Source organism: Micromonospora citrea (genome assembly GCF_049629545.1).
Taxonomy (GTDB): Bacteria; Actinomycetota; Actinomycetes; order Mycobacteriales; family Micromonosporaceae; genus Micromonospora; species Micromonospora citrea_A.
Window position 1 is genome coordinate 1 of the sequence record NZ_JBNADX010000019.1, and the last position, 57671, is coordinate 57671.

Genomic DNA, 57671 nt, shown 5'->3' on the forward strand with positions numbered 1-57671 from the left:
TGGAGAACCTGGGTCACCTGGGTGACCGCAACGACCACGACTCGCAGGGCCTGTTCCAGCAGCGCCCCTCCAGTGGTTGGGGCACGGTCGAGCAGATCACCGACCCCGAGTACTCCACCCTGGCCTTCCTCAAGGGCCTCAAGCAGGTCGACGGCTGGCAGGACATGCCGCTGACCAAGGCCGCCCAGACCGTGCAGGTCTCGGCCTACCCGGACCACTACGCCCAGTGGGAGCAGCAGGCCGCCGACCTCGTCGCCGAGCACTGGAACAGCTGACCCACCCACACACGCATACTGGCCGGCACCCCACAACGGGGTGCCGGCCAGCGGCGTATCCATAACCACTTGTCCACACCACCGGATGATCTCTAGATTGCGGGGCGGCGGGGGCGGCTCCAGGGCGCGCTTCCTTCTCTTCCCACGCTGAATGGTCTAGCCCGTCCGCTCTCCGTCCCCGCCCTCATCCACCGGCCCGCCCTGACCCACGGGCCGAGCCGGACCGCCCCTCGCCCACGCCGGAGTCAGCCGTGCGCCTCATCCGCTCGACCCGCCCCGCTCACCCCACCACCGACCCGGCCGCGCTGGCGCTGCTGCGCCGTGGCCTGGTCGCGCCGGGACTGCTGGCCGGGCCGAAGCGGCGTGAGCGTGGCACTCCCCTCCCCGCCGAGACGGGGGTACGGGCGCTGGAGGCCGACGCGCTGAGCCTCGGCTACGTCGTCGGCGTGCGGCTGCGCGCGTACCTGTGCCGGCAGGAACCGGCCCGGCTCGCCGCCCTCGGCTCCGCCCTGCTCACCGGCCTCGCCACCCTGGTCGGCGCGCACGTGCCGCACCTGCCGCTGTTCAAGGACTTCCCGAACCGGGTGCCCGCCAGCACCGACGACCTGTACGTGCTGCGGATGTTCGCCCTGCTCACCCAGCCGTTGCAGGCCACCTGCGTGCTCTGCGGCGAGGCCGGCACGGTCCACCCGGTGGACCCGTGCGGGCACGCGGTCTGCACCGCCTGCTGGGACCTGCAGACCTGGACCGCCTGCCCGATCTGCCACCGCCGCACCGGGCACGCCCTGGCCCACCTGGACGAGGCCACCTGGCGTCCGGGACGCGCCGTGCCGCGCGGCGAGCCGGTCGACACCGCCGCCCTGCCCCGGCGATGGGTGCTGCTGGAACTCTCCGAGCACCTCGACGACGACCTGCACGACACGGTCGCCGCCCTGCTGGCCCGCCGTACCCCGCTCACCGCGCAGGAGACCACGGACCTGGACGCGCTGCTCGACCGGATCGGCCACGCCGACCTGGGCTGGCTGCCGGACACCATCGAGGTACGCGCCACCCGCGCCCACGTCCTGCACCGGCTGCTCGCCGACCCGCGCCTGGCCGACCGGCTGCCCGACCTGCTGGCCCGGCACGTCACCACCGCCACCGACCTGCTGCGCCTGCTGTACCTGCGCGACGGCGGCGACGTCCACCTGATCCGCGCGCCGCAGCGGCGTACCTCGCTGCCGCGCCGGCTGCGCCGGCTGGTGCTCGGCCGGATGGATGCGCTGCCCCTCGCGACCCTGATCGAGGACCTGCACCGGCACCGCAACGCCTGGCTGCGCACGGCGGAGAACCTGCACCCGTTCGAGGAGCCGGCCCGCCACCCGCACGCGGCGCTCGGCTTCGCCGTGCTCCGTCGTACGGTGGTCGACCCGGCCTCGAAGCTGGGCGCGGCGCTCGGCCCGCTCGCCGACGCCCACCCCGACCTCGTCGTCTCCGACGATGGTCGGCTGCGGCACCGGGGCTGGCGCTCGCGCACCGAGACGGCGCTGCGCGGCGGCGACCACGACCGGGCCCTCGCCCTGCTCGCCCGGCGTCCCGGCGAACTGCTGCGCCGTACCGTGATGCTGGCCGCCCGGTTCGTCGCCCGACCCGGTGACGAGACCGCCTTCCTGCTCACCGTCGCGGACGCCGCGACCCGGGTCGCGCCCGGCGTGCTGCTGGCGGCGCTGTCGGCGGTACGGGCGGCGACCCACGGCCCGCGGCCGCGCCTGTACTTCCCGGCGGCCGGCGGCGCGCGGCTGTGGACCGAGCCGGACCGGCGGGACCGCCTCCCCGCCGAACTGGGCGGGGAACTGGAGCTGCTGCTCACCGACGAACTGCTGCGCCGGGCCGCCGCACGGCCGCGTACCCCGGTGGCGGTCCTGGACGCGGGCCTGGCCGACCTGGTCGCGCCGTTCGCCGAGCGGACCGCCTCGGCGGCGCTGGTCGCCCTGCCCCGGGGCAGCGTCCAGCCGCTGCCGCCCGGGGCGGTGGTCCGGCTCTTCCTGCACTGGACCGAACCCGCCGGCACCCGCGTCGACCTGGACCTGTCGGTGGCCCTGTACGACGACACCGGCCGGTTCGTCGGCCTCTGCGACTACACCCGGCTGCGGTTCGGCGGGCGGGCCGCGGTGCACTCCGGTGACCTCACCTCGGCGCCCGCACCGCTGGGCGCCAGCGAGTTCGTCGACCTGGACGTGGCCCGGCTGCGCGCCGCGGGCGTCCGGTACCTGGTCATGGTGGTGTTCAGCTACAACGACGTGGCGTTCGAGGAACTGACCGACGCGTTCGCCGGGTTCATGGGCGAGCCGCCCGGCGCGGACGGCACGGGCCGGGGCCTCTTCCGCCGGGGCGGCGCGCCGTTCCGGCCGAAGCACGTGGAGCAGCGTTTCGACCTGACCGGTGCGGAGAAGGTCGCCACCCCGCTCCTGGTGGACCTGGAGCGTCGCCGGCTGCGCTGGCTCGACGTGACGCTCGCCGGCAGCGGGGCCACGCACAGCGTCGCCGGCTACTCGCACCGGCTCGGTCAGCTCGCGGTCGCCGCCGACGGGTACTTCGACGGCGGGTTCCGGCCGAGCCTGTGGGAGGTGGCGTGCTGGCATGCCGCCGCCCGCGCCGACCTGGTGCAGGTCCGCGCCGACGGAGTGCGCACCTACCGCCGCCAGCCGGGCGAGAGCCTGCGGGACTTCGCCGCCCGGCTCACCCACCTCGGGCCGGCGGAGGAGACGTCCGGCGGGCAGTCGCAGCCGGCGACGTTCGCGGCGCTGGTGCGCGGTGACGCCCCGGTGCGCGACGCCGCCCGGGTCTACGCGCTGCACCCCGACGGCCTGGACACCGCCCGGGTCCGGCGGCACACCGCCGCGGACCTGGTCGCGCAGCTCGCGCCGGTGGACTGACCCCCGGGTACGACAGAAGCCCCGGCTCGTCGTGAGCCGGGGCTTCGCGGTCTGGTGGGCGATACTGGGTTTGAACCAGTGACCTCTTCCGTGTCAAGGAAGCGCGCTCCCACTGCGCCAATCGCCCGGGGTCGAGAGCGGACGACGGGATTCGAACCCGCGACCCTCACCTTGGCAAGGTGATGCGCTACCAGCTGCGCTACGTCCGCGTGCCGCCCGGTTCCCCCGGCGACGGACAGAACTCTACCCGATGCCAAGATCGCCTCTGCGCCCGCCCCGCCGATTCCGTCGGGCCCGGGTGATTGCGCTGGTCAACCACGGGGTACTGACTCTCCTCGACAGCACACCACATCCCCCTGAAGGAGGCTGTCGTGGGAATCGGAACGAGCATCTTCCTGCTCGCGGTCGGCGCGATCCTGACCTTCGCGCTGGACGCGAGCGTCGGTGGCGTCAACCTCGACGTCGTCGGTTGGATCCTCATGGCGGCCGGCCTGCTCGGCCTCGTCATCACGGCGCTGCTCTGGAGCCGCCGCCGCGAGGTGGTCACCACGGCCGAGCCGGTCGAGTACCGGCGGGTCGAGGAGCGACGGGACGTCGCCCCGCCGCTGTGACCGACCAGGGACGGGGCCGCCGGAGCTGAACGGTCCGCCCCCGCACACCGGTCGACTCCACGCCGGCCACCGGGACCCCGGTGGCCGGCGTGCGTACGTACCGCTGGTCCACGATGGAAACCTGACAGTCACACCTTGCTGACCGTCGGTACGATCCCGCTCGTGGACGGTCGTCGGGAAACGGAACTGCTGACAGCAGAGGACGAGGCGGCGGAGGAACTGGCCCGCCGGGTGGTCCGACAGGTCGCCCCCGAGGAGACGGAGATCTTCGGTGTCGTCCGCGACGCGTACCGGCGGGACCCCGGGCGGCTGACCGGGCCGGGCGACGGCCGCGACCGGATGCTCGGCTTCGGCATCGAGGCCGCCGCCGCCCTGCTCACCCCACTGGTGCTGGGGATCAGCGCGGAGGTGGTCCGCCACCTCGCACTGGAGGCGGTCGGCGCGATCGAGGTACGCGACCGGCTGCGCCGCCTCCTCGGCAGGCGGCGCGACGACACGCCGGACACGCTGACCGCCGCGACGGAGGACGCCCTCGCCACCGAGCCGCTGGCAGCCCTCGGAGCGCAGGCCGCCGCCGAGCCGCAGGCCGCCGCCGAGCCGCAGGCCGCCGGAGCAGGGATCGTGACCGAGCCGGAGGCCGTCCGCACGGCCGGGCCGGACGCGCCCCGCGACGGCGACGCCGTGCCCGCTGTCCCGCCCGTCGACGTGCGGCGGATCCGGGAACTGGTGGTGACCCGGTGCCGGCAGGCCGGGGTGGAGGAGGATCGGGCGCACCTGATCGCGGACGCCGTCGTCGGCGCCCTGCACGTCGACGGGTGACCGTGCGCGCGGCGGCACCCCGCCCGGTGGTGTCCGGCACGACGCTGCGCTTCGCCTCGCTCGTCGCCGCTGTGCTCGGCACCGGCGTGTACGCCTTCAGCTTTCTCTACACCCTGCCACCCGGGAACAGCGCCGCCGGCACCGTCACGTCCGTCCGCTGCGCGGAGGCGTACCAGCACGCTCTGCCCGCCCCCGACGCGGACGTCGACACGTACGTCGCCGCCAGCGAACGGGCACAGCAGGAACTCGTCGCCTGCATGGCCCCCTTCGATCGGCCCCGGGCCGCCTGGGTGCTCGTCGGCCTCGTCGTGCTGCTGGCGGTCGCGGCGGTCCTGCACCTGGCGACCCCGTGGTGGATCCGCCGCCGGGGGCGACTGGTCGAGATCACCGCCGACGCGTTTCCCCGGCTGCACGCCGAACTGACCCGGCTGAGCACGGTCGCCGGCCTGGACCGGCCGCCGGCCTTCCTGCTCGACCCGGCGGCCGGCGCGCCCGGCGGGCTGGCCTTCGGCCGGGTCGGCCGGTACGCGGTGCGGATCAACGCCGGGCTGGCGCCGCTGGCGGTGATCGACCCGGGAGCGTTCCGGGCCGTCGTGCTGCACGAGCTGGCCCACGTCCGCAACCGGGACGTCGACCTGACCTACGCGGTGGTGGCGCTCTGGCGGGCGTTCGTCGCGGTGGCGCTGGTCCCGCTGGTCCTGCTCTCGCTGTACCCCACCGTCCTGTCCGATCCCAGCCGGCCGCCGTGGACCGACGACGACGTCATCGACGAGTACCTGCCGTGGGACGTCGCCGGCTACGGGGCGACGGCGGTGCACGGGCTCGTCCGCGCGCTGCTCTTTGTCGCGATCGTGTACCTCGCCCGCAACGCGGTGCTGCGTGCCCGGGAGACGTACGCCGACGCCCGGGCCGCCGACTTCGGCGTCGGACCGGACCTACGGCGGGCCGTCACGACGGCGGTCGGGCGGGCCGCCCGGGGGTGGCGACGGTGGCTCGGCCGGTACGGCGTGCACCCCACCACCGCCGCCCGACTGGCCGCCATCGACGATCCACCGCGGGTGCACCGGCCCCGCTTCGGTGAGCTGTTCGGGGCCGGCCTGACCACGATGGTCGCCTTCACCGGCCTGTCCCACTACGCCCGGATCGCCCTGCCTGACGCCGGCCCCACGGGTTCCCTGGCCGCCGCGTGGATCGTCGCGCCCGTGGTCACCGGAATCCTGGGCGCGCTCGCCTGGCGGACCTGGCAGTCACCCGGCTCACCGGCGGACCGGATCGGCAGGCTGATCACGGCGACCCTCGGGTTCAGCCTCGGCTGGCTGGTCGGCGACGTGGCGTCGCTCGCCACCTACGCCGGCACCTGGGGGTTCTTCGGCACGTCGTCGACCGGTGGCCGGGTCCCGCTGGGCGCGGCTCCCGTCATGGGCGGCTACGGCGTGGACTCCGCCCTCGTCGCGGCGCTGCTGCTGACCGGGGGGATGCTGGCGCAGGCGGGGGTCCTCGCCGCTGCCGCCCGGTCCTGGTCGGCGCGGGGGGCGACCGGCCGGTGGGCGTGGGGCGCCGGCGTCGTCGTCACCGCCGTGCCGTTCGCCGTGTGGATCGCGATCTGGTTCGACACCCGGACGGTCCCTCACCTGGTGGGTCACCTCTACAGCGTCGGCGCGACCGACCTGGCCCGTGTCGGCGTCGACATCTGGCAGGGGCCGGGTTTCTCCCTGCTGACCCTCTTCTACCCGCCGCTCGAGATCTTCGGCGGCCGGTCCCTGGCGGTGCCCGCGCTGGCGGTGGCCTGGTTGTACCCGCTCGCCGCCGGGTTGCCCTGGTGGCGGCGCACGCCCACCCCCGCGTCGCCGACGCACGACGCCGTCCCCGACACCACTGCCGTCCCGGCGGACGACCGGCCCACCACGACGGCCACCGGCCCGGGGGACGACCGGCCCGGCACCGCCACCCCGGCGGACGACCGGACGACCGCCGACGTCACGGACGATCCGGCCGCCGTGGCCGCCGCCGACCCCGCGCGCACCCGCCCGGATCCGCCGGCCGACGACCCCCGCATCGGCGAGGGCGTCCGGGCGACGCTGCGGATGGCGCTGCTCGGGGTCGCCGGGTTCGCCGTCGCGCTGCTCGCCGCCCGCGCGGCGGTCCGGCTGTTCGCGCCGGAGCGGGCCGGCGCGGCCGACTTCTCCGGCTACTTCTACTACTCGGAGCTCGCCGCGGTCACGCTCGTGCAGGCCGTGGTGGGCGGCGTGCTGGCCGTCCGAGGCCGCCCGCTCGGGCTGGTCCTCGGGCAGCTCGGGGCGATGATCGTCGCCGTGCTGGCCACCGTGGCGGTCGTCGGGGCGCAGACGCTCGGCGGCTGCGTGGCAGCGTTCCGGTTCACCAGGTCCACCTGCGCCCCGCCCGACGACCTGCCGTGGGCTCTCGGGTTGCTGCGGACCCTGGCCGTCGAGGGCGCGCTCGCCGCTCTGCTGGCGGGCGTGGCGGTCGTCGCCGCCTCCGCGCTGGCCCGGCGGCTCCCGGCCCGGGCCGGGACGGTCGGCGCGACGGCTCGACGGGCCTGGTCGGCCGCCCTGCTGGTGCTCCTGCTGAGCGCCGGCGGGCTGGCGGCGCGGGGCGCGTACGCCTTCGAGGAGCCGGCGAGCGTGGCGACCGCCACGCCCCGGCCGTCGGCGTCCGCTCCGGCCGACCCACCGCCGGCCGGTCCGGGACGCCCGCTGACCACCGGCGAGGCGACCGCTGCCGTCGAGGCGGCCGAGCGGGGGCTACCACCCCGGTGGCAGCGCAAGGCGGAGGACAAGGAGGACTCCTCGGCCGAATCCCACTACGACCCGGCAGGGTGCGAGTCTCTGGGCATCGGGGCGTACCGGGAGGCGCTCGAGCCGCAGGAGCGGGCGTCGGCGGGGTTGCCGCTGACCAACGGTGGCCGGCTGGCGTCGACGACCCTGTACGTCGGCGTCACCTCGTACGCCACGCCGGTGCCGGAGTCGGTGCTGCGCGACGCCGAACGGCAACGGATCGCCTGCCCCCGGTTCACCACGACCACCTCGGACACCGGCTTCCAGTTGGTCTACGAGGTGCATCCGGGCAGCGCCCCGGACCTGGGTGATCAGGCATGGCGGATGGACTACGACATATCGACTGTGTCCGGCACTCCGATACGGGGTCGCCTGGCCGAGGCGACCGTACGGGTGGACCACACCCTGGTCACTGTCTCCATGACCGCGGTCGGGGAGCCGCTCGACGAGGCGCTGCTGCGCGACACGCTGACCCGGGTGGTGTCCGCCCTGCCACGGTGAAGCGGCTGATGGAACGACGAAGGGCCGGTCCCGGAGGACCGACCCTTCGTTGCTGGTGGGCGATACTGGGTTTGAACCAGTGACCTCTTCCGTGTCAAGGAAGCGCGCTCCCACTGCGCCAATCGCCCGTGCTCGTACCGAGGTGGGGACGGGATTTGAACCCGCGTACACGGCTTTGCAGGCCGTTGCCTCGCCTCTCGGCCACCCCACCGAGGTTGCCCCCGTCATGCGTGGCGGCAGCTCCGAGCGGACGACGGGATTCGAACCCGCGACCCTCACCTTGGCAAGGTGATGCGCTACCAGCTGCGCTACGTCCGCTTGTCTCCGGGCGTACCCGGTGACGGATGAGAACTTTAGCCGAGCCGTCGGACAAGTGCCAACTCGGGGGTGACTCCGGCGCGTCACCTGGCGCTGTCACCACCACCACATTCCCTTGAGCTTCCTAGGAGACTGGGTGGTGAGGTGCGGTGGGCGGGGTCGAGGCGACGGTCCCGGCACGGCAGCTCCGCAACCGCCGACACGGCAGGTCTCAGCCGCCGGCCGGCAGGTCGAGCGGCCCCGCGCGGCGGACCATGAAGCCGGGACGATGCTGTCCGGCTTCCGACTGTCGAGAGCACGACCGGCCGGTTCGGTGACGCGCTGTGCTCACGTCGATGGGTTACCGTAACCGGCGTGACGAGACGTGCCGCCGATGTCCGCCTGGATTCCCTGCTGCGCACGGCCTGCGACGTGATCGTCGAGCGTGGACTCGCCAACACCCGGACGGCCGACGTGGCGCAGGCCGCCGGGGTCAGCCAGGCCCTGGTGTTCTACCACTTCGCCACCAAGGAGCGGCTGCTCGCCCAGGCCTTCGCGTACGCGGTCGAGCAGGATCTGGCCCGGCTGGACACGGTGGTCCGGTCCTCCGCCCCGCCGCTGACCAAGCTGCGCCGACTGCTGCGGCTCTACACCCCCGCCGGCCGGTCGATCTCCTGGTCGATGTGGATCGACGGATGGGCGGAGTCGCTGCGCACCCCGGAACTGGAGAAGGTCTGCCGCCGGCTCGACCTGCGCTGGCGCCAGGACCTGGCCGCGGTGATCACCGACGGGGTGGCCGCCGGCACCTTCGAATGCGCCGACCCGGCCGGCGCCGCCTGGCGGATCAACGCGGTGATGGACGGCCTGGCCGTCCAGTTGGCGGTGCACGAGCGGGTGATCACCCGCCGTCAGGTCGGCGAGTGGATCCGCCTGGTCGCCGCTCGTGAGCTGGGCCTCGACCCGAGCCAGCTCGACTGACGGTAGGCATGGCGGGGTCGATCCGACGGCCGGGTCGCAAAACCGCCCGGACCGGCACGAACAGCCGGACAATCGACGGCATGGACCTGCTCGAAACGTACCGGCGGAGCCTGGCCGAGTTCATCGACCGGGTGGAGCAGGTGGCCCCGGCGCAGTGGTCGGACCCGACGCCCTGCCCGGGCTGGGACGTACGCACCCTGGTCAACCACGTGGTGGCCGAGGACCGGTGGACGGTGCCGCTGCTCGCCGGCCGGACGGTCGCCGAGATCGGCGACCGCTTCGACGGCGACCAGCTCGGCGACGACCCGGTAAGCACCGCCAGGCAGGCGGCGTCCCAGGCCGAGGTGGCCGCGACGCACCCCGGTGCGCTGGACACGACGGTGCACCTCTCGGCCGGCGAGACGGCGGCCGGGGAGTACCTGCACCAGCTCGTCGCCGAGCACCTCGTACACGGATGGGACCTGGCGGTGGCGATCGGCGCGGACCCGCGCCTGGACGACGAGGCGGTCGCCGCCTGCGCCCGCTGGTTCGCCGCCCGGGCGACGGACTACCGGCAGGCGGACCTGACCCGGCCCGGCACGTCGGTGCCGGCGGACGCCGACGAGCAGGACCGCCTCATCGCCGCCTTCGGCCGTGATCCGGACTGGACCCCACCGGACTGACCCCACCGGACTGCCCCACCCGAGCGGCCCGACGGCGGGCACGCCGGCACCGCGCCGCTGCGGTTTGCGGCGTGTCGCGGCGTCCGAACCCGCCGACACCGCGACACGCCGCGAACGGAGCACTCGGTCTGCGCAAGGAGGGGTCGGCGGGCGGCGGGGCGTACCTCAGGAGGAGGCCGTGGGGCGACGGCCGTGCCGTGCCCGCAGCCGGCGCAGGGCCGGTGGGTGGACGTTGGCCAGCGCGAGGTCGCCGCCGTAGTGGGCGAGCACCCGGTGGTCCATCACCCGCCGCCAGAGCGGGGGCACCAACGCGGCGACGACCATGGTGGCGTAGCCGGCGGGCAGTTGCGGTGAGGAGTCGAAGCTGCGCAGGGTCTGGTAGCGGCGCAGCGGGTTGGCGTGGTGGTCGCTGTGCCGCTGGAGCTGGAAGAGGAAGACGTTGGTGACCGTCCGGTCGCTGTTCCAGCTGTGCCGGGGATCGACCTTCTCGTAGCGGCCGGCGGCGGTGCGCTGCCGGGCCAGCCCGTAGTGCTCCAGGTAGTTGACCACCTCCAGCAGGGAGAAGCCGACCACCGCCTGGAGCGCGAGGAACACCAGCACCCCCGGGCCGAAGGCGACCGCGAGCACGGCGTAGAGCACGACGGTCATCGCCCAGGCGTTGAGGACGTCGTTGCGCCACGTCCAGGGGCTGCGGCCGCGCAACCGCAAGCGGCTCGCCTCCAGCCGCCAGGCCGACCGCAGGCCACCGACGACGGTACGCGGCCAGAACGCCCAGAAGCTCTCCCCCAGCCGCGAGCTGGCCGGGTCCTCGCCGGTGGCGACCCGGGTGTGGTGGCCCCGGTTGTGCTCGACGTGGAAGTGCCCGTACCCGGTGGGCGCGAGCGCGATCTTGGAGAGCCAGCGCTCCGCCGTCTCGCGCTTGTGTCCCAACTCGTGCGCGGTGTTGATGGCGATGCCGTCGACCACGCCGACGGTGGCGACCAGTCCGGCGGCGCCGATCCAGGACAGCTCGCCGCCGGCGAAGACGGCGCAGCAGAGCACCAGGGCGGCGTACTGGGCGGGCAGCCAGAGGTAGGTGAGCCAGCGGTAGTAGCCGTCGGCCGACAGCCGGGCCATCGCCTCGTCGGGCGGGTTGCGCCGGTCGTCGCCGATCAGCAGGTCGACCGTCGGGATGAGCCCGAAGACGACCAGCGGGGTGAGCCACCAGGCCCAGGCGTCACCGGTGCCCCGCCAGGTGAGGAAGCCCAGGAAGGGCAGGACCGGGACGAGCAGGGCCAGCGGCCAGAGCGGCTTGCGGGTGTCGCGCCAGGCGACGGTTCCGGCCGTCGCGGCGGTGCCGTGGGTCATCGCCAACCTCCGATCTGTCGGGCTGCCCCCCGACTGTGGCACCGGTCACGTCGATTTACAAGAGGGGCTTTTTTGTAAAGCGAGTCGGGTGACACCAGCGACACCTACCGTCACCGGCGACCTTGCCCGCACCAGTCCCGCCTGGTATCCACAGATGCGCATGCGTAACCGCGCCTGCCCCGGGGTCGGCGCCGCGCCGGCCCCCGCTCCCACGAGGAGGTCACGTGCCCAGACCGGAGTGGACATCATGGACGAGCCGGCGCCGACGCCGGCTCGTCCCCGTACTGGCGGCCGCCGCCGTGGTCGCCGCCCTGCTGCCCGGCGGCACCAGCGCCACGGCGGCCCCGGGCGACGCGTCGGCCGCGCAACCGGGCCGCTCCGGCTCGTTCGCCGACGACAGCCACCAGGCCGCCGACGTCGACAACCGCCCCGGTACGGCGGCGCCCGACGCGCGCCAGCGCGGCCTCGCCCGGCAGGTCGACGCCGACGTGCGGTGGAACCGGCTCGGCACCCCGCACGCGCTCGGCCCGGCCCGCGCCCCGCTCGCCACCGGGCTGCCCGCCGACCCGGAGGCCGCCGCCCGGCGCTACCTCGCCGACAACCACGAACTGTTCGGGCTGGACGCCGGCGCGGTCGCCGCGATGGACCGGCTCCTGGTCCGGCCGATCGGCGAGGGGGCGGTGGTCACCCTGCGGCAGCGCTTCGGCGACCTGCCCGCCGGCCACGACGGCCTGGTCACCGTCGCGGTGGTCGACGGCACCGTGGTCTCGGTCAGCTCCTCGCTCGCCCGCGACGCCTCGGCACCCGCCCCGGCCACCCTCACCGGCGAGCAGGCGTACGCCGCCGCGCTCGCCGACGCCGGCCTGGACGAAGGCGCGGTGGCCCGGCACAGCGTCCGCCCGGTCGCCGTGCCCACCCCGCGCGACGGCAACCGGGCCGCGTACGAGGTGACCCTGATCGGCGCGGAGAGCGACCACCCGGCGGCCTTCACCACCTACGTCGACGGCATCACCGGCCAGGTGCTCGTCCGCGAGGACCTGGTCGACTTCGACTCGGACAACCCGAGCTGGGCGGTCTACCCGGCCACCCCGCCGAGCGACCTCGCGCCCGGGCAGGACCCCCGGGTGCGCTGGTGCGGCGAACCCGGACCGGACTGCGCGGCGGTGTTCCACGACCCGGCCGGCGGCAAGCACTGGGACGTCGACCTGGCCACCGGCACGCCCACCGGCACGTCGCGCGGCAACTCCGCCAACACGGTCGTCTCCTGGGGCGCCGGCAGTCCGATGCTGCCCGCCACGGCCAGCCCGCAGCGGCGCTACGAGTACCCGTTCACCGACCAGTGGCACCAGGCGCGCTGCAACCCGGCGGTCTTCACCTCCGCGCAGCGCAACGACGCCGACGCCGCCGTCGCCAACCTCTTCGCCATGCACAACCGGATGCACGACTGGGCCTGGCACCTCGGCTTCACCGAGGCCACCTGGAACCTCCAGGCGGTCAACGTCAGCGGGGCCGGCCTCGGCGGAGACGCCGAGCAGGGCCGCGCCCAGCAGGGCGCGCTGAGCGGCAACCGGAACAACGCCAACCAGGGCACCCCGCGCGACGGCCTGCCGCCGACCACCAACATGTACCTGTGGCAGCCGCAGGCCGGCGGCCCGTACCCGCCGTGCGTCGACGGCGACTACGACATGACGGTGATCGGGCACGAGTACACCCACGCCATCACCAACCGCATGATCGCCGGCCCGGACAGCGGCATCGGCGGCCTCCAGGGCGGGGCGATGGGCGAGTCGTGGAGCGACCTGCTCGCCGCCGAGTACCTCTACCAGCACGGCCTGCGCGCCCCCGGCGAGACGCCCTGGGTCACCGGCGGGTACGTCACCGGCAACCTGGTCAGCGGCATCCGCAACCACGACTTCAGCCGCAGCCCGCTGAACTACTCCGACGTCGGCTACAACACCGCCGGCCCCGGCGTGCACGCCGACGGGGAGATCTGGAGCGCGACCAACTTCCGGATCCGCTCGGCCCTGGTCAAGAGGTACGGCCTGGGCACCCCGCAGCGGCAGCTCGACTGCGCGCTGGGCAAGGTCGCCGCGGAGCAGTGCCCGGGCAACCGGCGCTGGATCCAGCTGGTCTTCGACTCGTTCCTGCTCCAGGCCGCGAGCCAGGTCAGCATGCTCGACATGCGCGACAACCTGCTCACCGCCGACCGGCTGCGCTTCGGCGGGGCCAACCAGGAGCTGATCTGGACCGAGTTCGCCCGCTCCGGGATGGGCCGGGACGCCGCCACCAACGGCGCCACCGACACCGACCCGACGCCGAGCTTCGCCAGCCCGACGGGCGGCAACGCGACGCTGACCCTGCGCCCCAAGGGCGACAGCGCCGACGCGCCGATCCGGCTCTACGTCGGCGACTACGAGGCGCGGGCCACCCCGGTGGCCGACACCGACCCGGCCACCGAACTGCCGGACACCTTCGAGGCGGTCGCCGGGACGTACCGGCTGCTCGCGGTGGCGCCCGGCTTCGGGCACCAGCGGCTCAGCGTGGTCGCCAAGGAGGGCAAGCAGGGGTACGTCGACCTGCGGCTGAGCCGCAACCTGGCGTCCACCGCCTCCGGGGCGGTGATCACCGGTGACGGGGTCAACCTGGACCGGATCGGCGACGACACCGAGGCCACCAACTGGGCCTCGCTGACCGGGGTGGCCGGCCGGGGCGTCACCGTGGCGCTGCCCGGCGATGCCCCGCAGGTGGTCAAGCGGGTGAACGTCAGCGCCATGCTCCGGCCGGCGATCACCGGCGACGCCGACACCGGCGGGCAGAACGCGCTCAGCGCCCTGCGGGCGTTCGCCGTGTGGACCTGCGACGCGACGAGGACCGACTGCGCCGACCCGGCCCGCTGGACGCGGATCTTCACCAGCGCCGACGACGCCTTCCCCGGAGGCAGGTACCGGGCGTACACCCGGGACGTGAACCTGCGCGCGTTCCCGGTGCCGACCACGCTCGCCACCCACGTCAAGCTGGAGGTGCTGGCCAGCCAGTGCACCGGCGGTCCGGCGTACGCCGGCGAGCAGGACGACGACCCGGCGACGACGACCGACTGCGCGACCGCCAGCCCGGCGCGCGACCAGGTCCGGATCGCCGAGTTCCAGGTGTTCTCGAAGTGAACCCCGCCGGGGTCGGGTGGCCCCACCCGACCCCGGCGGCCCCCGATCAGCGGCGCGCCGGCGTCCAGCGGCGGGGACGCTCGAACGGCAGGCCGCCCTCCTCGCCCCGCTTGGACTCGCGGGTCAACTGCCGCAGCCGCAGCAGCAGGCCGGCGCCGAGGAAGAGCAGCAGCCCGCCGAGGAGGAAGGCCGCCTGCACCACGCCGAACCCGCCGGTCGCGCTGCCGGACGTCGGGCGGCCGGCGGCGGGCGGCACCTCGGCCACCGCCTCCTCGGTCTGCTCGGCCGCCTCGTCGGCCGCCTCGGACTCCTCGACGGCCGCCTCCGACTCGGCCGGCTCCGGCGCGCGGGTGCTCGCCGGTGCGGTCGCGTCCGGGCCGACCACGTTGCGGGTGGCGCTGCGCCGGGCGAGCAGGCGCAGGTTCGGGTCGTACGCCTCGGCGGCGAGGGTGACCCGCCCCTGGGTGACGTCGGCGTCGAAGGCCACCCGGTAACGGGCGGTGACCGTCCGGTCCGGGCAGAGGGTGCCCGGGTCGAGCTGACGGTCGGTCAGCCGGGCCACGGCCCCCTCGGTCTGGATCTGCAGGGGGAAGATGCCGGAGTCCTCGACCCGGTCCATCTTCACCTGGTCCAGCCGCAGACCCTCGACGGTGAGCACCATCGACCAGCGGACCTTCACGCACTCGCCGGGATCGGTGCGGGAGACCACCGCGGAGAGCGTCCGCACCTCGTCGCCGGCGGTGAACTCGGCGGGCAGTCCGCTCAGCTCGGTGGCGAAGGCGGCGAACGCCGGTGCGGGGGCCGCGAGCCCTGTCGCCGACAGGCAGGCCAGCACCACCCCGAGCCGCATCGCGTTGCGCCACACCGTCGCCACCGTCGTCCTCCTTCTGTCGGTCCCGTCCACCCGCCACGCTATGAGCGGTACACGGAAGCGGGTAGACGGGCGTGTTCGCACGAGCCGTGAATCTTGGGACGGGTTGTCACGCACAGTGGTGAACCGGTCACCGCCGACCCGCGACACGCCCGGGAACGGCACCGGGGGACAATCCACGGGTGTCCGATCTCGCCACCGCCTTCGTCCTGTTGCACGCCCGTCTCACCCCGGTGGCCTTCGTCCCGGAGGTGCGGCTGCACCAGGCCGACGAGCCGATCGGGCTCTGGGAACTGACCGAGGGCGAGTTCCGCAGCGCCCAGCCGCCGCCGTTCTGGGCGTTCGCCTGGGCCGGCGGGCAGGGGCTGGCCCGGTACGTCACCGACCACCCCGACCTGGTGGCCGGCCGCCGGGTGCTCGACCTGGCCTCCGGCTCCGGCCTGGTGGCCATCGCCGCCGCCCGGGCCGGGGCGGCGTCGGTCCGCGCCGTCGAGGTCGACGAGCGGGCGGTGGCCGCCGTCGCGCTCAACGCCGAGGCCAACGGGGTACGCGTCGACGCCGAGTTCGGCGACATCCTCGACGGCGACGCCGGCGACGCCGAGGTGGTGCTCGCCGGGGACGTCTTCTACAGCGAGGCGATGGCGCGGCGGATGCTGCGCTTCCTGCTCCGGGCCGCCCGGTCCGGGGCCCGGGTGCTGGTGGGTGACCCGGGCCGGGCGTTCCTGCCCCGCGACCGGTTCCGCGAGCTGGCCGCGTACGACGTGCCGGTGCCGGAGGCGTTGGAGAGCGTACGGGTGAAGCACACCACCGTCTGGGAGCTGGACGCCGCCCTGCCGGGAGCCGCCCGCTAGCGTGACGGCGTGCTGTTCCGGGGCTGGGGGGAGTCCGTCGACGAGCGGTGGCCGGACCTGGCCGTCGTCGCCGACCACGTCGGGGTCGACCATCTGGTGGTCACCCGGCACGCGCTGGTCCGGCAGGTCCTCGCCGACCCGGTGACCTGGCGGCCCGACAACGCCCTGGACGCGGTGACCCCGCTGCCGGTGGCCGCGCTGCGGGTGCTCGCCGGGCACCGGTTCCGGCTGCCGCCGACCCTGGCCAACAACTCCTCGGCCAGCCACCCGGCGATCCGGGCGGTCGTCGCCGAGGCGTTGCACCCGAGCCGGGTGGCCGCCCAGCAGCCCTGGTTGACCGGCCTGGTCCGGCAGCGGGTGGCCCGGCTCGCCGCCGCCCTCGACGCCGGGGAGCCGGTCGACCTGTACGCCGACCTCGCCGCCGACCTGCCGCTGCTGGTGCTGGCCCGGCTCGTCGAGCTGCCGGACGCCCCGGTCGGGGCGGTGAAGGACTTCGCCCGGGCGGCGCTGGAGCTGTTCTGGGCCCCGCTGGACACCGACCGGCAGCTCGCCCTCGCCGCCGAGGTGGGGCGCTTCCACACGGTGCTGCGCGACTTCGCCGGCACCGGGGGCGGGCTGGCCGCCGCGCTGCGCGCCGACGGGCACTCCCCCGACGTGGTGGTCGGCGCGCTGTTCTTCCTGCTGGTGGCCGGCCAGGAGACCACCTCGCAGTTCCTCACCCTGCTGCTGCACCGGCTCACCGCCGAGCCGGCGGTCCGCGCCGGGCTGCGGACCGGTTCGGTGGCGGTCGCCGACGTGGTCGAGGAGGGGTTGCGGCTGGAGCCGCCGATCGTGACCTGGCGGCGGGTGGCCGCGGTCGACGCCACGCTGGGCGGGACGGCGGTCGCGGCGGGGACCAGCGTGGTGCTCTGGCTGGCCCGCGCCGGACGCGACCCCGAGGTGGTCGCCGCGCCGGGACGGTTCCTGCCCGGGCAGCGCGGGTCACGCCGGCACCTGGCCTTCGGCGCGGGGGCGCACCGCTGCGTGGGCGCGCAACTGGCCCGGATGGAGGCGGCGGTCGTGGTGACCGAGGCGGCGGCGCTGCTCGACGGGGTGCGGGTGGTCCGCCCGCCCTGGTGCCCTGACAACCTCACCTTCCGGATGCCGGACACGTTCGTCGTGCGGCGGGGCTGACCCGACGGAGGTCAGGTGCTCAGCCGGCGTCCTCGGCCCAGGCCCGCCAGTCGTCGAGCACCCCGTACAGGGCGGGGGTGAGCCAGCCGGGCGCGGAGCGGCGGAACACCCCCGGGTCGATCGCCCCGGCGCCGGCCGGCAGCGCGCCGAGCAGGTTCGGCACCAGCTCGGTCAGGTTGGCCCAGTGCACCAGCTCCGGCTCCGCCGGCCAGGCGCCGATCACCACCCCGGCGGGGATCGCCCGGCGTTCCAACGCCTCCAGGGTGAGCGCGGTGTGGTTCAGGGTGCCGAGGCCGGCGCGGGCCACCACCACGGCCGGAGCGCCGAGGGAGACGGCCAGGTCGGCAACGGTCCACGGTTCGCCGGAGGGGCGCAGCCCCATCGGCACGAGCAGCCCGCCGGCCCCCTCGACCAGGACCAGGTCGTGCTTGTCGACCTCGGCGCGGATCGCGTCGACGGCGGTGTACAGCTCCAGCGGCGGAAGCTCGGCGACCCGGGCCGCGGCGAGCGGGGCGAGCGGGTCGGGGTAGCTGGCCAGGGTCCGCCCGGTGAGCGGGGCGGCGAGCCGGGTCACCGAGTCGACGTCGCCGGGTTCCCCGGTGGCCGTACCCGTCTGGCCCGGCTTGACGACCGCGACCCGCATGCCGGCGGCCTGCGCGGCCGCGGTGATCGCGGCCGTCACCACGGTCTTGCCGACCTCGGTGTCGGTGCCGGTGACCAGCACCGCTCCCTTCCACGGCGTGGTCACCGCAGCACCTCCACCCCAGCCGGCGCGCTCACGGCGCGCACTCCACGATCACGTCCAACGCCCGCGCGAAGTCGGCCCGGGGGATCCCGGCGGAGATGGTCAGCCGCAGCCGGGAGCGGCTGTCCGGGGTGGACGGCGGGCGGAAGCAGCCGACCGCGACACCCCGGTCGCGGCAGTCGGCGGCCCAGGCGGTGGCGGCCTCCGGGCCGGGGGCGGTCACCGACACCACGGCGGCGTCCGGGACGGAGACCGTCAGGCCGGCGGCGGCCAGCCGGCGGACCGCCAGCGCGGCCCGGTCGGCCAGTTCCGCGCGCAGGTCGTCGCCGGCTCGGGCCAGCTCGACGGCGGCGCGCACGCCGGCGGCGACCGCCGGGGGCGGTGCGGTGTCGAAGATGAAGGTCCGACCCGTCTCGACCAGGTGCCGGACGAACTCCGCGGGACCGGCGACCACTCCGCCCGCGCCGCCGAGCGCCTTGGAGAGGGTGGCGGTGACCACGACGTCGGGTTCACCGGCGAGACCGGCCGCGGCCACCCCGCCGGCGCCGCCCGGCCCGGTCACCCCGAGCGCGTGCGCGTCGTCGACCAGCAGCAGCGCGCCGTGCCGGCGGGCCACGGCGTGCAGGTCGGCCAGCGGGGCGAGGTCGCCGTCGACGGAGAAGACCGACTCGGTCACCACCACGGCCGGTCGACCGGGGGCGGCGGCGAGCGCGGCGGCCACCGCGTCGACGTCGGCGTGCGCGGTGACCACGGTCTCCGCGCCGGAGATCCGGCAGCCGTCGATCAGCGAGGCGTGGTTGTGGGCGTCGGAGACCAGCAGGGTACGCGGCTGCGTCAGGCCCCGGACGGCGGCGAGGTTGGCCAGGTAGCCGGAGGAGAAGACGAGCGCGCGGTCGACGCCGAGCCAGTCGGCGAGGGCGTCCTCCAGCGCGTGGTGGGCGTCGGTGGAACCACGGACCAGCCGCGACCCGGTGGCCCCCAGCCCGTACGCGGCCAGCGCCCGCGCGGCGGCGGCGGTGACCTCGGGGTGGGTGGCCAGGCCGAGGTAGTCGTTGCCGGCGAGGTCGACCACGGCGTCACCGGCGGCCCGGGGGCGTAGCGTGCGGGTCAGCCCGGCCTTGGCGCGCAGCCCGGCCCGACGGTCCAGCGCCGCCAACCAGTCCGCCACCGTCACCGCCTCCCTCCGCCCGGTCACCGGCGTGCCGCAATCGGCGCGCCGCCGGGCGAAATTACCACCCGGCCGGCGCTTCGCGGCGTGGCGCGGCCCACCGCACCGGTGGCGACACGGGCCTGGCGGCGACCCGGGTGCGGGCCCGACGTGGGCGTTTCCCGGCCGCCTGGGGGCCTTGTAGGGTACGAGCCATGCCAGAGATCCTCGACCAGGCCCGGACCCAGGTGCTGGAGAACGGCGTCGGCCTCGACGAGGCCGGTGTCCTCGCCGTGCTCAACCTGCCCGACGAGCACCTGCCCGCCGCTCTCCAGCTCGCCCACGAGGTGCGGATGCGGTGGTGCGGCCCGGAGGTCGAGGTCGAGGGCATCGTGTCGCTGAAGACCGGCGGCTGCCCGGAGGACTGCCACTTCTGCTCGCAGTCGGGGCTGTTCACCTCCCCGGTCCGCTCGGTCTGGCTGGACATCCCCTCGCTGGTCGAGGCGGCGAAGCAGACCGCGAAGACGGGGGCGACGGAATTCTGCATCGTGGCCGCCGTGCGCGGCCCGGACGCCCGGCTGATGAAGCAGATGCGCGAGGGTGTCGCCGCCATCAAGGCCGAGGTCGACATCCAGGTCGCCGCCTCGCTGGGCATGCTCAGCCAGGAGCAGGTCGACGAGCTGGTCGACATGGGCGTGCACCGCTACAACCACAACCTGGAGACCTGCCGCTCGTACTTCCCCAACGTGGTCACCACGCACTCCTGGGAGGAGCGCTGGGAGACGCTGCGGATGGTCCGTGAGTCCGGCATGGAGGTCTGCTGCGGCGGCATCCTCGGCCTGGGCGAGTCGGTGGAGCAGCGCGCCGAGTTCGCCGCGCAGCTCGCCGAGCTGGACCCGCACGAGGTGCCGCTGAACTTCCTCAACCCCCGGCCGGGCACCCCGCTCGGCGACCGTCCGGTGGTGGAGGGCAAGGACGCGCTGCGCGCCATCGCCGCGTTCCGGCTGGCCATGCCGCGCACCATCCTCCGGTACGCGGGCGGCCGCGAGATCACCCTCGGTGACCTGGGCACCCGCGAAGGGCTGCTCGGCGGCATCAACGCGGTGATCGTCGGCAACTACCTGACCACCCTGGGCCGACCGGCGACGGCGGACCTCGACCTGCTCGAGGACCTGAAGATGCCGGTGAAGGCGCTGTCGGCGACCCTGTGAGGCGACGGTGACCGAGCTTGCCGAGCCCGTGCGGCCGACCGACCACGCCGACGCCACGGCCCCGCCCTGGTGCGACCGGTGCGGCGGGGAGGCGGCGACCGGCGGGCACGCGACGTGCGCGGCGGCCCGCGTCCTGGAGCCGCCGCGCTACTGCGCGCACTGCCGCCGCCGGATGAAGGTGCAGGTGCTGCCGGTCGGCTGGTCGGCGGCCTGCGTCGAGCACGGCGAGATCCGGGGCTGAGACGGTGCTGCGGGGGCGGTCGGTGACCTTGCGTCCGGTGACGGACGCGGACGTGCCCGCCCTCGCGGCGATCCGGGCCACCCCGGAGGTCCGCCGGTGGTGGCGCGGCGGTGACGACCTGGTCGCCGCGGTCCGCGCCGACCTGGCCGACACCGACCTGACCGTGTACGCGATCGAGCACGACGGCCGGGTGGTCGGTGCGATCCAGTGGTACGCCGAGACCGACCCCGACTACCGGCACGCCGGCCTGGACGTCTTCCTCGACCCGGAGGTGCGCGGGGCGGGCCTGGGCGGGGACGCGATCCGCACCCTGGCCCGTCACCTGATCGACGACCACGGGCACCACCGGCTCGTCATCGACCCGGCGGCGGCGAACACCGCCGCGATCCGGGCGTACGCGAAGGTCGGCTTCCGCCCGGTCGGGGTGCTGCGCCGCTACGAGCGGGCCGAGGACGGCACCTGGCACGACGGCCTGCTGATGGACCTGCTCGCCGGCGACCTGGCGGACTGACACCGTCCGGGCCTCGGGGGCCGGCACCGTCCGGGCCTCGGGGGCCGGCACCGTCCGGGCCTCGGGGGCCGGCACCGTCCGGGCCTCGGGGGCCGAGGGTCAGCCGTCCCAGTGGACGGTGGCGTCGGGGCCGCGGCGGGCGCCGTCGGCCGGTCGGTGCGGGGCGAGCCGGCCGTCCGGCATCAGGTGCTGCACCGGCACGTCGTGGCCGACGACCGCGACGTCGGCGATCAGCCGGCGGTGGCAGCGCCACCAGACGCTCTCGCTGCACATCACCGCCGTGCACCGGGTGCCCGCGTCGGACAGCACGTCGTCCAGCGCCTCGGTGAAGTCGGGGGTCCGGGTGTACGCCGCGTACGCCCGGAACGCCGCGACCGTCCACCAGGTGTCCAGTTCGGGGGCGCCGGCGGGGGTGTGCCGCCGGCCGCCGAGCCGGGGCTCCCAGCGGTAGTCGATGCCGGCCGCCGGCAGCCAGTCCTCGAGTTCCTCCCGTCGCACGTCCGGGTTGGTGCGGCTGGCCGGGTACCGCCGCACGTCCACGACCAGCGCCACCCCGGCCCCGGTCAACAACTCCCCCAACCGCTCCCGGCCGGCCGCCCCGTGCCCCACGGTCAGCAACATCCGTCCATGCTGCCTGAGATCTTGGCGAGTTGCCGTTCGCGTCGAACGACAACTCGCCAAGATCTTCGAGGCGCCTGTGGACAGGGCAACGCGCGGTCGGTGCGGTGGGCACACTGGGGCGGGTGTTGCCCGTGCTTCCCGCCGACGGGGCGGACGCCCTGGACTGGCTGGCGTTCGAACAGTCCGGTGTCGTGACCACCGCCCAGGTCACCCGGCTGCTCACCGAAGGTGTCGTCCGCGGCCTGGTCCGGTCGGGACGCTGGCGATCGATCTGCCGCGGAATCGTCCTCACCGGCAACGGGCGGCTGAGCCGGGACCAACAGCTGTGGGTGGCGGTCCTTGCCGCCGGGCCACGGGCGGTGCTGGCCGGGGTGACCGCCGCCGAGGCGGGCGTACGAGGGCTTCGGGCCGAGCCGCTGCACGTGCTGGTGCCGGCCGGCCGACACGTGGCGACGCTGCTGCGCCGGCTGCCGATCGACATGCCGGCCGTCGTGGCGCATCGCACGACGGTGCTGCCCGACGCCCATCTCCAACCGGCCAGGCCGCCCCGGACGACGACGGCCCGCGCCGTGGTGGACGGGGCCGGGTGGGCCCGGAGCGACGACGAGGCCCGCTCGCTGCTCGCCTCGGCCTGCCAGCAGCGTCGGGTGGTGCCGGAGGAGATCATCGCGGTGCTCGACACGCTGCCCCGGGCGCGGCGGCGGCAGCTGATCGGGCGGACCACGGCGGACGTGGCCGGCGGGGCGGAAGCCCTGTCCGAGCTGGATTTCCTGACGCTGTGCCGGCGGTACGGCCTGCCCCGGCCGGACCTGCAGCACCGGCGCGCCGACGCCACCGGCCGGGTCCGGTTCCTCGACGCGTACTGGCGCAAGTGGCGGCTGCACGTGGAGGTCGACGGCGCGCACCACATGGACGTCCGGCACTGGGCGGCCGACATGCGACGACAGAACGACGTGTGGACCACCGGGGACCGCATCCTGCGCTTCCCCGCCTGGCTGGTCCGCACCCGCCCCGAGGAGGTGGCGGACACCCTCCACCGTGCCCTCACCGCCGCCGGCTGGCGCCCCGGAACGTGAATCTTGGCGAGTTGCCGTTCGCGTCGAACGACAACTCGCCAAGATCAGGGACGGGTCAGGCGACGGTGCAGGCGACGCCGTTGAGGGTGAAGGCGGTCGGCTTCGGGTTGGTGCCGGTGTGGGTGCCGTTGAAGCCGAAGCTGGTGGACGCGCCCGGTGCGAGCGTCCCGTTGTAGGAGACGTTCGTGGCGGTCACCGCGGTGCCGGTCTGGGCGTACGTGGCCGACCAGCCCTGGCCGACCTTCTGCCCGGCGTTCGGGAAGGTGAACGCCAGCGTCCAGCCGTTGATCGTGCTGGTGCCGGTGTTGGTGACGGTGATGTTCGCGGTGAAGCCGGTGCTCCAGTCGCTGCTCGTCCAGGCGACCTTGCAGGTGCCGCCGGTCGGCGGGTCGGCGGTGGTCACGGTGACCGGTGCGGAGGCCACCGAGGTGTTACCGGCGGCGTCCACCGCGACGACGTAGTGGGTGTAGGTCGTCGCGGGGGTCAGGCCGGTCAGCGCCAGCGTGGTCGTGGTGGGCGAGCCGACCAGGGTGTCGGTCGCGCCGGCCTCCCGGTACACCCGGTAGCCGGTGACCCCGACGTTGTCGGTGGCCGCCGGCCAGCTCAGGGTCAGCCCGGTGGCGGTGACCGCCGAGGCGGTCGGGGTGCCGGGCGCGGTGGGCGCGGTGGTGTCCGGCGCGGGCGCGGCCGGGGTGGTCACCGACACCGTCGGCGAGGCCGTGGACCGGTTGCCCGCCCCGTCGCGGGCCCGCACCGAGAACTGGTACGTCCGCTCCGGCGTCAGCCCGGTCACCGCGAGGCTGTTGGTCGACGCCGGGAGCAGCAGCAGCGCGTCGCTGCCCACCTGCGCCTGGGTGACCTCGTAACCGGCCAGGCCGCTGCCACCGGCGTCGGTGGAGGCCGGCCAGGTCAGGGTGAGCCCGGTCGAGGTGACCGCCGAGGCGACGGGCGTGCCGGGCGTGGTCGGGGCGGTGGTGTCCGGGGTGGCCGGGCCGGGCTCGGCGCCCCAGACCCGGGTGCCGTCGTGGTAGAGCGGCACCGCCCGGTTCGGCCCGGCGGTCACCTGGTACGACGGGTCGTCGGTCGGGTCCCAGGTGCCGCCCTCCGGCACTCCGATCTTGAACTGGACCTCCATCCGGTGCTGCGACTGACCGGCGGGGGCGATGGTGTGTCCGGTGCAGTCGACCTCGACGTACCAGATGTCACCGGACAGTTGGCGAGCGGTCGACGGCGACGGGCAGCCCTGGGTGTAGCCGGGGGTGACCTGCACCGGTCCGGTGCCGTCGGGGCGGAAGTAGTAGCGGAACTTCGCCGTGGTCAGCGCCCGCGCCGGGAAGGCGGACCTGTTGTAGACGATGGCCTTGAGCCCGGTGGCCCGGGGCTCGGCCTGCATCACCGTGGTCTCCACGGTCAGCTCGTCGATGTCCGGCGTCTCGGCGGTCGGGAAGCCGGTGAGCGGGCTGCCGCCGTACTCCTTGGTGAGCCGGACCAGGGCGGAGGTGAAGCCGGCGTTGTAGTCGGTGGCGACCTCGTTCATCACGTAGTCCGACCGGCTGTCGGTGTAGGCGTCGTTGGCCGCGGACGGGCCGCCGACCAGCGCGCCGTAGAGCACGTGCCGGGTCTCGGCGGGCACGGTCTGGCTGTCCCACCAGGAGCCGTGGGCGGTGCGGTGGTGCGGGTTCTTCGGCGGGTTGGTGCCGAAGCCGATGACGTAGCTGGAGTTGCGGGGGTTGTCGCCGAGCGCGTAGTTGATCTGCCGGACGGCGAAGTCGTGGTAGCGCGTCTTGCGGTTGGCGTCGGTGATGTGGTCGCTGTGCACCAGCGCGACGAAGCTGGTGTTGGCGGCGTACCGGAGCGCGCCCCAGGAGTCGAGGACGGCCATGCCACCGGGCGAGTAGGGCACCCGCGCCCCGTTGACGCCGACGGTCCAGTAGTCCAGCCACCGGTTGGCGTCGTCGAGGTACTTCTGCTTACCGGTGAGCTTGTGCAGCAGCACGTACGCGCCGTATTGCTTGTTGTCCCAGGCGATGGTCCACCGGTACGACTTGGTGCTGGTCTGGTTCTCGTTGCCGAGCCTGTCGTACTCGCTCTCGGCCTTGGCCAGGTAGGCGGCGTCGCCGGTGGCCCGGTGCAGCCAGATCGCGCCCCACACCAGCTCGTCCTGGTAGCCGCTCCAGGAGCGGTAGAAGCTGGTCGCGTCGGTGATGCACTCGTGGTAGTTCTTCCGCACCGTGTCGGCGAAGGTGTAGAGCTGCTTCGCGTGGCCGAGCAGCTTGTCGGCGTACGCGGCGTCGGTGGGCCGGAAGACCATCGACGACGCGGCCATCGCGGCCGCCGTCTCCCCCGCCAGGTCCGCGCCGCCACAGCTCGCATCGATCTTGTACGCGGGCCGCGCCATCGGCATGACCTCGGCCGGCCCCCACCACTTGTGGTCGTCGTCGCCCTTGCCGACCTGGCCGTAGAGCACGTTCGGCGCGGGGTGCGCCTTGACGAACCAGTCGTTGACGAAGCGCAGGTTGTTGAGCAGGTGCGGGAGTTGGCCGGAGGCGACGTAGCCGTCGCGGTACTCCACCGCGCCCCAGGCCAGCATGGTGGTGCTGAACGCCATGGGGAAGCCGAACTTCACGTGGTCGCCGGCGTCGTACCAGCCGCCGGTGAGGTCGAGTCCGACGTCGGCGCCGTCGGTGAGCGCCGAGTCGCCGCGCCAGGAGACCCGGTTCCAGGCGGGTTTCCTCCCGGACTGCTGCGCCTCGTAGAAGAGCAGCGACTTCTGCAACGCCTCTGCGTAGTTGAAGGCGGGCGCGGCGGCGGCGTCGTCGACCGGGGCGGCGGTCGCGGCGGTCGGGGCGGCGACGGCCAGGGCCAGGCCGCTGGTCAGTGCGGCGCCGGCGGCGAGGACGCGGCGCAGCCAGGGTCTGCCGCGCAGCGGCGGCCGGACGGGATGGCGCATGGCGAGCTCCTGTGGCTGACGCCTCCGGCGGCGGTCACCGGACGGGCTGTCGGAGGTGGTGACCGCCGCCGGAGGCTGTGGTGGTGGGGGGTCCAGAAGAGGCTCGGGAGCGCTCCCATGGATGGTCGACAATGTAATCTGGACGTCACCGGTTTGTGAAGGCCGCAGCGCGCCGAAGGCAGCGTCCGACGTGCCGTACGCGTTACAGCGACACGCCGTCCACCGTGCCTCAATCGACCGGATTCTCGGATTGCCTCCGGCACGTCGTCCCAGCTCAGGCCGATCGTCCGATGCCGTACACGAATACCGCTCGTGGGATCATGTGCCGTCCCCTCTACCGATCTCGGAGGATTCCTCATGCCACAGCGTCGGCACGTGGCGCGCGCGGCCTTCAGCGCAGCTGCCGCCACGGCCCTCCTCGCCTTCGCCACCCCGGCGTGGGCGTCGAGCACCATCCCGCTGCACACCGCCCACAAGGGTTCGACGGCGGCGGACTTCCCCACGCAGAACTGCGAGGACGAGCGCTTCGAAGGCCGCACCGCGGACCAGGACGGCTGGCACTTCGTGCTGCCCGGCGGCAAGGAGTCCGGCAGCTTCGAAACCCTCACCCTGACCTACACCGACGGCACCACCGAGGTCGAGGTGAAGGTTCCGGACGCCTCGGACGCCTACCCCGACTTCCTCTACTCCACCGGCGGCAAGAACCCGCGCGTCATCCACGCCTACGTCTTCACCCCGGCGGGCTGGACCCTGGTCGACGGCAGCGCCGTGATCAGCGGCGAGGCGCGCAAGTTCAACCTGAGCCACACCTGCCCCGGCACCCCGTCGCAGAGCCCGAGCCCGACGCCGTCGACCACCGCGTCGCCGAGCCCGTCGACCTCGACCTCCCCCACCCCGGGTGAGTCCGACACCCCGAGCGAGTCGGGCAGCCCGAGCGAGTCGACCTCCCCGTCCGAGGGCACCGGCGGCTCCGGCGGCGGCGACGGCGAGCTGCCGCTGACCGGTGTGGCGACCACGGGCATCGCCGTGACCGGCCTCGTGCTGATCGGTGGCGGTGTCGCGCTGACCGCGCTGCGGCGTCGTCGGGACCGGATCACCTTCACCAGCTGATCGCAGACCGCGACACCACCGGCCGTCGGAGCCCGCTCCGGCGGCCGGTTCGCGTCGCGGGCGGGGCGCGCCTCGCGAACCGGCGCCAGAGCCACGCCGTACCGACCGGTAACCCGTGCAGACGACGGACGGGCATTCATCACACCATCGATGCTCTTCGATTGCTGGCGCGCATTTGCGCAGCTCAGAGCCTCGACCTCCGACTCCACGGTGGGGCAACAGACGGTGGGTGGCAGCGTTCGCGTCCTGACATACGAACGTACTGTTGCCGCCCCGCTCAGCCGCGCGCGACAGTACGCCACACCAGCGGTGCCATCGACGCCGCCGCTCCCCCCGGTCGACTGAGGAGAACGCGATGGCTCTACGACTCGCCGACGGCACCGCCTGGTCCGACACCCTCGCCCGCGCGGTGGCGGCCGTGCCGGAGGCCTTCGGCCCCGAGGCGGACGGCGTCACCACGCTGCACAACCTGCTCTCCGGCGAGTGGCGGGCGACCGGCACGCCGAGCCCGGTACGCACCCCGGTCGACAACACCGTCCTGGTCAACATCGCCCGACTCGACGCCGACACCGCCCGCGCCGCGGTCACCCACGCCGCCGCCGCGCACCGCGACTGGGCCGTCACGCCGCTCGCCGAGCGCAAGGCCCGCGTCACCGACGCCCTGGACGCCCTCACCGCGCACCGCGACCTGCTCGCCCTGCTGCTGGTCTGGGAGATCGGCAAGCCCTGGCGGCTGGCCTGCGCCGACGTGGACCGCGCCCTGGACGGCGTCCGCTGGTACGTCGAGGAGATCGACCGGATGCTCGCCGACGGGCGGGAGCCGCTGCCGGGCCCGGTCAGCAACATCGCCTCCTGGAACTACCCGATGAGCGTGCTGGTCCACGCCGAACTGGTCCAACTGCTCGCCGGCAACGCGGTGATCGCCAAGACCCCCTCGCAGGGCGGCGCGGTCTGCCTGACCGTGGCGCACGCGCTGATGCGCCGCGCCGGGCTGCCCGCCACGCTGCTCTCCGGCAGCGGTGAGGAACTCTCCGAGGTCCTGGTCCGGGCGCCCGAGATCGGCGCGGTGGCGTTCGTCGGCGGGCGCTCCAACGGTGGAAAGGTCGCCGCGGCGCTGCTCGACACCGACAAGCGGCACTTCATCGAGCAGGAGGGGCTCAACGCCTGGGGCGTGTGGAACTTCTCCCAGTGGGACACGCTCGCCGCGCACCTGAAGAAGGGCTTCGAGTACGGCAAGCAGCGCTGCACCGCGTACCCGCGCTTCGTCGTCCAGCGCGACCTGGTCGACGAGTTCCTGGACATGTACCTGCCGGTGGTGCGCTCGGTCCGGTTCGGACACCCGCTCGCCGTCGGCGCGGACCACTCGGCCGGCGACCCGCTGCCCGAGCTGGACTTCGGCCCGCTGATCAGCGCCGCCAAGGCCGACGAGCTGCGCCGCAAGGTCGAGGACGCGGTCCGGCACGGCGCGGTGCCGCTGCATCGGGGCAAGCTCGACGGGGCGCCCTTCCTCGACGGGCAGGACACCTCCGCGTACGTGGCGCCGGCGGTGCTGCTGGCCCCGCCCGGCCGGTCCCGGCTGATGCACGCCGAGCCGTTCGGCCCGGTCGACACCATCGTGGTGGTGGACACCACCGACGAGCTGCTGGCCGCGATGAACGCCTCCAACGGCGCTCTGGTCGCCTCGCTCGCCTGCGACGACGAGGAGCTGGCCGGCAAGCTCGCGGTCGACCTGCAGGCGTTCAAGGTGGGCATCAACAAGCCCCGCTCGCGGGGTGACCGGGACGAGCCGTTCGGCGGCCGGGGCGCCTCCTGGAAGGGCGCCTTCGTCGGTGGCGACCTGCTGGTGCAGGCGGTCACCCAGGGCGGCGACGGCCGGCTCTACGGCAACTTCCCGGACTACAGCAGCTACCCGGCGACCTGACCCCCGGGCGGCTAGCATCCGCTGATGTCGATGATCGAACAGATCTCCCTGGGTGTCGCCGACGACCGACGCGCCAGCCGCTTCTGGGCCGCCGCCCTCGGCTACGTCCGACGGCCGCCCCGCTACGACGGCGACGAGTGGATCGTCCTCGAACCGCAGCCCGGCGTGCCCGGCACGGCGATCGCGATGGACGTCAGCCAGAGCCCGCCGGAGGAGTTCCCCCGCGTCCACCTGGACCTGGACGCGGGGGACCGGGACCTCGACGAGGAGGTGGACCGGCTGGTGGGGCTGGGCGCGCGACGGGTCGACTGGCGGCACTACCCCACCGAACCGGAGCCCGGCCAGCGGCCTTACGTCGTCCTGGCCGACCCGGAGGGGAACCGCTTCTGCGTCTCCGGCCACCGGCGGGCCGGAGACCACTTCGGTTAGGGCGGGTGTCCTGGGCCCGGACCTGGGCAGGGCCCCCGCACCGGGGCCCTGCCGTCGTGCCGTCCACCGCACCGGAGGCCGGCCGTCAGCGCCGGGTGACGTGGAGCAGTCCCCGACGCGGTCGCGGACCGGTGTCACCCCGCCCGCGCCGTCCGTCGGCTCAGCCCCTCCGCCGCGCCCGGGCGGTCGCGTCGGCCCGCCGGGGCGGCCCGAGCCGGTTCGCCGATGCGGCGCGGGTGGTCAGCGGCACCGTCACGGTCAGCAGGGAACCGTCCCGCTCGACCGGGGCCGGCCGGCCCAGCCGGCGTACGGTGCGCAACATCGGGGCGTTCTCCGCGTGGACGTGCAGCAGCACGGCGGCGTACCCGGCCCGCTCGGCGTGACCGAGCAGCCGGCGCAGCAGCGCCGAGCCGAGACCGCGCCGCTGCCAGTCGTCCCGTACCAGCAGGGCCGCCTCCGCCTCGTCCCCCTCGCCGAGCAGGTTCGCCATCGCGACGACCGACTCCGCCGCGGCACCGGAGCCGGGGACCGTCGCGACCAGGCTGACCCCCCGGACCGGGTCCAACAACCGGCGCAGCCGGCCCGGCGGCGGGCACCCCGCCCCGCTGAGGTAACGCCGCTGCCGGCTGCGCGCCGAGCACGCCTCGTGCAGCTCCACCACGCCGGCCAGGTCGTCCACGGTCGCCGGGCGGACGACCGTCTCGGACGAGTCGGGCAGCACCAGGGTCACCCGGTCGGCGTCCCGGCGGGCGACGCCGCCCGCCAGCTCGACCAGCGCCTGCGCCCGGGCGTACTCGGCGGGGGTGAAGCTCGGCTGAAGCCGGCGCAGCTCGTACGCGCCGCCGACCGGGTCGGCGAGCAGCATGGTCGACGCGCCGACCCCACCGCTCGGGCCGGCCGGCGCCGGCCGCCAGGTCACCTCGTCCGCGCCGAGCAGGGCACGCAGCGCCTCCCCGGTCGCCTCCGGGTCCCGCACCAGCCGGGCCGCCAGGCCGAGCACCCGGGTCGGCTGGTCCACCAGGCCGCGCGCCTCGCTGCGCGCGACCCAGCAGTCCCGCCCCCGGCCCCGCTCCACGGCGGCGACCAGGTCCGCCTCGCCGAGCGCGTCCGGCGCGTCGACGAGGAAGTCGTCGACCGCCCCGGCCTCGGTGGTGTGCACCTGCACGGTGAGGATGTTGACCCCGCGCAGGGCGAGGCTCGCCGTGAGCACCGACAGGTAACCCGGCCGGTCGTCCACCGTCGCTCGGATCCGCCACAACGCCATGTCCACTCCCTTCCCCGCTACGACACTGCCGGGCGGCTGTTGCCACGTCGTTGCCCGGCGGTGACACCCCGGGATCCGGTGCCCCAGCTCAGGTGACGCTGGTCACCGTCGGCGGGCCGACCAGGTCGAGCCGGTCGCCGAGGATCACCGCGCCGGCCCGGACGAGCTGGGCCAGCCGGTCCACCTCCGTGGCGTGGAACGCGGCGGCGGTGAGCGGCTCGGTGTGGTCCCGCGCGACGACCAGCACCAGACCGGCCCGCCCGAACGGCGCGACCGCGTAGTGACTGCCGTCGACGCCGGTCAGCGCCCGGGCCCGCAACGGGGTCACCTCGGGCAGCCGGGGCGGTTCGGGCGCCCGCCAGCTGGCGTGCCCGACGGTCGCCGTCCCGCCGCCGCCGCGCGAGGCCCAGTCCAGCGGCACCACCGCGGCCACCGCCCAGTCGGCGCCGAGCAGGCCGGGCACCGCGTCGACCAGGGTGGCGACCCCGTCGGTGGGGTTCGCGGCGATCTGGGCGAGCAGTTCGGCGTCCTGGCCGGTGGCGGTCGGCGCGCCGATCGCCCGCCACACCCCGTCGACGCGGACCCCGGGGATGGCGGCCAGACCGGCCAGCAGCCGCTCCACCCGGGCGGCGCCCGGCCAGACGACGGTGAAGTCGTCCACCGCCCGCCCGCCGAGCCGTTCCAGGACGACGACCTGGACGATGTCGGCGCCGGAGACGCCGAGCGTGCGGGCCACCTGGCCGAGCGTGCCGGGTCGGTCCGGCAGGGTCACCCGAACTCTCAGCAACATGTCAGTCCCTCCGCTCGGCGGGCCGACCATGACGGCCGGCAGGCTGGGCACCAGCCTGCCGGCTGACCATTTCGCCCCCGTTTCGCTGGCATGTCCCGAGCGGAAAATCCGACCTTGACAACAAAGCTGAGCTGCCATCAACTATTCGGATGACCGATCCGGCCGTCGACGCGCTCCGGCCTGGGAGTTCTCCGGCCTCCCCCGCCGTGTCCCCCACCGATCCCCCGGCCACCGGGGCGGACGCCGCCGGCGCGCGGGGCGGCTCCCCGAAAGGGCTGGACCTCGACCGGCTCGCCGGCTACCTGGCTGCCCACCGGCCCGAGCTGGCCGGCGCGCCGCTGACCGCCACCCTGATCGCCGGCGGCAAGTCCAACCTGACCTACCTGCTGCGCGCAGGCGGGCACGAGGTGGTGCTGCGCCGCCCGCCGCTGGGCCACGTGCTGGCCACCGCGCACGACATGGCCCGCGAGTTCCGGGTGATCTCGGCGCTGACCCCGACGGCGGTGCCGGTCCCCGCCGCCCTGCTGTTCTGCGACGACCCGGACGTCATCGGCGCGCCCTTCTACCTGATGCAGCGGGTGCCCGGCGAGGTGTTCCGCAGCCGCGCCCAGACCGACCCGCTCGGCGACGCGCGACGGCGCGAGCTGGCCCTGGCGATGATGGACACCCTCGCCGCGCTGCACAGCGTCGATCCGGCCGAGGTGGGGCTGGCGGACTTCGGCCGCCCCGAGGGCTATCTGGGCCGGCAGGTGCGCCGCTGGGCCGGGCAGCTCGACCGGTCCCGCAGCCGTCCGCTGCCCGGCATCGACGAGCTGCGCGACCTGCTGGCCGGCAGCGTCCCGGAGGGGGCGAACGCCGGGCGGATCGTGCACGGCGACTACCGGCTGGACAACCTCCTCGCCACCGTCGACCCGGTCTCGGTACGCGCCGTGCTCGACTGGGAGATGGCCACCCTGGGCGACCCGCTGGCCGACCTGGGGCTGCTGCTCACCTACTGGGACGTGCTCGGCGACAGCGACCTCGCCGCCGGCAACCCGGTCGCCGACGGGATCGGCCCGCGCGCCGGGTTCCCCACCGGGGCGGAGCTGATCGAGCGCTACGCCGGGCGCAGCGACGTCGACGTCGGGCCGCTGCACTGGCACGTGGCGCTCGGCTGCTTCAAGCTCGCGGTGATCTGCGAGGGCATCCACTACCGGCACACCCTCGGGCAGACCCTCGGTGGCGGCTTCGACCGGATCGGCGAGATGGTCGCGCCGCTGGTCGAGCACGGCCTGCAGGCGGCCGGGGAGAAGTGACGAACCTCGGGTACGACGTGGCCGGGCCGCGCCGCCGGTCCACCACCGCCTGAGCCCGCGACGACCACCGCCCGCCGGCCCGACCGGGGTCAGGCGGAGGCGCGGTGGATGAGCTGCGTGTCGAGCAGGATGTGCGGGCTGGGGATCTCCTCGCCCCGGATGCGGGCCACCAGCAGCCGCGCCATCTGCCGGCCCATCTCCTCCACCGGCTGGAAGACCGTGGTCAGCGGCGGGTCGGCCTGCCGGGCCACCGGGGCGTCGTCGAAGCCGATCACCGCCACGTCCTCCGGCACCCGGCGGCCCGCCTCGCGCAGCGTCTTCAACGCGCCGAACGCCATCAGGTCGGAGGCGACGAAGACGGCGTCCAGGTCGGGGCAGACCTCCAGCAGCCGACGCATCCCGGCCGCGCCGCTGCCCTCGCTGAAGTCGCCGTACACGATCATCCGGGGGTCGACCTCGGCCCCGGCGGCCCGCACGGCGTCGCGGTAGCCGGCGAGGCGGGCCAGGCCGGCGCCCATGTCCTGCGGGCCGGCGATGGTGGCGATCCGCCGCCGCCCCCGGCGGGCCAGGTGCTCGACGGCCTGCCGGGCGCCGCCGACGTTGTCCACGTCGACGAACCACGAGGGCCGGGCCCCGGGCTGGAGCATGCGCGCCGGCCGACCGCCGAGCACGGTCGGCAGGTCCCGCTCCTCCAGCAGCGTGGGCAGCGGATCGGAGTCGTGCAGCGAGAGCAGCAGGACCCCGTCGACGTGCTGGTTGGTCAGGTGGTGCTCGACCCGTTCCCGCTCGATCGGGGACTGCACCATGGCGAGCCAGAGCTGCAACGGCGTCTCCAGCAGCCCGGAGCTGACGCCCCGGACGATGCCGGCGAAGAACGGCTCGGTGAAGACCCGCTCCCCCGACTCGGAGACCACCAGGGCCACCGAGTCGGTCCGCTGGGTGACCAGGGCCCGGGCGGCGCGGTTCGGGACGTACCCCAGCTCGGCGATCGCCTGTTGGACGGCGGCCCGGGCCTCCGGGCTGACCTGGGGTGAGCCGTTGACCACCCGGGAGACCGTGCCGCGGCCGACACCCGCGCGGGCGGCGACCGCGTCGAGTGTCGGGCGCCCGAGCGACCGGGTGCGCTGCGTTGTCATCGTCTGCTCCTCCGACGTCGGGCGGGCCCGCCACCACCCCGGGGAGGGGGTACGGGGGCGGGACCGCCCGGAAGCTGCTGGCCTTCGCCTATTGTGCGGCCAGACCGTTGCGTCGGATCACCTCGGCGTACCACCTGGCGCTGGACTTGGGGATACGGGCCTGGGTGTCGTAGTCGACCCAGACCATGCCGAACCGCTTGGTGTAACCCCAGGCCCATTCGAAATTATCCATCAGCGACCAGGCGAAGTAGCCCCGCAGGGGTACCCCGGCCTCGATCGCCTCGTGCGAAGCCCGCAGGTGGGCGTCGAAGTAGGCGAGCCGGTCGACGTCGTCGACCCGCCCGTCCGCCACCGTGTCGACGAAGGCGGAGCCGTTCTCGGTGACGTACAGCGGGAGGTCGGTGTACTCCTCGTGCACCCGGCGCAGCGTCTCCACCAGGCCCGGGGCGTCGATCTCCCAGTCCATGTCGGTGACCGGCACGCCACGGGTGACGAACCGGACGTCCTCACTGCCCGGCCAGCACGACGGCGCCCGCCAGTACTTCTCCGGCTCCGCCCCCTCGACCGGGGCGGCCACCACGTGCCGGCTGTAGTAGTTGACGCCGACCAGGTCCAGCGGGGTGGAGATGACCGCCAGGTCGCCCTCGCGGACGTGCCCGAAGTCGGTGACCTCCCGCAGGTCGGCGGCGAGGTCGGCCGGGTACGACCCGCGCAGCACCGGGTCGAGGAAGAACCGGTTGGCCAGCGCGTCGATGCGGCGGGCCGCGTCGACGTCGCCGGGGGCGTCGCTGGCCGGGGTGACCGGGTACAGGTTGACCGTGATGCCGAGCTGCGCCTGCGGCCGGCTGGCGCGCAGCGCCTGCACCGCGAGGCCGTGCCCGAGCATCAGGTGGTGGCCGGCGCGGACCGCGTCCGCCCCGTCCGAGCGGCCGGGGGCGTGCACCCCCGAGCCGTAGCCGAGGAACGCCGAGCACCACGGCTCGTTGAGCGTGGTCCAGTACTTCACCCGGTCGCCGAGGGCGTCGGCGACGAGCTGGGCGTAGTCGGCGAAGCGGCCCGCGGTGTCCCGGGCCGGCCAGCCCCCGGCGTCCTCCAGCGGCTGGGGCAGATCCCAGTGGTAGAGGGTCAGCCAGGGCTCGATGCCGTTCGCCAGCAGCTCGTCGACGAGCCGCCGGTAGAAGTCCAGGCCCTCGGGGTTGGCCGGACCCGAGCCACCCGGCTGCACCCGCGGCCAGGACACCGAGAACCGGTACGACTTCAGGCCCAGGTCGGCCATCAGCCGGACGTCGTCGGGCATCCGGTGGTAGTGGTCGCAGGCGACGTCCCCGGTGTGCCCGCCGATCACCCGCCCCTCGGTGTGGCTGAACGTGTCCCAGATCGACGGGGCACGGCCACCCTCGGTGGCCGCCCCCTCGATCTGGTACGCGGCGGTCGCCGCGCCCCACAGGAAGCCGGGCGGGAAGGTCAGTTCCGGCCCCTGGTCGAGTACGCCGACTGCGGGCGGATGGCTCGGGTTGCTCACGACTTGACGGCACCTTCCATGATCCCGCCGATGATCTGGCGGCCGAACAGGATGAACACGAGCACCAACGGCACGGTGCCGACGGCGGTCGCGGCGAACACCTGCGAGTAGTCGGTGTAGTAGGCGTACGACAGGAACGCCAGCGACACCTGCAGGGTCGGGTTCTCGGGGGTGAGCACGGCGTACGGCCAGAGGTAGGAGTTCCAGGTCTCCATGAAGGTGAGCAGGCCGAGCACGGCGGCGGCCGGGCGCAGCGCGGGCAGCACGATGTTCCAGAAGATCCGGAAGGTGCTGGCCCCGTCGACCCGGCCCGCCTCGATCAGCTCGTCGGAGATGGCCTGGGTGGCGTACTGCCGCATCATGAACACCCCGAACGCGCTGACCAGGAAGGGCACGGTCACCGCGTAGAGGGTGTCGTACCAGCCGAAGTCCTGGATCATGCCCCAGAGCGGGATGAGGCCGAGCTGGGTCGGGATCATCATGGTCACGATGATCGCCAGCAGCAGGATGTTGCGGCCCCGGAAGCGCAGCTTGGCGAAGGCGAAGCCGGCCAGCGAGCCGGTGATCACCACGGAGACGGTCACCACCGTGGAGACGATCAGCGAGTTGACCAGACCGGTGAGGAAGTTCGCCGCCTCGTTGTCGAGCGCCCGGCCGAAGTTGTCGCCGAACGAGCCGGCCGGGGTGAACGGCGGGGGCACGTCGTTGATCGAGTCCAGGCTGCGGGTGGCGATGACCACCATGTAGTAGAAGGGATAGATCGAGAAGAGCACCGCCAGCACGAGTGCCACGTACATCAGCGGGCTGGTGCGCCAGAGGCGCTGGGAAGCCGAGTTCACGGGTCGCTCCTCACTTGACCGTACGGCGGACGAGCAGGAAGTTCACCAGTGAGACCAGGGCGATCATCACGAACATCGCCCAGGCCACCGCGGCGCCGTACCCGGCGGTGTTCAGGTTCTCGATGCCCAGTTCGTACATGTACATCGCCAGCGTCTGGAACTCGCGCTGGTCCCCACCGATGATGTTCCCGTTGGCGAAGACGAGCGGCTCGGTGAAGAGCTGGAGTCCACCGATGGTGGAGAGGGTCACCACGAAGACGAAGGTCGGGGTGAGCATCGGCAGGGTGATCCGCCAGAACTGCTTCCACTGGCTGGCCCCGTCGATCGCCGCCGCCTCGTAGAGGTCCTTCGGGATCGCCTGCATGCCGGCGAGCAGGATCAGCGTGTTGTAGCCCGTCCAGCGCCAGTTGACCATGGACGAGATGGCGGTCCAGGAGCTCCACTTCTGCGCGTCCCAGTCGACCGGGTCGACGCCGACCAGGCCGAGCAGCCAGTTGAACAGGCCGAAGTCGCGCTGGAAGAGCATGCCGAAGACGATCGCCACGGCCGCGACGGAGACCACGTTCGGCATGAAGATGGCCATCCGGAAGAACGTGCGGGCACGCAGGAACGTGCGGTTGAGCAGGGTGGCCAGGAAGAGCGCCAGCAGCAGCTGCGGGATGGTCGACAGCAGGAAGATGCCGAACGTGTTGACCGTGGCGTTCCAGAAGTACTCGTCGGTGAAGAGCCGGGTGTAGTTGTCGAACCCGATGAAGCTGTGCTCGCCGATGAGGTTCCAGTCGTGCAGCGACATCCAGGCGGTGCGGAGCATCGGGTAGAGCCCGAAGATCGAGAACAGTACGAAGAACGGGGCGATGTAGAGGTACGGGGAGATCTTGAGGTCGAGGCGGTTGAGCGTCAACGCCCGGCTCCGGCGCCGGGTGGGAGGGGGCGGCGGCGCGGCCGGTGACGGCGGCGCGCTCGTGGCCGACAGGCTCATGCGGTGTCCTTTCCCGGCGCCGGCGGGGCCGGTGAGGCGGGCGGTACGTGGAACGGGACGCCGCCGGTGGCGCCCGGGAGACCCGGACGCCACCGCCGGTGGTGGGTCAGTGATCAGAAGGCGCCCTGGGTCTTGGCGTCCTTGGTGAACTGCTCCCAGGCCTTGTCCTTGGGCGACTGCCCGTTCTCGTACGACCGCAGCGCCGGCTCGAAGGCGTTCTCCTTCACCGCCTGGTGCTTCGGGCCGAGGTGCAGCGGCTGGATCTTGGCGACGCTGTCACCGAAGATCTTGCCGGTCGGCGCGTTGTTGAAGTACTCGTTGGTGTAGGCGAGGAACTCCGGGTTCTTCAGCGCCTCCAGGTTGGTCGGCAGCGGGCCCTTGGCCTTGAACGCCGCCACCTGGTTCTGCGCGTTGGTCAGGTACTCGGCGAGCTTCGCCGCCTCCTTCGGGTGCTTGCTCTGGGTCGGCACGGCGAGCCAGGAGCCGCCCCAGTTGCCCGCGCCGCCGGGGACCGGCGCCACGTCCCACTTGCCCTTGTTCTCCGGCCCGGAGTTCTCCTGGACGATGCCGAGCATCCAGGACGGGCAGAAGGTCGCGGCGAAGGTGCCCTGCTTGAAGCCGGCGGACCACTCCGGCGACCAGGTGGCCGTCTCGGCGGTGATGTTGGCGTCGGCCATCGCGATGGCGGTGTCCCAGGCGGCCTTCACCGAGGCGCTGCTGTCGGCGACGACGTTGTCCTGCTTGTCGTAGAACAGGTCGCCACCCTGCTGGAACATCACCGCGCTGGAGGCGGTGGTGACCGAGTCGAGCAGGCCCTTGCCGGTCGCGGCGCGGTACTTCTTGCCGGTCTCGATGAAGGCGTTCCAGTCCGGCCAGAGGGCCGCGACCTGGTCCCGCTCGGTCGGCAGCTTGGCCGCCTCGAACAGGTCACGGCGGTAGCAGACGGCCAGCGAGCCCACGTCGGTCGGCAGGCCGATCAGCCGGCCGTCCGGCGCCTTGCCGAGCTCCCACTTCCAGGGCAGGTAGTCCTTGCTGTGGTCGGACACCAGCGGGCCGAGGTCGGCCCAGTTCGCCGGGTTGGCCTTGAACTCGTTGAGGATGCCCTCCTCCAGGGCGACGACGTCGGCCGCGCCCTTTCCGGTGGCGAGCGCCCGCACGATCTTCGGGCGGTACTCGTTGAGCTGCGCGGTCTTGCGCAGCTCGACCTTGATGCCGGTGTCCTTCTCGTACTGCTTGACGATCTCGTCGTATCCGAACTCGCCGAAGGTGTCCACGACCAGCTTGGCGGGCTTGCCGCCGGACTCCGTGGCGTCGTCGTCGTTGCCGCAGGCCGCGAGACCGCCGAGTGCGGTCACTGCGGCCAGGGCGGCGGCCGCAAGGCGGGTACGCCGCGTGGTGACGCTCATCCTGACCCCTCTTTCAGTGGTGAGGCTGGGTTTGGGTGTGGTGGGGGGTGCTGTTCGCGCTCCCGCGCCGGGCCGGCGGTGCCGGTCGACGGGCGACTGCGGGGTGACCCGCACCACGCCCGTGGGAACGCTCCCATGAGATTGCCGGGAGGTGACAGGGGTGTCAATAGACCATTGGGAGCGTTCCCAGATCGTTACCGCCGATGGCGTTTCCCGTGCCCCGTGTGGTGCGGCCTCAGCAGCAGCGGCCAGTAGCGTGCCGGCGCGGCGTCAGCAGAAGCGACGCAGCAGCGTGCTGGCGCGGCCCGGCTCGAAGACCTCCGGGTCGAAGCCGGGCCCGACCCACTCCCGCATCGCCTCGTGCTCGGGATGCGCCGGATCGGCGAGCGCGCTCAACAGCACGGCGTAGCCGGACGGGCCGCCGACGTCCTCCGGCGGGCAGGCCCGCGCCCCGTCCAGGCAGACCGGGTAGCGCTCGTCCACCTCGGCGGTGAAGGCGTCCTCGACCACGAGGTCGTGCTCCCACCAGTCGCCGAAGTCGTACGTGTAACGCAACCGGCTGCCCTTGCCGAGCACCGCGTCGAGGCGGCTGTCCAGCTCGTCGCGGAGCGACAGTTCGCCGTCCGGGTCGGGTTCGCCGTACTGCGTGCCGTCGACCTCGAACGAGTGCAGGTGGCAGTCCCGCCACCCCATGGCGTGCTGCACCACCCGGTGCAGCCGGTCCAGGGTGTAGCCGCCGGGGACCAGCACCCGCCGCCAGATCGGCGGGCGCACCCCGGCGAGGGACATCTTCAGCTGGAAGATCTGACGTGGCATGCTGCCCCCTCCTTCCACCGCATAGGCTGCCGGCATGATCTGCCGAGCCTGCCGGGACCGGCGGCACGACCGCTGCCCCGGCCGGAAGTGGTGCGACTGTCAGCACCGTACCCCCGGACCCACCCCTCCGGTCACCGGTCCGGCCGGCGAATGAGCGTCGGAATGCCGATCCGCCGGATCTGGCCGGCGCCCGCCTCCCCGCCGTTGGACGACGCGGAGCTGACCGCGCTCTACGGCCGCGCCGAGCGTCCGCGCCTGCGGGTGAACTTCGTGGCCAGCCTGGACGGCGCGGTCACCCTCCAGGGCTACTCCGCCGGGCTCTCCGGCGAGCCGGACAAGCGGGTCTTCGGCCTGCTCCGGATGCTCTGCGACGGGCTGGTGGTGGCCGCCGGCACGCTGCGGCACGAGGGCTACCGGGCGGTGCGGCTGAGCGCACCGCGCCGGGCCTGGCGACGCGAGCACGGCCTGGCCGAGTACCCCACCCTGGTGGTGGTCTCCGGCTCCCTGGCGCTCGACCCGGCCCAGGCCGCGTTCGCCGACGCGCCGGTGCGGCCGATCGTGCTGACCACCGGGACGGCCACCCCGCCGGCCGGGCTCACCGACGTGGTCGACCTGGTCCGCCTCGGCACGGAGACGGTCGACCTCGCCGCCGGACTGGCCGAGCTGCGCCGTCGAGGGCTCGGGCAGCTGCTCTGCGAGGGCGGCCCGCACCTGTTCGGCGCGCTCACCGCCGCGGACCTGGTCGACGAACTCTGCCTGACCGTCGCGCCGCTGCTCGCCGGCGCCGGCCCGGGGCGGATCACCGCCGGCGAGGCCGGCGCGGCACGCCACCTGCCGCTGCGGCACGTGCTGGCCGCCGACGACGGCGTGCTGATGCTGCGCCACGCCCGCGACGAGAACGCCGCGACGCCCGCCGGATCCGCGCCGGCCGCCTGACGCCCCGGCCCGGGACACGGCGACGGGCGCGGGCACGCGGCGTCACCCGTCGGTGACCGGCCGCGAGGACATCGGACGAGCCGGGGTGGCGTCCGCCGCGTCGCGTGGCGACCTGTCGTACACCTCGGGCAGGATGCAGGGCGTGCGCCCTGACCGAGACGAGCAGCTGACCGGAGTCCCCCGATGACCGACGACCTGCTCGACGGCCCGGGCGAGGCGGTCGGCCGCGTGCTGGGCACCGCCGACGCCACCCCGCTGACCTTCTGGACGGCCGTCTCCCCCGACAGTTACCTGCAGCTCGACGACGTGGTGGTCACCCGCCGCGAGCTGCCCGACCGGGAGCCGGTGACCATCGCCGGGGTGGTCACCCAGGTCCGGGCGCGGCACGAGGGCGCCCAGTTCGACTCGGACGTCTTCGCCATCGCCGACGGCACCCTCCCCGCCCAGGTGCAGGAGGCGGCCGAGGTCACCACCACCCGGGTCGACCCGGAGCTCTACGTGCCGCCCACTCCCGGCGCGGCGGTGTACCGGGCCGAGGGCGACGCCCGGGCCCGGGCGCTGCACTTCGACCGGATGGAGCGGCGGATCCCGATGGGCATGGGGCGCGACGGCGTCCCGGTCTACCTCAACGCCGACTTCCTCGACGGCAGCCGGGGCGCGCACGTCTCCATCTCCGGCATCTCCGGCGTGGCCACCAAGACCAGCTTCGCCACCTTCCTGCTCTACTCGGTCTTCCGCTCCGGGGTGCTCGGCGGCGACGCGGTCAACGCCAAGGCGCTGATCTTCAACGTCAAGGGCGAGGACCTGCTCTTCCTCGACCACCCCAACGCTCGGCTCGACGACCCCACCCGGGCGGCGTACGCGAAGCTCGGGCTGGACGCCGGGGCCTTCCCCGACGTGCGGGTCTACGCCCCGCCCCGGGTCGGCGACTCCTCCGGCACCCCGGACGTGAGCAGCCGGCTCACCGGCGTGGACAGCTTCTACTGGACGCTGAGCGAGTTCTGCGCCGACCGGCTGCTGCCGTACGTCTTCGCCGACGCCGACGACGAGCGCCAGCAGTACACGATGGTCGTCCACTCGGTCGCCGCCCACCTCGCCCGGTACGCCCAGCCCGCCGACGGCGGGGTGAGCCTCGACGGCACCCGGCTGGGGTCGTACGCCGACCTGGTCGACCACATCGTCGAGCAGCTCAACGACGACGAGACCCGGGGCGACTGGGCGGGCAGCGCGGTCGGCCTGGGCACGGTCAACGCCTTCGCCCGCCGGCTGATCGGCAGCAAGAAGGACCTGGGCCGGCTGATCCGCGGCGACCTGGCCACCCGCCGCCCGCACTCGATCAACACCGCCGAGAGCGCCCAGGTCACCGTGGTCGACCTGCACAACCTGCCCGACCGCGCGCAGCGCTTCGTGGTCGGTGTGACGCTCAAGAGCGAGTTCGAGCGCAAGGAGAAGGCCGGCACCGCCAAGCCGCTGCTCTTCGTCGTCCTCGACGAGCTGAACAAGTACGCCCCGCGCGAGGGCTCCTCCCCGATCAAGGAGGTGCTGCTCGACATCGCCGAGCGGGGCCGCTCCCTCGGGGTGATCCTGGTGGGCGCCCAGCAGACGGCGAGCGAGGTGGAGCGGCGCATCGTGACCAACTCGGCGATCCGGGTGGTCGGCCGGCTCGACCCGGCCGAGGCGTCCCGTCCGGAGTACGGCTTCCTCCCGCCGGCCCAGCGCCAGCGGGCGCTGCTGGCCAAGCCGGGCACCATGTTCGTCAACCAGCCGGACATCCCGGTCCCGCTCTGCCTGGAGTTCCCCTTCCCGGCGTGGGCGACCCGGGTCTCCGAGGCGGGCCGGCCGCCGTCGCAGACGCTGCGCTCGATCACCCAGTCGGCCGACCCGTTCGCGGTGGTCGGCTCGGGCTCGTCCGACGACGACATCCCGTTCTAGGGGCTGGTCACCATGAAGATCCTGCACACCTCGGACTGGCACGTCGGCAAGGTGCTCAAGGGGCAGTCCCGCGTCGACGAGCACAAGCAGGTGCTCGCCAACGTCATCGAGATCGCCGTCGCCGAACGTCCCGACCTGGTGATCGTCGCCGGCGACCTGTACGACACCGCCGCCCCGACGCCGGAGGCGACCCGGCTGGTCACCCGGGCGCTGACCGCGTTGCGGCGCACCGGGGCGGACGTGGTGGCGATCGGCGGCAACCACGACAACGGCCAGGCCCTCGACGCGCTGCGCCCCTGGGCCGAGGCGGCCGGCATCACCCTGCGCGGCAGCGTCCTGGCCAGTCCGGCCGAGCACGTGATCGACGGGGTGACCCGCGACGGTGAACGCTGGCAGCTCGCCGCGCTGCCGTTCCTGTCCCAGCGGTACGCCGTGCGCGCGGTGGAGATGTACGAGCTGACCGCCGCCGAGGCGACCCAGACGTACGCCGACCACCTGGGTCGGGTGCTGACCCGACTCACCGAGGGTTTCACCGAGCCGGACCGGGTGCACCTGGTCACCGCCCACCTCACCGTGGTCGGGGCGAGCACCGGCGGCGGCGAGCGGGACGCGCACACCGTGCTCGGCTACGCCGTCCCGGCGACGGTCTTCCCCGGCACCGCCCACTACGTGGCCCTGGGCCACCTGCACCGCTCGCAGCGGGTGATCGGGCCCTGCCCGGTGCGCTACAGCGGCAGCCCGATCGCGGTGGACTTCGGCGAGCAGGAGAACGTCCCCTCGGTGACGCTGGTCGAGGTGACCGCCCGCACCGCCGCCCAGGTACGCGAGGTGCCGGTGCCGGCGGCGGTGCCGCTGCGTACCGTCCGGGGCACGCTGGCCCAGCTCGCCGAGGCCACCCCGCCGGAGGGCTGGCTGCGCGTCTTCGTCCGCGAGCAGCCCCGGGCCGGGCTGCGCGAGGAGGTGCAGGAGCTGCTCCCCCGCGCGCTGGAGATCCGGATCGATCCGGAGCTGGTGCCCGCGCCCGGCAGCGGGACCCGGATGGCGCAGCGGGCCGGCCGTTCCCCGCGCCAGCTGTTCGCCGACTACCTGGACAGTCGGGGCCACGACGACGACGGGGTGCGGGAACTCTTCGACGAGCTCTTCGAGGAGGTGGACCGCTGATGCGCCCGATGCGGCTGGACATGGCGGGCTTCACCGTCTTCCGCGACGAGACCACCGTCGACTTCACCGACGCCGACTTCTTCGCGCTGGTCGGCCCGACCGGCTCCGGCAAGTCCACGGTGCTGGACGCGATCTGCTTCGCCCTGTACGGCACGGTGCCCCGCTGGGGCGGGACCCGGGGGCTGGCCAACGCGCTCGCGCCGTCGGCCACCGAGGCCCGGGTGCGGCTGGTCTTCGAGTCCGCCGGGGACCGCTACGTCGCCACCCGGGTGGTCCGCCGCGACGGCCGGGGCAACGTCAAGACCGCCAACGCCGGGTTGCAGCTCATGCCACCCGGCTTCGACGTCACCAAACTCGACACCGGACTGAGCCCGGAGGACCTGGGCGAGGTGGTCGCCGGCACCCCGGCCGAGATGGAGCAGGCGGTGCTGGAGGCGGTCGGGCTGCCGTACGAGCAGTTCACCTCCTGCGTGGTGCTGCCGCAGGGGCAGTTCGCCGACTTCCTGCACGCCAAGCCGGCCACCCGGCAGCAGATCCTGGTCAACCTGCTCGGCCTCGGCGTCTACGAGGACGTGCAGAAGCGCGCCACCGAGCGGGCCGGGCAGGCCGAGGCGAAGCTGGAGGCGGTCGACCGGATGCTCGCCGGGCTGACCGACGTCGACGACGCGACGCTGGCGGCCGCCACCGCGCAGGTCGAGCGGATGCGGGAGCTGTCCGGCGCGGTCGCCGCCGCCGTACCCGAGCGGGAGCGGGCGCGGGCGACGGCCCGCGAGGCGACGGCGGCGCTGGCCGCCCTCGACGCCGACCTGGCCGGGCTGGCCGGGGTGCGTGCGCCGGACGGGGTGGCCGAGGTGGCCCGCGCGGTGGCCACGGCGCGGGCGGCGGCCGAGGAGGCGGCGGCCGCGGTGGCGCTGGCCGAGGAGCGTGAGGAGAAGCTGCGCGGCGAACTCGCCGCCGCCGGCGACGAGAGCACCCTGCGGCTGCTGCTGCGGGCGCACGGCGACCGGGAGCGGCTGGCCGGCGAGGCCGAGACGGTCCGCGCGGCGGTCGGCGCGGCGCAGGCCGAGCACGAGGCGGCGGTGGCGGCGTTGGCGGCGGCCCGCGAGGCCGCGGCGCGGGCGGAGGCCGACCTGGAGGCGGCGTTCCGCGCCCACGAGGAGGCGAAGGCCACCGACCAGGCGGTCGCGTTGCGGGCGCACCTGTCCGACGGCGCGACCTGCCCGGTCTGCGAGCAGACCGTGGCCCTGGTGCCGGCGGTGCCGGCGGGCTCGGCGGTGGCCGCGGCGACCGCCGCCGGCAAGGCCGCCCGGGCCGCCACGAAGGGCGCGCAGGCGCTGGTGCAGGAGCGGGACGCGGCCGCGCGGGACCTGGAGCGGGTGCTGGTCCACGCCCGCGCCCGCGCCGACCAGCTCTCGGGCCGGCTGTCCGAGCTGGACGGCCAGCTCGCCGGGGCCGCCGCGCCGGCCGCGCTGCGCGCGGCGCTGGACGAGCACGCCCGGTTGCGCCGGGCCCTCGACGAGGCCGCGGCGGCGGTGCGGGCCGGCCGCGACGCCGCCCGCCGGGCCAGGGGCGCGCGGGACACGGCGGAGGATCGGTTGCGCGCGGCCTGGCGGGGTTTCGACACCGCCCGCGACGGGCTGGCCCGGTTCGGCCCGCCGGCCGCCGACCGCGACGACGTGGCGGGCGCCTGGGCCACCCTGGTCGGGTGGGCCGGCGAGCAGGTACGGCAGCGGCACGCCGAGCGGGTCGGGCTGGCCGCGTCGGTGGCCGAGGCGGAGGCGGCCGCCACGGCGGTCGAGGAACGGATCGCCGGGCTGCTCGCCACCGCCGGGCTGCCGCCCGACGACGACCCGGTCCGGGCCGTCGCGGTGGCCTCGGAGCGGGCGGAGGCGGAGCGGCGGCGGTTGCAGGAGCGCCGCGAGCAGGCCGGTGAGCTGCGCGAGCAGCGGGCCGAGCACGAGCGGCGGGCGCGTACCGCCCGGGCGCTGGCCGGGCACCTGCGGGCCAACAACTTCGAGCGGTGGCTGCTGGCCGAGGCACTGGACCTGCTGGTCGACGGGGCCTCCCGGATCCTGCGCGAACTCTCCCAGGGCCAGTACGACCTGGTGCACGACAAGGGCGAGTTCTTCGTGGTCGACCACCACGACGCGGGACTGCGCCGGGCGGTGCGCACCCTCTCCGGCGGCGAGACGTTCCAGGCGTCGCTGGCCCTGGCCCTGGCGTTGTCCGAGCAGCTCGCCGGGATGTCCACCACCGCGGCGAGCCTGGAGTCGATCGTGCTCGACGAGGGCTTCGGCACGCTGGACGCGGCCACCCTGGACACCGTGGCGGCGACCCTGGAGAGTCTGGCCGCCCGGGGCGACCGGATGGTCGGCGTGGTCACCCACGTGCCGGCGCTGGCCGAGCGGATCCCGGTCCGCTACGAGGTCCGCAAGGACGCCCGCACGGCCCGCGTCGAACGGACCGGCCTGTGACGGCGCGGCGGGGCCGCCTGGTGGCGGGCGACGTCGGGCCGGCGGACCGGTGCCCGGCGTGGACGGAGACGACGTGACCGGGCCGCGGCTCTTCGTGGACGCCTGGGACCCGTCCTACGGCGCGTCCTTCGAGGCGGCCCCGGGCGGGCCGGCCGCGCCGAGCAGCGCCCAGGTCGACGCGGACGTCGAACTGCCCGCGGTGGACTGGCGGGCGATCGGTCCCCGCCCGGGTCTGCGCGCGCCGGACGTGGTGCTGCTCGTCGACGGGGTACGCCGCATCGACGCCAGCGTCTGGACCGCCGAGGACGACGGCGCCTCGTTCCCCGGCATCGCCGCCTCGTACGCCGCCGGGGTGGTCCGCTGTGACCTGGAGCGCGGCGCGGCGGAGCTGGCCGGGGCGAAGGTCGGGCGGGGCCTGTTCACCGCCAGCCCGTCGGCCGAGGAGGTGGTCTGCGGGCGGGTGCGCTACCCGGTGCACCGGGTCGGCGGGGCGGGTGAGCTGAGCAAGCTGCCCGCCGCCGTGCAGGCGCCGCTGACCGCGCTGGAGGTGGCGGTCTCCGACGCCGCCCGCACCGACGGGGACCTGCTCGTGGTGGACGGGCCGCTGCGGGCCCGCCGGCAGTTGCCACGCACCCTCGGTTACATCAAGACCCAGCACAGCCAGTACCTCGACGCCCGGCTGACCGCCGTGGTGACCGGGTTGGGGCCGGGCGAGCGGTCCCCGGTGTTCCGCCTCGGCACCGCCTGGGGCGGCTGGTCGTGGTATCTGCGCCTGCCGGTCGCGGCCGGCGCGCCGTGGGCCGGCATCGTCCGGATGGAGTGCTCGGCGGAGCTGCCGCCGCAGGAGGCGATCGCGCTGGCCGACCTGTCGCTGGTCACCCTGCCCCGGTTCGCCTCCTCGCCGTACAAGGACCCGCGCGCCCCGCAGAACCTGGTGCCGATCGCCGGGCTGGAGCGGCGGCTGCGCGCGCTGCTGGGCGACGCCCGGCTGCTGCACCGGGCGCTGACCATGGCCACCCGGGGTCGCGGGGCGCGACGCTGATGGGCCGCCGCCGTGGCGACGACCGGGTCGTCGTGCCGGTCGACACCGGCCGGGCCGAGCTGGTGCCCGATCCGGACCGCTCCCGCTCGTGGACGCTGCTGCTGGACGGCGCGCCGCAGTCCCACGTGGACCTCGACGACCCGACCCACCTGGAGTTCGAGTACGTCCGCCGGCTCGGCGCGGCGCTCGACCTGCTCGCCCCGGCCGGCGTGCCGCTGCGGGTGCTGCACCTGGGCGGGGGCGCGCTGACCCTGCCCCGGTACGTGCAGTCCACCCGCCCGGGGTCCACCCAGCGGGTGTCCGAGGTGGACGGCGCGCTGGTGGAGCTGGTCCGCCGGGAGCTGCCCTGGGCGGCCGACCCCCGGCTGAAGGTGCGCATCGCCGACGCCCGCGCCACGCTGACCGCCACCCGCGACGGCGCGTACGACGTGGTGGTCGCCGACGTCTTCGCCGGCGCGCGCACGCCCGCCCACCTGACCAGCGTCGAGTACGCCGCCGAGGTGGCCCGGGTGCTCGCCCCGTCCGGCTGGTACCTGGCGAACCTCGCCGACGGCCCGCCGCTGCGGCACGCCCGCGCCCAGGTCGCCACGGTGCGCCAGGTGCTGCCGCGCGCCTGCCTGGTGGGCGACGCGGCGGTGCTGCGCGGGCGGCGGTACGGCAACCTGGTGCTCGTCGCGGGCCGGGTCGAGCCGCCGGTGCCGGAGCTGACCCGCCGCGCCGCCGGGGACTGGTTCCCGGGTCGGGTGGTGGCCGGCGCGGAGCTGGACCGGTTCGCCGGTGGCGCGCCGGTCGTCCACGACGCGGACGCCGTCGACTCCACCCCGCCGCCGCCCGGAATTTTTTCGGTACGCCGTTGATCCGTCGGGCCGGCCCGCACGTATCTTGGGGCGGCCCTCCCCGTGGGCCCGCTGATGTCATTGGACAGCAGGAGGTCTGCATGAGTGCGGTCGCGGCCGGCTTGCACGGCGAGATGGCCAGGCCAGGGTGGATGTTCGCCCGGGCCCAGCCCCAGCCCCGTGCCTCCAGGTCGACCCGGGGGGTCGACGCCGGGCCCACCGATCGCCAGAATGGCCCGGTGACGCCGCGACCGGCGCCCGGACGCCACCAGGCGGTGTCCCCTGAGGCCAGTCACTCCGACCAGCTGATCCGGCTGCTCTACGCAGAGCACGCCGGGCCGCTGCTGATGTTCGTGATGCGGCTGACCGGCGGTGACCGCCAGCGCGCCGAGGACATCGTGCAGGAGACCCTGCTGCGGGCCTGGCGCAACGCGCACCGGCTGGGCGCCCAGGGTCAGGGCTCGCTGCGCCCGTGGCTGGTGACGGTGGCCCGGCGGATCGCCATCGACGAGCACCGCAGCGAACAGGCCCGCCCGGCCGAGACGTACGACCGGGACCTGACCGCGTTCGCGGAGGCGGACAGCACCGACCGGGTGCTGCGCACCATGACGGTGGCGGACGCGCTGCGTACGCTGAGCCAGTCGCACCGGGAGATCCTGGTGGCGACGTACTTCCGGGGCCGTACGGTGCCGGAGGCGGCCGAGGAGCTGGGCCTTCCGCTCGGCACCGCCAAGTCGCGGGTCTACTACGCGCTGCGCGCGCTGCGCACGGCTCTGCAGGAGAGGGGGGTGACGGAATGAGCCGGGCCGAACACATGGACGTCGCCGCGTACGCGCTCGGCGTGCTGGACCAGCAGGACACCGAACGGTTCGAGGAGCACCTCGCCACGTGCTGGGCCTGCGCCGCCGAACTGGAGACGATGGTGCCCGTGGTGGGGCTGCTCTCCGACATCGACGGCGAGACGATGATGGCGATGGAGCACACGGCGACGGATCCGGCGCTGCTGGACCGTACGCTGGTCGCGGTCCGCGCCCACCGGCGGCGCGCCCGGTTCCGTCAGGTGCTGTCGATGGCCGCCGCGGTGGTGGCGGTCGGCGCGCTCAGCGGCATCGGTGTGGCCGTCCTCGGCGTCGGTGACGGCGGCGACCAGGTGATCGCCGAGCCGACGGTCTCCGCGCCGGCGGTGGACGGGCCGCCGACCCCGCAGCCCACCCGGTCCGGCCCCGGCGCGGGCGGTCCGAACGAGATCCCGGGCGAGCAGCACGACGCCACCGACGGCAGCACCGGGGTGAAGGCCACCATGTGGCTGGCCAACAAGGAGTACGGCACCTGGATCGGGTTCAACCTGACCCGGCTGCCCGGCCCGCGCACCTGCCGGCTGGTGGTGATCCGCAAGAACGCCACCACCGAGGTGATCTCCACCTGGTCGGTGCCGGGCGGCGGCTACGGCACCAACAGCAACCCGCAGGACCTCCAGTTGGAGGCGGCCACCTCGGCGCCGAAGAACGACATCGCGAAGTTGCAGGTGCAGTCGGTGGACGCGAACGGGGTGGCCAGCCCGCTGGTGACCGTCGTCCCCTGATCTCCCGCCGCACCGAGACGGCGTCGGCCCCGCGCGGGCCGGCGCCGTCTCGGCGTTCGCCCGGTGCGGGGCCGGATGTGCCGGTACACGTAGCGGTGCCCGGATCGGTTCAACGAATTTTAGTGAAATTGCCCACGGTCAATCGTTCAACCTTGACAGTGGACCCTCCGTACTACTCGGTGAACTGCCAAGAATGAGGAGGGCACGTGGCACAGATGAAGCGGACCGTCATCGTCGCGAGCGCGATGGTCGCACTTACGGCCTGCGCTCCCGCGGGTTACGACGCGAACAGCAGCGCGGCCGAGCCGGTCGCCGTCGCCGCGGCCGAGCCCACCGCGGCGGTGGAGCCGGAGGCCTCCGCGACTCCCGAGGCGCCCGCCGCCGACCAGGCGCCGCCCCCCGCCGACGTGCAGCTGACCGACCAGCTCGTCGGCAAGAACGTCGCCCGGATGGGCAAGGTCGTGACCGACCAGGAAGGCTTCGTGCTCTACCGCTTCGACAAGGACTCGGACGACCCGCCGTCGTCGAACTGCGTGGACAAGTGCGCCCAGGTGTGGCCGCCCGCGCTGACCGACGGCAACCCGCAGTTGCAGGGCGTCTCCGACGACAAGGTCGGCAGCGTCACCCGCCAGGACGGCACCCGCCAGATCACCATCGGCGGCTGGCCGGTCTACCGCTACATCGGTGACAAGAAGCCGGGCCAGTGGAAGGGCCAGGGCGTCGGCGGCACCTGGTTCGTCGTCCAGCCGGACGGCAAGAAGAACCTGGAGTGCCTGCCGACCGGCACCCCGAAGGCGGTCGCCCCGCCGGCCGAGAGCGGCGCGAACAGCGGCGGCGGCGAGTACTCGTACTGACCGGAGCCTCCGGTGTGAGACACGGTGGTCGGCCGCAGCCGGGGAGGGCGTGGCCGGCCACCGTCACGGATCCGGACGCCGACGTACCGGCAGCGTCGTGCGCCCCGGTCGTGGCGCCGGCCCCGTCGCGGGCCGGCGCCACGGTTCCTCCGCCGGAGCCCTCCCCCACGGAACCCCGCGAGCGGACGAGGGCGGTGCGCGCGTCAACGCCAGCCGGCGCGCCACCGAGGTCCCCCCAACCCCGCACCCACGGCCGCCTCGCGGCCGGTCCGCTCCCGGGATGGAGACACCGCCGACGTGCAGGGCGTCGGCGGTGTCGTCCGTCACGGGGCCGTCGCGTGGCAGAGTGTGCGGGTGACCTGGACCGAGCCCGCCGCGCGGCGGACCCTGCGCCCGCCGGCCGAGCACCGGCTGGCCGCCACCGTCCGGGCCCTCACCTTCAGCCCGTACGACCCCTGCGCGCGGATCGCCGCAGGCACCTTCTGGTACGCCACCCGCACCCCGGCCGGCCCGGCCACGCTGGCGCTGCGCCCCGGCGGCGGTGACCTGCTCGCCGAGGCGTACGGCCCGGGCGCCGGGTGGATCGTCGACCGGGCCGACGCGATCGCCGGGCTCCGCGACGACCTCACCGGTTTCGCCGAGCTGGCCGCCGCCCATCCGCTGGTGGCCCGGCTCGCCGCGGCGCACCGGGGGCTGCGGATGCCGGCCACCGGACAGGTCTTCCCCCGGGTGCTGCGGGCGGTCTTCGAGCAGAAGGTGACCGGCAAGGAGGCGTACCGGGCGTACGCGGCGACCGTGCGGCACTTCGGCGAGCCGGCGCCCGGGCCGATGCAGCCGCTGCTGCTGCCGCCCACGCCGGAGGCGGTCGCCGCCGCGCCGTACTGGGTCTTCCACCCGTTCGGGGTGGAGCAGCGCCGGGCCGACACGCTGCGCCGCGCCGCCGCGCTGGCCGAGCGGCTGGAACGCTGCGCGGACAGCGCCGAGGCCACCCGCCGGTTGACCGCGGTGCCCGGCATCGGAGCGTGGACGGCCGCCGAGGTGGTGCGCGTCGCGTACGGCGACCCGGACGCGGTCAGTGTCGGCGACTACCACGTGCCGCACACGGTCGCCTGGGCCCTGGCCGGTGAGGCGCGGGGCGACGACGAGCGGATGCTGGCCCTGTTGGAGCCGTTCCGTGGTCACCGGGGACGGGTCTGCCTGCTGCTCGCGGCGGCCGGCATCCAGGCGCCGAGGTACGGGCCACGGATGCCGATCCGCTCCTTCGCCCGCTTCTGAGCCCGCCGCCGCTCGCCCGGCGGTGCTGATCCCGGGCCCGCCGCCACGGTCACCGTGGTCGGCCGAGGCGGACCGCGCCGCGCCGGCTCAGCCCCGGGCGCAGAGGCGGCGCAGGGTGTGGGCGAGCCAGTGGGCGTACCCGTGTTGCACGGCCCGGCCGAGCGGTCCGGCGGCCCGCATGAACCACACCGCCGGCCGGCTGAACGCGACCACCTCGAACCAGACCGCGCCGGTGTCGTCCCGGGTGACCAGGAACGCCTCCTCGCCGTGCTCGGGGTGCCCGGGCAGGGTGCCGTAGCCGAAGCCGGCCAGCCGGCTGTCGGACTCCGCCCAGACCACCTCGCACGGGCCCCAGATCCGCAGCGGGCCGACGCCGAGGCCGGGGGTGACCCGTACGCCGGGGGCGGCGCGCGGGGCGTCGGTGCGCATGCGTACCCCGGCGGCCCGGTGCAGCCGCCAGGTCAGCACGGCCTCGGCCGCGACGGCGAAGCTGCCGTCGGGCAGCCGGCTCCGGTGGCGCAGGTGGTGCCAGCCGGCCGGCAGCGCCCCTTTCCGGGTGGTTCCCACCTGCGGATACGTCAGCTCGGACACGCCGTCCAGCCTAGGGCGGCGCGGTGGTCGCCGCAGGGTTGCCCGCCGTGGTCGGCGGGGCGTCGCACGCCGGGTGGCGGATGCCGCCGAACACCCCCGCCCATAGAGACATTTGCATTGATCTATCAATCTCCGGTAGGAAGACCGAAAGCACGACGAGGTGCTGGTTCCTGGGAAGGAGCGACGATGAAACTTGCCCTGCGCCGCCTGCGGACGGCGGCGGTCACGCTCAGCGCCCTCACGCTGGGGCTGAGCCTGGTGTCGGTACCCGCAGCCGAGGCGTCCTCGGTCCAGCCGCTCGCTCCGCACTCCGAGCGGGCGCCCGAATCGGAACAGTTCTCGGCGGAGGGCGTCACCACGGTCGGTGAGCTGCGCACGCTCGACGGTTCGCTGTCCTACGCCCGCGACGGTCGTACCCAGATCGTCCGGCACCCCGGCGCGACCTACGTCAAGGTGCACTTCCGCTCGCTGCGCCTGGCCGACGGCGAGTACGTCACCGTGTCCAGCCCCGACGGCAGGGAGAGCTACCGCTACGACCGCCACCTGAGCCGCGCGACCGGCTCGGACTACACCACCGACGGGCAGCCGGGCTTCTGGGCGATGTCGGTGGACGGCGACACCGCGGTGGTGACGCTGCACAGCAGCCGTCGCGCCCGGGGCAGCGCCGCGACCATCGACCGGTTCTGGCGCGGCTACGACCGCGCGGAGATCAGCCAGCACAACATCTCCCTGCAGTCCGTCTGCAGCACCGACGCCCGTCGCGACGTGGTCTGCTACCAGAGCAGCCACCCCGGCGAGTACGCCCGCGGCAACGCCGTGGCGCGGCTGCTGATCAGCGGCGGCGGGATGTGCACCACCTGGCGGGTGGGCAGCACCAACCGCATGCTGACCAACAAGCACTGCTTCTCGACGCAGTCCGCCGTCAGCGGGAGCGAGATGCAGTTCAACTACCAGTGCGCCACCTGCGGGGGCAACAACCCCGGCCCGGGCACCAAGGTCAGCGGCGCCACGCTGTACAAGGTGAGCAGCGGCGGCTCCGGCGAACTGGACTACGCCCTGTACTCGGTGAACAACTTCACCGCCATCCAGGGCTTCGGCACGCTGTTCCTGGCCACGACCGCCACCACCACGGGCACCCGGATGTACATCCCGGGCCACGGCGACGGCCGTCCGAAGCGGCTGTCGATCTTCGAGGACACCCAGAACGGCACCCGCTGCACCGTCAAGAACGCCAACTACAACACCTGGAACATCAGCTACAGCTGCGACACCTCCGGCGGCAACTCCGGCTCGCCGGTGCTGGACGCCAACCACCGGGTGATCGCCCTGCACCACCTCGGCGGCTGCCCGTCGAACCAGGGCGCGAAGGCCCACCTGATCTACAACCAGATCGCCAGCCTGATCGTCAACAGCTGACGGTGCGTGCCGGAGCGCGCGTCGCGCGCTCCGGCACGCTCGTCGTCGGGATCAGGCGGCCTCACGCAGGTCGGCCAGCCCGAGCGGGGTGTGCCGGCGCAGCAGCTCCTCCAGCTCGGCGACGGTGCCCACCTCACCGAGAACGTTCTTGCCGCCGCCGAAGCGGGCCGGGTAGCGGTGGGTCAGGCGGTACCGGTGCCGGCCCCGGACCAGCTCCACGGTGACCTGGAAGCGCCCGCAGCAGCAGCACACCAACCTCACCCGGCGACGGTAGCTCTGAGCTGCGCAGACACGATCCGTGCGGGAAGGACGGGCGGGACGCACGGGGACACGCCGTACCACTGCCGGCGGTGATCTGCCTCACGACTGTCGGTGCCGTCTGGTTGACTGGTCGCCGTGGACCTGCCGATCAATCCGCCGGTCGAACCGATGCTGGCCAAGAGCGTGGCCCGGTTGCCCACCGATCCCGGCCTGACGTACGAGCCGAAGTGGGACGGCTTCCGGTGCATCGTGTTCCGCGACGGCGACGAGGTCGAGCTGGCCAGCCGGGGCGGCAAGTCGATGACCCGCTACTTCCCCGAGGTGGTCGAACAGGCCCGCCGGCAGCTGCCCGAGCGGTGCGCGGTCGACGGCGAGCTGATCGTGATCCGCCGGGACGGCCCGGGCGGGCAGCCCCGGCTCGACTTCGAGCTGCTCGCCCAGCGCATCCATCCGGCCGCCTCCCGGGTGAAGCTGCTCGCCGAGACGACCCCCGCCGACTTCGTCGCCTTCGACCTGCTCGCCCTCGACGACGAGCTGCTGACCGGCGAGCCCTATCCGGTGCGCCGGGCCCGGTTGGAGGCGGCGCTGGCGACGGTCCGTCCGCCGGTGCACGTCACCCAGGTCACCACCGACCCGGAGACGGCCCGTCGCTGGTTCGAGGTGTTCGAGGGCGCCGGGCTGGACGGGTTGATCGTCAAGCCGGCCGACCTGCCGTACGAGCCGGGCAAGCGGCTGATGTCCAAGGTCAAGCACGCCCGCACCGCCGACGTGGTGGTGGCCGGCTTCCGCTGGCACAAGTCGGGACCGGTGGTCGGCTCCCTGCTGCTCGGCCTCCACGACGAGGACGGGGTGCTGCACCACGTGGGGGTGAGCGCGTCGTTCACCATGGCCCGCCGCCAGGAGCTGCTGGAGGAGCTGGCCCCCTACCGGGACGTCGACGGCGAGCACCCGTGGGTGCACGGCGACCACGAACGGGGCCAGCGCATCCCGGGCGGGGTGAGCCGGTGGACGGGCACGAAGAACCTGGAGTGGGAGCCGCTGCGCCCCGAGCTGGTGGTCGAGGTGGCGTACGACGCGATGGAGGGCGACCGGTTCCGGCACACCGCCCGGTTCGTCCGCTGGCGGCCCGACCGCGATCCCCGTTCCTGCCGCTACGACCAGCTCGACCGTCCGGTCCGCTTCGACGTGGACCAGGTCCTGCGGGGTGACCCGGCGGCGACCGTCGAGCCGGCCGCGACCGGTCCGGCGTAGCCTGGGCCGGAAAACGATCACGGAGGCTCGCTGGTGACCCGCACATCCCACCGGATCCGTCGGGTCCGGCTCACCCTGGCCGGGCTCGTCTCCGGCGCGCTGCTCGCCGCCGGCTGCACGCTGCCGGCGTTCGTGCCGGGCAGCGCCGAGAAGGCGGCGGCGCCGGGCACCGCGCCCACCTGGCGGGCCTGTCCGGAGGTCGCGGAGGAGCTGGTCGGTCGCGGCGCGCCGGGCATGCGGTACGAGTGCGCGAGGATCGCCGTGCCCCGCAACTGGGGCGCCGGCGCCGGGGCGACCGCCGGCCCGGGCACCGGGGAGACCTTCGAGATCGCGTTGCTGCGGGCCCGCTCGTCGAAGCAGCGGGACCGGATCGGCTCGCTGGTGATCAACCCCGGCGGGCCGGGCGGCTCCGGGGTGGACACCGCGGTCTACCTCTCCTTCGGCCAGGCCTTCGGCGGGTTGCCGGCGTCGATCACCGACCGGTTCGACATCGTCGGTTTCGACCCGCGCGGGGTGTCCCGGTCCAGCCCGGTCAAGTGCATCTCCGACGCCGACCTGGACGCCAGTTTCGGCGCCGATCCCGACCCGCGCAGCCAGGAGTCCTTCGACGCCTACCGCACGCTCAACCAGCGGGTCGGGCGCGGCTGCGGCGACAAGTACGGCGACCAGCTCCCCCTCTACGGCACCGAGCAGGCCGCCCGGGACATGGACGCGGTGCGCGCGGCGGTGGGCGACGAGAAGCTGACCTACCTCGGCTACTCCTACGGCACCCTGCTCGGGGCCACGTACGCCCAGCTCTACCCGCGCAACGTACGGGCCATGGTGCTCGACGGCGCGGTCGACCCGCGCCAGCAGCTGATCGCCGGCTCGGAGAGCCAGGCCAAGGGCTTCGAGCGGGCATTCGGCAACTTCACCCGGTGGTGCGCGGCCAACGCCGGGCGCTGCCCGATCGCCCCGGACGCCCGGGCCGCGGTGACCTCGGCGATCGACAAGGCGCGGGTCTCCCCGGCACGCGGCGCCGACGGGCGGGAGGCCACCTCGGGCTGGGTCTTCTACGCGGTCATCTCGTCGCTCTACACGGAGTCGGGCTGGGAGGAGTTGGCCCGGGCCGTGGACAAGCTGGAGGGCGGCGACCCGAGCGGGGTGTTCGCCCTCGCCGACGCGTACGCGGGCCGGGACGAGGAGGGCAACTACTCCAACCTGTTCGACGCGAACCTCGCCGTCAACTGCGCCGACGAGACGGAGAAGCCGAGCATCGCCCGGATCCGCGAACTGCAGTCGCAGTGGCGGGACAGGTACCCGCTCTTCGGCCCGTCGCTGGCGGTGGGGATGCTCGGCTGCGTGGAGTGGCCGGGCGGGCGGGACCCGTACCCGACCGGCCGGGCCGAGGGCGCCCCGCCGATCGTGGTGGTCGGCACCACCGGGGACCCGGCCACCCCGTACGAGCAGACCGCGAAGCTGGCCTCGATGCTGGGGGTGGGCCGGGTCCTGACCTGGGAGGGCGAGGGGCACACCGCCTACCCGCAGACGGCCTGCGTCACCGACGCGGTGGACGCGTACCTGATCTCGCTGACGGTGCCCCGGGAAGGGCTGCGCTGCCCGGCCCGGTGACCGGGAACGGTCATCCGGCCGGCGGGGGCGTCCAGTCGACCGGGAGCCGGCCGAGGCGGACCCGTTGCGGGTGGTCGCCGACGGGCACGCTGGCCACCTTCTGCCCGGTGGCGAAGCTGATCGCGGTGACCCGGTCGGCGCCGGCCTCGGAGATCACGCAGTCCCGACCGTCCCCGCTGACGGTGGCCCAGTACGGCTTGCTCGCGGTCACCAGCGGCCCCTCGCGCAGCGTGGACCGGTCCACGATCGTGGCGTAGTCGTCCATGGTGCCGGCCACGCAGAGCTTGCCGCCGTCGGGGCTGATCGACATCCCGTGGTGGCGGGAGTCGTTCACCCAGCTGGTGCGGTCCTCGCTGGTCGCCGAGTTCTTCGGCAGCTCCTCGACCCGGGTGACCCGGTCGGCGGCGACGTCGTACTCGACCAGGCCGTGGAAGAACGAGACCTGGAAGTACAGGCTGCGCCCGTCCGGGGTGAGCACGGCCGGGCGGACGGCGTCGGAGAGGTCCCGGCGCCCGGCCGCGTCCAGCCGGTCCCGCATGTCGATCACCTTCACCACCTCGAAGGTGCGGGTGTCGGCGACGGTGATCCTGCGGTCCCCCTTGGTCCAGTCGAGCCAGGGCGCGTCCAGGGCGGTGTTCACCTCGCCGATCGACATGTTCCACAGGTACCGGCCGCCGTCGGTGAAGATGTTCTCGTGCGGCTTGTCCCCGGTGGCGAAGGAGCCGACCTGCCGGCCGGTGACGATGTCCAGCACGTGCACGGTGTTGCCGGTGGAGGCGGAGACGGCCACCCGGGTGCCGTCCGGTGACACCGCCATGTGGTCGGAGCGGAAGCCGGACACCGGGAACCGCCACCTGATCCTCCCGGTGGCCAGGTCGATCGAGACCACGTCGGCGAAGCTGGGCCGGGACACCACCAGCGCGGTGCCGTCCGGCGTGGTGTACATGTCGTCGACCAACTGGTCGTGTCCCTCGCCGGGGCCCTGCCGGATGCCGAGGAAGAACGCCAGCCTGATCGGGTTGAGGTAGATCTCCCGCAGCCGTTCCGCCCGGTCGGGGACCACGTCGATCCGGCCCAACCGGGCGTAGTCGCCGTGGGAACGGATGACGTCGGCGGTGCCCTCCCAGTTGTTGCCGACGAACATCACCTCCTGCAACGGCGCGGTGGAGGCGGCCGGGGCCGCC

Annotated in this window: 47 protein-coding genes, 5 tRNA genes and 1 pseudogene (1 of these 53 running past the window's edge); 31 read left to right on the forward strand and 22 right to left on the reverse strand. The window is 74.2% G+C overall.

The genetic code is table 11. The features are described from left to right. Together ACPFP2_RS20115 and ACPFP2_RS20120 are read left to right on the forward strand one after the other, a co-directional pair. A pseudogene (locus ACPFP2_RS20115) lies at nt 1-275 on the forward strand (hypothetical protein); the annotation flags it as partial. Nucleotides 276-526: 251 nt separating this feature from the next. Continuing rightward, the gene (locus ACPFP2_RS20120; protein WP_424090713.1) at nt 527-3190 is read left to right on the forward strand and encodes an MXAN_6230/SCO0854 family RING domain-containing protein; all 2664 of its coding nucleotides are present in this window, start codon (nt 527-529) and stop codon (nt 3188-3190) included. Between the two features lie 52 nt (nt 3191-3242). Here the strand turns inward: ACPFP2_RS20120 and ACPFP2_RS20125 are convergent. Continuing rightward, a tRNA-Val gene (locus ACPFP2_RS20125) sits at nt 3243-3317 on the reverse strand. A gap of 9 nt (nt 3318-3326) precedes the next feature. Then, nucleotides 3327-3399 (reverse strand) — tRNA-Gly (locus ACPFP2_RS20130). A 162-nt stretch (nt 3400-3561) separates the two neighbouring features. Between ACPFP2_RS20130 and ACPFP2_RS20135 the strand changes: the two genes are divergently transcribed. From ACPFP2_RS20135 to ACPFP2_RS20145, 3 genes are all read left to right on the forward strand, one after another. After that, a complete protein-coding gene (locus ACPFP2_RS20135) occupies nt 3562-3801 on the forward strand; it encodes a DUF6458 family protein (RefSeq protein ID WP_424090714.1) in 240 nt (79 codons plus the stop codon). A 162-nt stretch (nt 3802-3963) separates the two neighbouring features. Further along, nucleotides 3964-4620: a hypothetical protein gene (locus ACPFP2_RS20140; protein ID WP_424090715.1), complete on the forward strand. Its 657-nt coding sequence runs from the start codon at nt 3964-3966 to the stop codon at nt 4618-4620. After that, nucleotides 4617-7916 carry a M48 family metalloprotease gene (locus ACPFP2_RS20145; protein WP_424090716.1) on the forward strand — a complete coding sequence of 1100 codons (3300 nt, stop codon included), beginning with the start codon at nt 4617-4619 and terminating at the stop codon, nt 7914-7916. The genes ACPFP2_RS20140 and ACPFP2_RS20145 overlap by 4 nt, the downstream gene beginning before the upstream one ends. A 53-nt stretch (nt 7917-7969) precedes the next feature. Here the strand turns inward: ACPFP2_RS20145 and ACPFP2_RS20150 are convergent. From ACPFP2_RS20150 to ACPFP2_RS20160, 3 genes are all read right to left on the reverse strand, one after another. Next, nucleotides 7970-8044 (reverse strand) — tRNA-Val (locus ACPFP2_RS20150). A 12-nt stretch (nt 8045-8056) separates the two neighbouring features. After that, a tRNA-Cys gene (locus tag ACPFP2_RS20155) sits at nt 8057-8127 on the reverse strand. Between the two features lie 34 nt (nt 8128-8161). Next, a tRNA-Gly gene (locus tag ACPFP2_RS20160) sits at nt 8162-8234 on the reverse strand. Nucleotides 8235-8588: 354 nt separating this feature from the next. Here ACPFP2_RS20160 and ACPFP2_RS20165 point away from each other — a divergent pair. Then, complete coding sequence (locus ACPFP2_RS20165) at nt 8589-9191, forward strand: TetR/AcrR family transcriptional regulator (protein WP_424090717.1); 603 nt, start codon at nt 8589-8591, stop codon at nt 9189-9191. Nucleotides 9192-9271: 80 nt separating this feature from the next. Then, nucleotides 9272-9853, forward strand: coding sequence for a TIGR03086 family metal-binding protein (locus ACPFP2_RS20170; RefSeq protein WP_424090718.1), 582 nt, complete (start codon nt 9272-9274; stop codon nt 9851-9853). Between the two features lie 165 nt (nt 9854-10018). Here the strand turns inward: ACPFP2_RS20170 and ACPFP2_RS20175 are convergent, their stop codons facing one another. Next, on the reverse strand, nt 10019-11200 hold the full coding sequence (locus tag ACPFP2_RS20175) for an alkane 1-monooxygenase (RefSeq protein ID WP_424090719.1): 1182 nt from the start codon (nt 11198-11200) through the stop codon (nt 10019-10021). 224 nt (nt 11201-11424) lie between these two features. Between ACPFP2_RS20175 and ACPFP2_RS20180 the strand changes: the two genes are divergently transcribed. After that, the gene (locus ACPFP2_RS20180) at nt 11425-14361 is read left to right on the forward strand and encodes a M36 family metallopeptidase (protein WP_424090720.1); all 2937 of its coding nucleotides are present in this window, start codon (nt 11425-11427) and stop codon (nt 14359-14361) included. A gap of 46 nt (nt 14362-14407) precedes the next feature. Here the strand turns inward: ACPFP2_RS20180 and ACPFP2_RS20185 are convergent, their stop codons facing one another. Next, nucleotides 14408-15235, reverse strand: a complete 828-nt coding sequence (locus tag ACPFP2_RS20185) for a hypothetical protein (RefSeq protein WP_424090721.1) — start codon at nt 15233-15235, stop codon at nt 14408-14410. Between the two features lie 179 nt (nt 15236-15414). Between ACPFP2_RS20185 and ACPFP2_RS20190 the strand changes: the two genes are divergently transcribed. After that, entirely contained in the window at nt 15415-16083 is a 669-nt protein-coding gene (locus tag ACPFP2_RS20190; RefSeq protein WP_424090722.1) for a class I SAM-dependent methyltransferase, read from the forward strand. Nucleotides 16084-16092: 9 nt separating this feature from the next. Continuing rightward, a complete protein-coding gene (locus tag ACPFP2_RS20195) occupies nt 16093-17256 on the forward strand; it encodes a cytochrome P450 (protein ID WP_424090723.1) in 1164 nt (387 codons plus the stop codon). Nucleotides 17257-17275: 19 nt separating this feature from the next. Here ACPFP2_RS20195 and bioD read toward each other — a convergent pair whose 3' ends face one another. Further along, nucleotides 17276-17980 carry a dethiobiotin synthase gene (gene bioD, locus ACPFP2_RS20200; protein ID WP_424090824.1) on the reverse strand — a complete coding sequence of 235 codons (705 nt, stop codon included), beginning with the start codon at nt 17978-17980 and terminating at the stop codon, nt 17276-17278. 52 nt (nt 17981-18032) lie between these two features. Continuing rightward, nucleotides 18033-19169 (reverse strand): 8-amino-7-oxononanoate synthase, encoded by a 1137-nt coding sequence (locus tag ACPFP2_RS20205; protein ID WP_424090724.1) that lies wholly within the window; start codon nt 19167-19169, stop codon nt 18033-18035. A gap of 194 nt (nt 19170-19363) precedes the next feature. Here ACPFP2_RS20205 and bioB point away from each other — a divergent pair, with 194 nt between their 5' ends. The 3 genes from bioB to ACPFP2_RS20220 are packed head-to-tail and all read left to right on the forward strand — an operon-like array spanning nt 19364 to nt 21111. Further along, nucleotides 19364-20359, forward strand: a complete 996-nt coding sequence (gene bioB / locus ACPFP2_RS20210; protein ID WP_088978133.1) for a biotin synthase BioB — start codon at nt 19364-19366, stop codon at nt 20357-20359. A gap of 7 nt (nt 20360-20366) precedes the next feature. Further along, the gene (locus ACPFP2_RS20215; protein WP_424090725.1) at nt 20367-20600 is read left to right on the forward strand and encodes a hypothetical protein; all 234 of its coding nucleotides are present in this window, start codon (nt 20367-20369) and stop codon (nt 20598-20600) included. Between the two features lie 4 nt (nt 20601-20604). Beyond that, nucleotides 20605-21111, forward strand: a complete 507-nt coding sequence (locus ACPFP2_RS20220; protein ID WP_424090726.1) for a GNAT family N-acetyltransferase — start codon at nt 20605-20607, stop codon at nt 21109-21111. 99 nt (nt 21112-21210) lie between these two features. Here ACPFP2_RS20220 and ACPFP2_RS20225 read toward each other — a convergent pair whose 3' ends face one another. Further along, a complete protein-coding gene (locus tag ACPFP2_RS20225) occupies nt 21211-21732 on the reverse strand; it encodes a DUF488 family protein (protein ID WP_424090727.1) in 522 nt (173 codons plus the stop codon). A 122-nt stretch (nt 21733-21854) separates the two neighbouring features. Between ACPFP2_RS20225 and ACPFP2_RS20230 the strand changes: the two genes are divergently transcribed. Beyond that, nucleotides 21855-22808 (forward strand): DUF559 domain-containing protein, encoded by a 954-nt coding sequence (locus tag ACPFP2_RS20230; RefSeq protein ID WP_424090728.1) that lies wholly within the window; start codon nt 21855-21857, stop codon nt 22806-22808. 55 nt (nt 22809-22863) lie between these two features. Here the strand turns inward: ACPFP2_RS20230 and ACPFP2_RS20235 are convergent, their stop codons facing one another. Beyond that, nucleotides 22864-25758, reverse strand: a complete 2895-nt coding sequence (locus ACPFP2_RS20235) for a glycoside hydrolase family 9 protein (RefSeq protein WP_424090729.1) — start codon at nt 25756-25758, stop codon at nt 22864-22866. Nucleotides 25759-26115: 357 nt separating this feature from the next. Between ACPFP2_RS20235 and ACPFP2_RS20240 the strand changes: the two genes are divergently transcribed. The 3 genes from ACPFP2_RS20240 to ACPFP2_RS20250 all read left to right on the forward strand — a co-directional run bounded on the left by ACPFP2_RS20240 (nt 26116) and on the right by ACPFP2_RS20250 (nt 29218). Continuing rightward, nucleotides 26116-26868, forward strand: coding sequence for an LPXTG cell wall anchor domain-containing protein (locus ACPFP2_RS20240; protein WP_424090730.1), 753 nt, complete (start codon nt 26116-26118; stop codon nt 26866-26868). A gap of 355 nt (nt 26869-27223) precedes the next feature. Further along, nucleotides 27224-28789 carry an aldehyde dehydrogenase family protein gene (locus ACPFP2_RS20245; RefSeq protein WP_424090731.1) on the forward strand — a complete coding sequence of 522 codons (1566 nt, stop codon included), beginning with the start codon at nt 27224-27226 and terminating at the stop codon, nt 28787-28789. A 24-nt stretch (nt 28790-28813) separates the two neighbouring features. Next, complete coding sequence (locus tag ACPFP2_RS20250) at nt 28814-29218, forward strand: VOC family protein (protein WP_424090732.1); 405 nt, start codon at nt 28814-28816, stop codon at nt 29216-29218. 160 nt (nt 29219-29378) lie between these two features. Here ACPFP2_RS20250 and ACPFP2_RS20255 read toward each other — a convergent pair whose 3' ends face one another. Further along, nucleotides 29379-30482 (reverse strand): GNAT family N-acetyltransferase, encoded by a 1104-nt coding sequence (locus ACPFP2_RS20255; protein WP_424090733.1) that lies wholly within the window; start codon nt 30480-30482, stop codon nt 29379-29381. A gap of 88 nt (nt 30483-30570) precedes the next feature. After that, complete coding sequence (locus ACPFP2_RS20260) at nt 30571-31272, reverse strand: amino acid-binding protein (protein ID WP_424090734.1); 702 nt, start codon at nt 31270-31272, stop codon at nt 30571-30573. A gap of 149 nt (nt 31273-31421) precedes the next feature. Here ACPFP2_RS20260 and ACPFP2_RS20265 point away from each other — a divergent pair, with 149 nt between their 5' ends. After that, entirely contained in the window at nt 31422-32567 is a 1146-nt protein-coding gene (locus ACPFP2_RS20265) for a phosphotransferase family protein (protein WP_424090735.1), read from the forward strand. 89 nt (nt 32568-32656) lie between these two features. Here ACPFP2_RS20265 and ACPFP2_RS20270 read toward each other — a convergent pair whose 3' ends face one another. The 6 genes from ACPFP2_RS20270 to ACPFP2_RS20295 all read right to left on the reverse strand — a co-directional run bounded on the left by ACPFP2_RS20270 (nt 32657) and on the right by ACPFP2_RS20295 (nt 39265). Beyond that, the gene (locus ACPFP2_RS20270) at nt 32657-33703 is read right to left on the reverse strand and encodes a LacI family DNA-binding transcriptional regulator (RefSeq protein ID WP_088978122.1); all 1047 of its coding nucleotides are present in this window, start codon (nt 33701-33703) and stop codon (nt 32657-32659) included. 88 nt (nt 33704-33791) lie between these two features. After that, nucleotides 33792-35225: a GH1 family beta-glucosidase gene (locus ACPFP2_RS20275; protein WP_424090736.1), complete on the reverse strand. Its 1434-nt coding sequence runs from the start codon at nt 35223-35225 to the stop codon at nt 33792-33794. Further along, nucleotides 35222-36064 carry a carbohydrate ABC transporter permease gene (locus ACPFP2_RS20280; RefSeq protein ID WP_424090737.1) on the reverse strand — a complete coding sequence of 281 codons (843 nt, stop codon included), beginning with the start codon at nt 36062-36064 and terminating at the stop codon, nt 35222-35224. Before ACPFP2_RS20280 ends, ACPFP2_RS20275 begins: the two co-directional genes overlap by 4 nt. 10 nt (nt 36065-36074) lie before the next feature. Further along, nucleotides 36075-37043 carry a carbohydrate ABC transporter permease gene (locus ACPFP2_RS20285; protein ID WP_424090738.1) on the reverse strand — a complete coding sequence of 323 codons (969 nt, stop codon included), beginning with the start codon at nt 37041-37043 and terminating at the stop codon, nt 36075-36077. A gap of 113 nt (nt 37044-37156) precedes the next feature. Then, on the reverse strand, nt 37157-38449 hold the full coding sequence (locus ACPFP2_RS20290) for an ABC transporter substrate-binding protein (RefSeq protein ID WP_424090739.1): 1293 nt from the start codon (nt 38447-38449) through the stop codon (nt 37157-37159). Nucleotides 38450-38719: 270 nt separating this feature from the next. Beyond that, entirely contained in the window at nt 38720-39265 is a 546-nt protein-coding gene (locus ACPFP2_RS20295; protein ID WP_424090740.1) for a plasmid pRiA4b ORF-3 family protein, read from the reverse strand. Nucleotides 39266-39415: 150 nt separating this feature from the next. Here ACPFP2_RS20295 and ACPFP2_RS20300 point away from each other — a divergent pair, with 150 nt between their 5' ends. From ACPFP2_RS20300 to ACPFP2_RS20345, 10 genes are all read left to right on the forward strand, one after another. Next, a complete protein-coding gene (locus ACPFP2_RS20300) occupies nt 39416-40201 on the forward strand; it encodes a pyrimidine reductase family protein (protein WP_424090741.1) in 786 nt (261 codons plus the stop codon). Nucleotides 40202-40384: 183 nt separating this feature from the next. Continuing rightward, nucleotides 40385-42133, forward strand: a complete 1749-nt coding sequence (locus tag ACPFP2_RS20305) for an ATP-binding protein (protein WP_424090742.1) — start codon at nt 40385-40387, stop codon at nt 42131-42133. 12 nt (nt 42134-42145) lie between these two features. After that, nucleotides 42146-43294, forward strand: coding sequence for an exonuclease SbcCD subunit D (locus ACPFP2_RS20310; protein WP_424090743.1), 1149 nt, complete (start codon nt 42146-42148; stop codon nt 43292-43294). Next, nucleotides 43294-45768, forward strand: a complete 2475-nt coding sequence (locus ACPFP2_RS20315; RefSeq protein ID WP_424090744.1) for an AAA family ATPase — start codon at nt 43294-43296, stop codon at nt 45766-45768. The genes ACPFP2_RS20310 and ACPFP2_RS20315 overlap by 1 nt, the downstream gene beginning before the upstream one ends. A gap of 73 nt (nt 45769-45841) precedes the next feature. Beyond that, a complete protein-coding gene (locus ACPFP2_RS20320; protein WP_424090745.1) occupies nt 45842-46810 on the forward strand; it encodes a hypothetical protein in 969 nt (322 codons plus the stop codon). Then, nucleotides 46810-47667 carry a spermidine synthase gene (locus tag ACPFP2_RS20325; RefSeq protein ID WP_424090746.1) on the forward strand — a complete coding sequence of 286 codons (858 nt, stop codon included), beginning with the start codon at nt 46810-46812 and terminating at the stop codon, nt 47665-47667. Before ACPFP2_RS20320 ends, ACPFP2_RS20325 begins: the two co-directional genes overlap by 1 nt. Nucleotides 47668-47747: 80 nt before the next feature. After that, complete coding sequence (locus ACPFP2_RS20330; protein WP_424090747.1) at nt 47748-48446, forward strand: sigma-70 family RNA polymerase sigma factor; 699 nt, start codon at nt 47748-47750, stop codon at nt 48444-48446. Continuing rightward, nucleotides 48443-49228 carry an anti-sigma factor family protein gene (locus ACPFP2_RS20335; RefSeq protein ID WP_424090748.1) on the forward strand — a complete coding sequence of 262 codons (786 nt, stop codon included), beginning with the start codon at nt 48443-48445 and terminating at the stop codon, nt 49226-49228. Before ACPFP2_RS20330 ends, ACPFP2_RS20335 begins: the two co-directional genes overlap by 4 nt. 206 nt (nt 49229-49434) lie before the next feature. Then, nucleotides 49435-50082: a hypothetical protein gene (locus ACPFP2_RS20340; protein WP_424090749.1), complete on the forward strand. Its 648-nt coding sequence runs from the start codon at nt 49435-49437 to the stop codon at nt 50080-50082. A gap of 354 nt (nt 50083-50436) precedes the next feature. Further along, nucleotides 50437-51357, forward strand: a complete 921-nt coding sequence (locus tag ACPFP2_RS20345) for a DNA-3-methyladenine glycosylase family protein (RefSeq protein ID WP_424090750.1) — start codon at nt 50437-50439, stop codon at nt 51355-51357. 87 nt (nt 51358-51444) lie between these two features. On the opposite strand, the gene ACPFP2_RS20350 is transcribed toward ACPFP2_RS20345, so the two are convergent. Then, complete coding sequence (locus ACPFP2_RS20350; protein ID WP_424090751.1) at nt 51445-51948, reverse strand: DUF1990 family protein; 504 nt, start codon at nt 51946-51948, stop codon at nt 51445-51447. 186 nt (nt 51949-52134) lie between these two features. On the opposite strand from ACPFP2_RS20350, the gene ACPFP2_RS20355 reads away from it, so the two are divergent. Then, nucleotides 52135-53364 (forward strand): trypsin-like serine peptidase, encoded by a 1230-nt coding sequence (locus ACPFP2_RS20355; RefSeq protein WP_424090752.1) that lies wholly within the window; start codon nt 52135-52137, stop codon nt 53362-53364. Between the two features lie 51 nt (nt 53365-53415). Here the strand turns inward: ACPFP2_RS20355 and ACPFP2_RS20360 are convergent, their stop codons facing one another. Then, nucleotides 53416-53625 (reverse strand): hypothetical protein, encoded by a 210-nt coding sequence (locus tag ACPFP2_RS20360; protein WP_424090753.1) that lies wholly within the window; start codon nt 53623-53625, stop codon nt 53416-53418. Nucleotides 53626-53760: 135 nt separating this feature from the next. Between ACPFP2_RS20360 and ACPFP2_RS20365 the strand changes: the two genes are divergently transcribed. Further along, a complete protein-coding gene (locus tag ACPFP2_RS20365; RefSeq protein ID WP_424090754.1) occupies nt 53761-54876 on the forward strand; it encodes an ATP-dependent DNA ligase in 1116 nt (371 codons plus the stop codon). A 54-nt stretch (nt 54877-54930) separates the two neighbouring features. Further along, nucleotides 54931-56487, forward strand: a complete 1557-nt coding sequence (locus ACPFP2_RS20370; RefSeq protein ID WP_424090825.1) for an alpha/beta hydrolase — start codon at nt 54931-54933, stop codon at nt 56485-56487. A gap of 10 nt (nt 56488-56497) precedes the next feature. On the opposite strand, the gene ACPFP2_RS20375 is transcribed toward ACPFP2_RS20370, so the two are convergent. Beyond that, on the reverse strand, nt 56498-57671 hold the 3' portion of the coding sequence (locus ACPFP2_RS20375) for a YncE family protein (protein ID WP_424090755.1). It continues 116 nt past the right edge of the window; 1174 of the gene's 1290 nt are visible here — the last part of the coding sequence; its start codon lies off the right edge, out of view — the gene reads right to left on this strand; it ends in the stop codon at nt 56498-56500.

Bases quoted from the DNA above. Each gene is read 5' to 3' on its own strand.
- ACPFP2_RS20315 (WP_424090744.1), top strand. From the start codon at position 43,294: ATGCGCCCGATGCGGCTGGACATGGCGGGCTTCACCGTCTTCCGCGAC.
- ACPFP2_RS20310 (WP_424090743.1), top strand. From the start codon at position 42,146: ATGAAGATCCTGCACACCTCGGACTGGCACGTCGGCAAGGTGCTCAAG.
- ACPFP2_RS20240 (WP_424090730.1), top strand. From the start codon at position 26,116: ATGCCACAGCGTCGGCACGTGGCGCGCGCGGCCTTCAGCGCAGCTGCC.
- ACPFP2_RS20265 (WP_424090735.1), top strand. From the start codon at position 31,422: ATGACCGATCCGGCCGTCGACGCGCTCCGGCCTGGGAGTTCTCCGGCC.
- ACPFP2_RS20225 (WP_424090727.1), bottom strand. From the start codon at position 21,732: ATGTTGCTGACCGTGGGGCACGGGGCGGCCGGCCGGGAGCGGTTGGGG.
- ACPFP2_RS20305 (WP_424090742.1), top strand. From the start codon at position 40,385: ATGACCGACGACCTGCTCGACGGCCCGGGCGAGGCGGTCGGCCGCGTG.
- ACPFP2_RS20355 (WP_424090752.1), top strand. From the start codon at position 52,135: ATGAAACTTGCCCTGCGCCGCCTGCGGACGGCGGCGGTCACGCTCAGC.
- ACPFP2_RS20235 (WP_424090729.1), bottom strand. From the start codon at position 25,758: ATGCGCCATCCCGTCCGGCCGCCGCTGCGCGGCAGACCCTGGCTGCGC.
- ACPFP2_RS20260 (WP_424090734.1), bottom strand. From the start codon at position 31,272: ATGTTGCTGAGAGTTCGGGTGACCCTGCCGGACCGACCCGGCACGCTC.
- ACPFP2_RS20330 (WP_424090747.1), top strand. From the start codon at position 47,748: ATGAGTGCGGTCGCGGCCGGCTTGCACGGCGAGATGGCCAGGCCAGGG.
- ACPFP2_RS20285 (WP_424090738.1), bottom strand. From the start codon at position 37,043: ATGAGCCTGTCGGCCACGAGCGCGCCGCCGTCACCGGCCGCGCCGCCG.
- ACPFP2_RS20335 (WP_424090748.1), top strand. From the start codon at position 48,443: ATGAGCCGGGCCGAACACATGGACGTCGCCGCGTACGCGCTCGGCGTG.
- ACPFP2_RS20325 (WP_424090746.1), top strand. From the start codon at position 46,810: ATGGGCCGCCGCCGTGGCGACGACCGGGTCGTCGTGCCGGTCGACACC.
- ACPFP2_RS20295 (WP_424090740.1), bottom strand. From the start codon at position 39,265: ATGCCACGTCAGATCTTCCAGCTGAAGATGTCCCTCGCCGGGGTGCGC.
- ACPFP2_RS20255 (WP_424090733.1), bottom strand. From the start codon at position 30,482: ATGGCGTTGTGGCGGATCCGAGCGACGGTGGACGACCGGCCGGGTTAC.
- ACPFP2_RS20170 (WP_424090718.1), top strand. From the start codon at position 9,272: ATGGACCTGCTCGAAACGTACCGGCGGAGCCTGGCCGAGTTCATCGAC.
- bioB (WP_088978133.1), top strand. From the start codon at position 19,364: ATGCCAGAGATCCTCGACCAGGCCCGGACCCAGGTGCTGGAGAACGGC.
- ACPFP2_RS20270 (WP_088978122.1), bottom strand. From the start codon at position 33,703: ATGACAACGCAGCGCACCCGGTCGCTCGGGCGCCCGACACTCGACGCG.
- ACPFP2_RS20300 (WP_424090741.1), top strand. From the start codon at position 39,416: ATGAGCGTCGGAATGCCGATCCGCCGGATCTGGCCGGCGCCCGCCTCC.
- ACPFP2_RS20250 (WP_424090732.1), top strand. From the start codon at position 28,814: ATGTCGATGATCGAACAGATCTCCCTGGGTGTCGCCGACGACCGACGC.
- ACPFP2_RS20175 (WP_424090719.1), bottom strand. From the start codon at position 11,200: ATGACCCACGGCACCGCCGCGACGGCCGGAACCGTCGCCTGGCGCGAC.
- ACPFP2_RS20245 (WP_424090731.1), top strand. From the start codon at position 27,224: ATGGCTCTACGACTCGCCGACGGCACCGCCTGGTCCGACACCCTCGCC.
- ACPFP2_RS20290 (WP_424090739.1), bottom strand. From the start codon at position 38,449: ATGAGCGTCACCACGCGGCGTACCCGCCTTGCGGCCGCCGCCCTGGCC.